47 protein-coding genes, 2 tRNA genes and 1 pseudogene (1 of these 50 running past the window's edge) are annotated in these 57,671 nt (G+C 64.2%); 12 read left to right on the forward strand and 38 right to left on the reverse strand.

The features are described 5' to 3' along the window. The 3 genes from E4Q08_RS03220 to E4Q08_RS03230 form a co-directional block, all read left to right on the forward strand. On the forward strand, positions 1-1,284 hold a 1,284-nt coding region (locus tag E4Q08_RS03220), incomplete at its 5' end, for an ammonium transporter (RefSeq protein WP_169069332.1). 175 nt (positions 1,285-1,459) lie between these two features. Next, positions 1,460-1,535, forward strand: a tRNA-Lys gene (locus E4Q08_RS03225). Positions 1,536-1,574: 39 nt separating this feature from the next. After that, positions 1,575-1,650, forward strand: a tRNA-Lys gene (locus tag E4Q08_RS03230). A gap of 193 nt (positions 1,651-1,843) precedes the next feature. Here E4Q08_RS03230 and E4Q08_RS03235 read toward each other — a convergent pair. From E4Q08_RS03235 to E4Q08_RS03285, 11 genes and pseudogenes are all read right to left on the reverse strand, one after another. Continuing rightward, positions 1,844-5,182, reverse strand: coding sequence for a Swt1 family HEPN domain-containing protein (locus E4Q08_RS03235; RefSeq protein WP_169069333.1), 3,339 nt, complete (start codon positions 5,180-5,182; stop codon positions 1,844-1,846). A 7-nt stretch (positions 5,183-5,189) separates the two neighbouring features. Then, positions 5,190-5,531, reverse strand: coding sequence for a HepT-like ribonuclease domain-containing protein (locus tag E4Q08_RS03240; RefSeq protein WP_169069334.1), 342 nt, complete (start codon positions 5,529-5,531; stop codon positions 5,190-5,192). Continuing rightward, positions 5,518-5,823 carry a nucleotidyltransferase family protein gene (locus tag E4Q08_RS03245; RefSeq protein WP_169069335.1) on the reverse strand — a complete coding sequence of 102 codons (306 nt, stop codon included), beginning with the start codon at positions 5,821-5,823 and terminating at the stop codon, positions 5,518-5,520. Before E4Q08_RS03245 ends, E4Q08_RS03240 begins: the two co-directional genes overlap by 14 nt. 19 nt (positions 5,824-5,842) lie before the next feature. Next, positions 5,843-8,713 carry a DUF1156 domain-containing protein gene (locus tag E4Q08_RS03250; RefSeq protein ID WP_169069417.1) on the reverse strand — a complete coding sequence of 957 codons (2,871 nt, stop codon included), beginning with the start codon at positions 8,711-8,713 and terminating at the stop codon, positions 5,843-5,845. 18 nt (positions 8,714-8,731) lie between these two features. Further along, the gene (locus E4Q08_RS03255) at positions 8,732-9,358 is read right to left on the reverse strand and encodes a retron system putative HNH endonuclease (RefSeq protein ID WP_308240044.1); all 627 of its coding nucleotides are present in this window, start codon (positions 9,356-9,358) and stop codon (positions 8,732-8,734) included. After that, positions 9,355-10,752, reverse strand: coding sequence for an AAA family ATPase (locus E4Q08_RS03260; RefSeq protein WP_169069337.1), 1,398 nt, complete (start codon positions 10,750-10,752; stop codon positions 9,355-9,357). The genes E4Q08_RS03255 and E4Q08_RS03260 overlap by 4 nt, the downstream gene beginning before the upstream one ends. 124 nt (positions 10,753-10,876) lie before the next feature. Continuing rightward, a complete protein-coding gene (locus E4Q08_RS03265; protein WP_169069338.1) occupies positions 10,877-11,221 on the reverse strand; it encodes a type II toxin-antitoxin system PemK/MazF family toxin in 345 nt (114 codons plus the stop codon). After that, on the reverse strand, positions 11,211-11,441 hold the full coding sequence (locus E4Q08_RS03270) for an AbrB/MazE/SpoVT family DNA-binding domain-containing protein (RefSeq protein ID WP_169069339.1): 231 nt from the start codon (positions 11,439-11,441) through the stop codon (positions 11,211-11,213). The genes E4Q08_RS03265 and E4Q08_RS03270 overlap by 11 nt, the downstream gene beginning before the upstream one ends. 76 nt (positions 11,442-11,517) lie before the next feature. Beyond that, positions 11,518-15,110: pseudogene (locus E4Q08_RS03275) on the reverse strand (DUF8742 domain-containing protein). Positions 15,111-15,324: 214 nt separating this feature from the next. After that, positions 15,325-16,134 (reverse strand): ABC transporter permease, encoded by an 810-nt coding sequence (locus tag E4Q08_RS03280; protein WP_034909876.1) that lies wholly within the window; start codon positions 16,132-16,134, stop codon positions 15,325-15,327. Beyond that, entirely contained in the window at positions 16,131-16,736 is a 606-nt protein-coding gene (locus E4Q08_RS03285) for an ABC transporter ATP-binding protein (RefSeq protein ID WP_169069340.1), read from the reverse strand. The genes E4Q08_RS03280 and E4Q08_RS03285 overlap by 4 nt, the downstream gene beginning before the upstream one ends. A gap of 217 nt (positions 16,737-16,953) precedes the next feature. Between E4Q08_RS03285 and E4Q08_RS03290 the strand changes: the two genes are divergently transcribed. Continuing rightward, on the forward strand, positions 16,954-17,184 hold the full coding sequence (locus E4Q08_RS03290; protein WP_034909879.1) for an antitoxin: 231 nt from the start codon (positions 16,954-16,956) through the stop codon (positions 17,182-17,184). A gap of 6 nt (positions 17,185-17,190) precedes the next feature. Continuing rightward, on the forward strand, positions 17,191-17,589 hold the full coding sequence (gene vapC, locus E4Q08_RS03295) for a type II toxin-antitoxin system tRNA(fMet)-specific endonuclease VapC (protein ID WP_034909881.1): 399 nt from the start codon (positions 17,191-17,193) through the stop codon (positions 17,587-17,589). 211 nt (positions 17,590-17,800) lie between these two features. Here vapC and ppk2 read toward each other — a convergent pair whose 3' ends face one another. Further along, on the reverse strand, positions 17,801-19,051 hold the full coding sequence (ppk2, locus tag E4Q08_RS03300; protein ID WP_169069341.1) for a polyphosphate kinase 2: 1,251 nt from the start codon (positions 19,049-19,051) through the stop codon (positions 17,801-17,803). A 268-nt stretch (positions 19,052-19,319) separates the two neighbouring features. Here ppk2 and E4Q08_RS03305 point away from each other — a divergent pair, with 268 nt between their 5' ends. Continuing rightward, entirely contained in the window at positions 19,320-20,243 is a 924-nt protein-coding gene (locus E4Q08_RS03305) for a DUF4399 domain-containing protein (RefSeq protein ID WP_169069342.1), read from the forward strand. Positions 20,244-20,289: 46 nt separating this feature from the next. On the opposite strand, the gene E4Q08_RS03310 is transcribed toward E4Q08_RS03305, so the two are convergent. Further along, positions 20,290-21,063, reverse strand: a complete 774-nt coding sequence (locus E4Q08_RS03310) for an eCIS core domain-containing protein (protein ID WP_169069343.1) — start codon at positions 21,061-21,063, stop codon at positions 20,290-20,292. Positions 21,064-21,103: 40 nt separating this feature from the next. On the opposite strand from E4Q08_RS03310, the gene E4Q08_RS03315 reads away from it, so the two are divergent. Next, on the forward strand, positions 21,104-21,286 hold the full coding sequence (locus E4Q08_RS03315; RefSeq protein ID WP_034911169.1) for a hypothetical protein: 183 nt from the start codon (positions 21,104-21,106) through the stop codon (positions 21,284-21,286). 140 nt (positions 21,287-21,426) lie between these two features. On the opposite strand, the gene E4Q08_RS03320 is transcribed toward E4Q08_RS03315, so the two are convergent. From E4Q08_RS03320 to E4Q08_RS03425, 22 genes are all read right to left on the reverse strand, one after another. After that, a complete protein-coding gene (locus tag E4Q08_RS03320) occupies positions 21,427-21,795 on the reverse strand; it encodes a hypothetical protein (protein ID WP_169069344.1) in 369 nt (122 codons plus the stop codon). 17 nt (positions 21,796-21,812) lie between these two features. Then, positions 21,813-22,814: an eCIS core domain-containing protein gene (locus tag E4Q08_RS03325; protein WP_169069345.1), complete on the reverse strand. Its 1,002-nt coding sequence runs from the start codon at positions 22,812-22,814 to the stop codon at positions 21,813-21,815. Positions 22,815-23,060: 246 nt separating this feature from the next. Next, positions 23,061-23,684 (reverse strand): carboxypeptidase-like regulatory domain-containing protein, encoded by a 624-nt coding sequence (locus E4Q08_RS03330; RefSeq protein ID WP_034909786.1) that lies wholly within the window; start codon positions 23,682-23,684, stop codon positions 23,061-23,063. Between the two features lie 4 nt (positions 23,685-23,688). Then, a complete protein-coding gene (locus tag E4Q08_RS03335; RefSeq protein ID WP_169069346.1) occupies positions 23,689-27,450 on the reverse strand; it encodes a DUF6519 domain-containing protein in 3,762 nt (1,253 codons plus the stop codon). A 12-nt stretch (positions 27,451-27,462) separates the two neighbouring features. After that, positions 27,463-29,823 carry a hypothetical protein gene (locus E4Q08_RS03340; RefSeq protein ID WP_169069347.1) on the reverse strand — a complete coding sequence of 787 codons (2,361 nt, stop codon included), beginning with the start codon at positions 29,821-29,823 and terminating at the stop codon, positions 27,463-27,465. Further along, a complete protein-coding gene (locus E4Q08_RS03345) occupies positions 29,820-32,636 on the reverse strand; it encodes a baseplate J/gp47 family protein (RefSeq protein ID WP_169069348.1) in 2,817 nt (938 codons plus the stop codon). Before E4Q08_RS03345 ends, E4Q08_RS03340 begins: the two co-directional genes overlap by 4 nt. Then, positions 32,633-35,209 (reverse strand): putative baseplate assembly protein, encoded by a 2,577-nt coding sequence (locus E4Q08_RS03350; RefSeq protein WP_169069349.1) that lies wholly within the window; start codon positions 35,207-35,209, stop codon positions 32,633-32,635. Before E4Q08_RS03350 ends, E4Q08_RS03345 begins: the two co-directional genes overlap by 4 nt. Next, positions 35,206-35,580 (reverse strand): GPW/gp25 family protein, encoded by a 375-nt coding sequence (locus E4Q08_RS03355; RefSeq protein WP_034913766.1) that lies wholly within the window; start codon positions 35,578-35,580, stop codon positions 35,206-35,208. Before E4Q08_RS03355 ends, E4Q08_RS03350 begins: the two co-directional genes overlap by 4 nt. After that, positions 35,577-35,876, reverse strand: a complete 300-nt coding sequence (locus E4Q08_RS03360) for a hypothetical protein (protein WP_034913770.1) — start codon at positions 35,874-35,876, stop codon at positions 35,577-35,579. The genes E4Q08_RS03355 and E4Q08_RS03360 overlap by 4 nt, the downstream gene beginning before the upstream one ends. A gap of 8 nt (positions 35,877-35,884) precedes the next feature. Next, on the reverse strand, positions 35,885-36,604 hold the full coding sequence (locus E4Q08_RS03365) for a phage baseplate assembly protein V (protein WP_169069350.1): 720 nt from the start codon (positions 36,602-36,604) through the stop codon (positions 35,885-35,887). Next, the gene (locus E4Q08_RS03370) at positions 36,604-37,716 is read right to left on the reverse strand and encodes a phage late control D family protein (RefSeq protein ID WP_034913773.1); all 1,113 of its coding nucleotides are present in this window, start codon (positions 37,714-37,716) and stop codon (positions 36,604-36,606) included. The genes E4Q08_RS03365 and E4Q08_RS03370 overlap by 1 nt, the downstream gene beginning before the upstream one ends. 5 nt (positions 37,717-37,721) lie before the next feature. Continuing rightward, entirely contained in the window at positions 37,722-37,994 is a 273-nt protein-coding gene (locus E4Q08_RS03375; RefSeq protein WP_169069351.1) for a LysM peptidoglycan-binding domain-containing protein, read from the reverse strand. 9 nt (positions 37,995-38,003) lie between these two features. Next, the gene (locus E4Q08_RS03380; protein ID WP_034913775.1) at positions 38,004-38,693 is read right to left on the reverse strand and encodes a hypothetical protein; all 690 of its coding nucleotides are present in this window, start codon (positions 38,691-38,693) and stop codon (positions 38,004-38,006) included. After that, the gene (locus E4Q08_RS03385) at positions 38,694-38,981 is read right to left on the reverse strand and encodes a hypothetical protein (RefSeq protein WP_034913777.1); all 288 of its coding nucleotides are present in this window, start codon (positions 38,979-38,981) and stop codon (positions 38,694-38,696) included. Beyond that, entirely contained in the window at positions 38,978-41,113 is a 2,136-nt protein-coding gene (locus tag E4Q08_RS03390) for an ATP-binding protein (RefSeq protein ID WP_169069352.1), read from the reverse strand. Before E4Q08_RS03390 ends, E4Q08_RS03385 begins: the two co-directional genes overlap by 4 nt. Further along, the gene (locus E4Q08_RS03395) at positions 41,110-42,270 is read right to left on the reverse strand and encodes a Pvc16 family protein (protein ID WP_169069353.1); all 1,161 of its coding nucleotides are present in this window, start codon (positions 42,268-42,270) and stop codon (positions 41,110-41,112) included. The genes E4Q08_RS03390 and E4Q08_RS03395 overlap by 4 nt, the downstream gene beginning before the upstream one ends. 3 nt (positions 42,271-42,273) lie before the next feature. Beyond that, positions 42,274-43,131, reverse strand: a complete 858-nt coding sequence (locus E4Q08_RS03400) for a hypothetical protein (protein WP_169069354.1) — start codon at positions 43,129-43,131, stop codon at positions 42,274-42,276. Beyond that, positions 43,128-43,922, reverse strand: a complete 795-nt coding sequence (locus E4Q08_RS03405; protein ID WP_169069355.1) for a T4 family baseplate hub assembly chaperone — start codon at positions 43,920-43,922, stop codon at positions 43,128-43,130. Before E4Q08_RS03405 ends, E4Q08_RS03400 begins: the two co-directional genes overlap by 4 nt. Positions 43,923-43,950: 28 nt before the next feature. Beyond that, the gene (locus E4Q08_RS03410; protein WP_034919658.1) at positions 43,951-44,460 is read right to left on the reverse strand and encodes a phage tail protein; all 510 of its coding nucleotides are present in this window, start codon (positions 44,458-44,460) and stop codon (positions 43,951-43,953) included. A 21-nt stretch (positions 44,461-44,481) separates the two neighbouring features. After that, positions 44,482-46,464 carry a phage tail sheath C-terminal domain-containing protein gene (locus E4Q08_RS03415; RefSeq protein WP_169069356.1) on the reverse strand — a complete coding sequence of 661 codons (1,983 nt, stop codon included), beginning with the start codon at positions 46,462-46,464 and terminating at the stop codon, positions 44,482-44,484. 147 nt (positions 46,465-46,611) lie between these two features. Beyond that, positions 46,612-46,866 carry a hypothetical protein gene (locus tag E4Q08_RS03420; protein ID WP_169069357.1) on the reverse strand — a complete coding sequence of 85 codons (255 nt, stop codon included), beginning with the start codon at positions 46,864-46,866 and terminating at the stop codon, positions 46,612-46,614. A 224-nt stretch (positions 46,867-47,090) separates the two neighbouring features. Next, the gene (locus E4Q08_RS03425; RefSeq protein WP_169069358.1) at positions 47,091-48,173 is read right to left on the reverse strand and encodes a sigma 54-interacting transcriptional regulator; all 1,083 of its coding nucleotides are present in this window, start codon (positions 48,171-48,173) and stop codon (positions 47,091-47,093) included. A 497-nt stretch (positions 48,174-48,670) separates the two neighbouring features. On the opposite strand from E4Q08_RS03425, the gene E4Q08_RS03430 reads away from it, so the two are divergent. The 4 genes from E4Q08_RS03430 (at position 48,671) to E4Q08_RS25585 (ending at position 54,240) form a co-directional block, all read left to right on the forward strand. After that, positions 48,671-49,828 carry a M20 metallopeptidase family protein gene (locus tag E4Q08_RS03430; RefSeq protein ID WP_169069359.1) on the forward strand — a complete coding sequence of 386 codons (1,158 nt, stop codon included), beginning with the start codon at positions 48,671-48,673 and terminating at the stop codon, positions 49,826-49,828. A gap of 341 nt (positions 49,829-50,169) precedes the next feature. Then, entirely contained in the window at positions 50,170-51,228 is a 1,059-nt protein-coding gene (locus E4Q08_RS03435; protein ID WP_308240045.1) for an OmpA family protein, read from the forward strand. Between the two features lie 38 nt (positions 51,229-51,266). Continuing rightward, on the forward strand, positions 51,267-51,821 hold the full coding sequence (locus tag E4Q08_RS03440) for a WD40 repeat domain-containing protein (protein ID WP_169069360.1): 555 nt from the start codon (positions 51,267-51,269) through the stop codon (positions 51,819-51,821). Position 51,822: 1 nt separating this feature from the next. Continuing rightward, entirely contained in the window at positions 51,823-54,240 is a 2,418-nt protein-coding gene (locus E4Q08_RS25585) for a caspase family protein (protein ID WP_169069361.1), read from the forward strand. A gap of 217 nt (positions 54,241-54,457) precedes the next feature. On the opposite strand, the gene E4Q08_RS03450 is transcribed toward E4Q08_RS25585, so the two are convergent. Genes E4Q08_RS03450 through E4Q08_RS25595 form a run of 3 tightly spaced genes read right to left on the reverse strand, consistent with a single transcriptional unit; the run spans position 54,458 to position 57,446 of the window. Further along, positions 54,458-55,105, reverse strand: a complete 648-nt coding sequence (locus E4Q08_RS03450) for a Crp/Fnr family transcriptional regulator (RefSeq protein ID WP_169069362.1) — start codon at positions 55,103-55,105, stop codon at positions 54,458-54,460. A 30-nt stretch (positions 55,106-55,135) separates the two neighbouring features. Next, positions 55,136-56,248 (reverse strand): TonB-dependent receptor domain-containing protein, encoded by a 1,113-nt coding sequence (locus E4Q08_RS25590; RefSeq protein WP_308240046.1) that lies wholly within the window; start codon positions 56,246-56,248, stop codon positions 55,136-55,138. Further along, on the reverse strand, positions 56,184-57,446 hold the full coding sequence (locus tag E4Q08_RS25595; protein ID WP_308240047.1) for a TonB-dependent receptor plug domain-containing protein: 1,263 nt from the start codon (positions 57,444-57,446) through the stop codon (positions 56,184-56,186). Before E4Q08_RS25595 ends, E4Q08_RS25590 begins: the two co-directional genes overlap by 65 nt. A gap of 219 nt (positions 57,447-57,665) precedes the next feature. Here E4Q08_RS25595 and E4Q08_RS03460 point away from each other — a divergent pair, with 219 nt between their 5' ends. Continuing rightward, a protein-coding gene (locus E4Q08_RS03460; RefSeq protein ID WP_169069363.1) for an ATP-binding protein crosses the window boundary here: on the forward strand, positions 57,666-57,671 show its 5' portion. 1,395 nt of this gene lie beyond the right edge of the window; 6 of the gene's 1,401 nt are visible here — the first part of the coding sequence; the start codon lies at positions 57,666-57,668; its stop codon lies off the right edge, out of view.

Consider the following 57,671-nt stretch of genomic DNA (forward strand, 5'->3'; position numbering starts at 1 on the left):
TGGCTCATGACCAGCGCCGCGCTGGTCATCCTGATGTCGATCCCAGGCCTGGCACTGTTCTACGGGGGGCTGGTGCGTACCAAGAACATGCTCTCGGTGCTGATGCAGGTCTTCGTGACCTTCTCGCTGATCAGTGTGCTGTGGGTGATCTACGGCTACTCGGTGGCCTTCACCGAAGGCGGTGGCTTCTTTGGCGTGCTCGACAAGATCTTCCTCAAGGGGATCACCGTCGACTCGGTCGCTGCCACCTTCAGCAAGGGCGTGGTCGTCTCGGAGTTGGCCTATGTCATCTTTCAGGGCGCTTTCGCAGCCATCACCTGCGGGCTGATCGTCGGCGCCTTTGCCGAGCGTGCGAAATTTGCCGCGATCCTCGTCTTCATGGTGATCTGGTTTACGCTCTCCTATCTGCCGATGGCTCACATGGTGTGGTACTGGGCAGGTCCGGACGCCTATCTTGACGCGGCAACTGGCGAGGCAGCCACCAAGACGGCCGGCTTCCTGTTCCAGAAAGGCGCACTCGACTTCGCCGGCGGCACCGTGGTGCACATCAACGCCGCCGTTGCCGGTCTGGTTGGCGCGATCGTCATCGGCAAGCGAATCGGCTACGGCCGCGAATCGATGGCTCCACACAGCCTGACCTTCACGATGATCGGTGCTTCGCTGCTGTGGTTCGGCTGGTTCGGCTTCAACGCCGGCTCGGCGCTCGAAGCGAGCGGTGGTGCAGCACTGGCGATGGTCAATACCTGGGTCGCCACTGCTTGTGCGGCAATGTCCTGGATGCTGGCCGAATGGATGATCAAGGGCAAGCCCTCGATGCTCGGCGCAGCTTCCGGAGCCGTAGCCGGTCTGGTGGCAATCACCCCGGCGGCAGGATTCGTCGGTGTCGTCGGCGCCATTGTCATTGGCCTGCTGGCGGGTGTGATCTGCCTGTGGGGCGTCAATGGGCTGAAGCGATTGATCGGTGCTGACGATTCACTCGACGTCTTTGGTGTGCATGGCGTCGGCGGCATGCTCGGTGCAATCCTGACTGGCGTCTTCGCCGATCCTTCGCTTGGTGGTACCGGCGTCTATGACTACGTCCTCAACAAGGTCGGCGACTACGACATGACTGCCCAGGTGATCAGCCAGTTGTGGGGGGTTGGTACCGTGATCGTCTGGTCGGGAGTGGTTTCTCTGGTCGCTTTCAAACTGGTCGACATGGTCATCGGCCTGCGGGTACCCGAAGAAGAAGAGCGCGAAGGTCTCGACATCACTTCACACGGCGAATCGGCCTACCATTACTAGGTTTTCTCATAATCCGTTCTCTCCCCTTGAGGGCGCCTTCACGGCGCCCTTTTTTTCTGGGAACGGTGTCGATACGTCAAGTGCATAGGCAGCAAATGGCTAAGCCAACGGAATGGAAAAGCGCCCGCCTGCATTGACAGACATCAGGCCCTTCCCTATACTCCGCGGTTTCCCAGGGTTGGTAGCTCAGTCGGTAGAGCACTGGACTTTTAATCCATTGGTCGTGGGTTCGAATCCCACCCAACCCACCAAGCGAAAACAGTTGCTGCGTCAGTCGTTGAAGGCAACATGGGGCGTTAGCTCAGTTGGTAGAGCAGCGGACTCTTAATCCGTAGGTCCAGAGTTCGAGTCTCTGACGCCCCACCAAAGAAAACAAGCACTTAGGAAACTTGCAGATGTGGCTTTTTTCTTGCCAGTCGTTTCCGTAAGCACATGGTAATCCAAACAGGACTAAAGTTGGCCATCGAACATTAGGTTGGCCAGTTCACGGCACTGTTTGGCGATCGCCAAGACCACAGGAAACCGTCTTGCACCGCGGCGCTTTGTTTCCTGAATGGCTCTACTCATTCTCAAACCCTTGGCTGGCAAATTTCAGCGTCCGGCTGTTCTCGGTGACGGTGCGCACGACATGATCCGGCGCCCCACCCGGGATCTCCGCCTCCACCTCGATGGTTACCGTCACTCGGGTTCCAACGAGACCAAGCAGATGCGAAATCACTTCATCCGCGATGCGGCTGGCGTCGCGGCCAACGCGAGTGGCATCGAGGACGGCCGTGCCGTGGAAACGCTTCGGTCTGGCGGCGACAGGCTGAACGTCCCTTCCCGGTTCCCCGGCCTGTGGGCCAGAAATCGTTCCGGGACCGCCCCAGGTCGGCGCTTCCGGGGCACGCCTCGACCCCGGGTCCGCGCGCTCGGCATCGAGCTGCCGGACGGCCACCTCGGGTTTTACCACCAGGCCCGGCGCGTGAGCATCGGTCAGGGTGAGCATCTGCCCCGCGCGCAAGCCCTGGTAGCGACCCGCCGCCTCGTCGAAACTGTCGGCGAAGGCAAAGCCGTCCTGTGTCCACGTCAGCAGATTCACGCCGTCACTGATCGCGTGCAGCAGAACGCTCGAATCCCTGAGCCGGGGCAGGTAGAGGTAGCGCGCGAAATCCTCGATCAGTTGTCTCACCGCCACGTGATTGCCGCGCCAGAGCGGCACACGCTCCAGTTCCATGCGCAAGCGCGTTGAGGCAAAGGTGGTCAGATACAGCTCGTCACTGCGCAGTTTCCTGCTGACGCGCACGGCCAGCGCGTCCGTCCCGGATAGCCGCTGTGCTTCCCAGGTGATCGGCGCTTGCGGTGTCGCCTGCACCGGCACCAGCAGCCATTGATAGGTCTCCGGCAGCCTGGCGGTGACCGTGCCATCGGCGGCGGCTCTTTGCGTCTCGGCCTGGGTGACCTGATAGGGAGTCAGATTGAGTTGGCCCCTCTCGGCGAGGATCGACTCCCACGCCAGGTATTTGCGTGCCGCTTCGTCCAGGTCCTGCAGGCGGGTCTTGTCCGCCGCCAGGAAGACCAGCGTATTCCGGTACAGGCGGGGCGCATTGCCGCGAGATTCGAGAATGGCCCGCGCGGCCACTTCGCCGGCGCTGTTGCCTTCCTTGCTGTACGGATGATTGACGCCCAGCACGACCAGGCGCGCGTCCAGATCGTCCGGCACGTCGGCGCCGGTTGCCGGCATCGGATGAATGCGCGCGAAGTCGCCCTTGCGCTCCAGATCCTTGCGCAGGCGTTGTTCGATCTCCTGCGCGACCTTGTCCGGATTGCGCTTGAACTGCTCGGCGCGGTCCTCGGCCACTTTGGTGACCGTCGGCTGCGTCGAATACCAGTAATGCGGCCCGTCCTGGTAGAGGTAGGTGCCCGCGCCGGCCAGGCGGCGCAGGGCGTCGCCGAACACCGCCGGCGATTCGCCCGGCATCGCGCAGCCAAGTTTCACGCGCCGATCCTCGATCCCCTTGTGCGCGGCGTCCGTGGTCGGCGCCGAGCCCATGTAGATCGCGCGCGCCACCCGCCGGCACGCCGAGACCCGGCCCAGATTGGGCAAGTCCCGGTCCAGCTTCAGCGGCAGTGAGTTCGGCCCATCGACATCCTTCTCGATCACCGGCACCCAGTTGTCCGAGAGGTAGCGCGTCAGCTCGGACTGCACGCGCGCGTCGTCGATCGCCACGTTGCCGGGCAGGATCAGCGGATTGCGGTCGCCCTTCTCCCATAGACTGTGGATCACCGCCGCCATCAGCCGCAGCACGCCACGCGTGCGCTGGAATTTGACCAGCGTCGACCAGTCGGTATACAGCCGGTCGAAGATTTCCGGGTGGATCGGATACGCCGCGCGGATGCGTTTCTCGTAGTCACTTTCGCGGCACTCGGGTGGAAACTCGGCCTGCTGCGTGCGGTAGAAATCGGCGAAGGCGCGCGCCACGACGTCCCGGTCCTTGAACTGCGCCGGGTCGGCAAGCGGCTGGAACAGGCGCCGGCGAACGATTTCGAAACCCTCTTCGGCGCTGGCCGGACGCCACGAGGCTTCGACACGCCCGACGACGTTGCGCAGCCGGTCAAGCGCCTCGCGGCCGCGCGTGCCGCCGACTTCGACATCGTTGGCCTGCGTGTGTGGCGAGCCGGAGGTATCCGACGCCGGCAGGCTGATCACCAGCAGGCAGTGCTTCGCCAGCTTCGCCGATTCGGTCAGCACCTGCGCAAAGGTGAATTGTGTTTCGAAACCGCCGGCGGGCAGGTCGCTCTGGTCGTGAAGCTGGCGCGCATAGGCCACCCACTCGTCGACCAGGAGCACGCACGGGCCGTAGTCGTTGAACAGCTCGCGCAGCACGTCGCCGGGGCTGGTCGCCTGTTCATCGTCGGCTGCCAGCCGCGCGAACGCCTGTCTGCCGCCAAGCTGCCAGGCCAGCTCGCCCCACAGGGTACGCACGAGTGTGCCGTCGGGCTTGGTCGACGGGTTGCCCGGCGAAATCTTGTTGCCCACCAGCACCACGCGCCGGGCCGTCGGAATCCTGCTGGCGCCCGCGGCGGACATTACCTCGTCGATGCCGGCCAGCTCGGTCGGCGCGATGCCCGAGAAGAGGTGGTAGAGCGCCAGCATCGAGTGCGTCTTGCCGCCGCCAAAGTTGGTCTGCAACTGCACCACCGAGTCGCCGCCGCCGGTGGTCAGGCGCTGCACCGCGCCGACCAGCATCCCCTTGAGGCTTTCGGTCAGGTAGGTGCGGCGGAAGAATTCCACCGGGTCCCGGTATTCGTCGCTGCCCTCGCCCAGATGCACCTGCCACAGATCGGCGGCGAACTCGGCCTGCTGGTAGCGACCGCTGGCCACGTCGACATGCGGCATGACCACTTCGCGCCAAGGCTTGAGGTTGCCGGTGACGCCGCTTTCGATCGCCGTGCTGGCCGATTTCCGCTTTTCGCTGCGCGCCTGCTCGTCGAAGCGCACGCGCAGCAATTCCATCTTCATCTTGTCCACGTCGTCCGCCTGCGCGGCCGAAACAGCGGACAGCAGCCGCCCAGCCGAATCCAGCGCGCGGTAGGCGTCGTCGCTCGAGAAGGGTTCCTGATGCGCCCAGGCGTTGCGCACGGTCACCAGCTCATTGACCAGGCTGCGTTCGCTCTTGCCGAGAATCTGACGAAACACCTCGGCCCATTTGCGGTCCATGACCACCAGCGAGGCGGCGACGTCCTGGAGGGATTCGCCCTTGCCGGCGGCAAGGCGGGTATCGGAGAGGATGTCCTTCACTTCGAAAGCCCAGCCGTTGCCATACTTCGCTTTCAGCTCCCGCTCGATGAACGGCAGCAGGCCGCTTTTCAGAAGCTCCAGCGCTTTGCCGACGCGCTCGTGGTTGGTAATGGCCATGGTGGTGTTACTCCGATTCGAGCACGGTTTTCAGTTGTTCCAGCAGCCCCCCCGGCAGCGCGAGCTGCACGGTGTCCCACAGGATGTTCTGGTTGATGTCGAAATACGCGTGCACCAGGCGATTGCGCATGCCGACGATCTGCGGCCAGGGTACGCCGGGAAATTCGCAGCGCCCGGCTTCGCTCACCTGAGTTGCGGCCTCGCCGACAATCTCCACTGCGCGAGTCAACGCCAGGCGTAACATCGGGTCGCTCTCCAGGTCCTCGCGTCTGCGTCCCTCGACGAAAGCCAGCGCCTGGCTGGCCGCGTCGATCATGTGGCCGACCCGCCAGCGATCATTCGGCGACATACTGCACCTCGGCCGTGCGAACCACCTCGTCGCGGAAGTAGCGACTCAAGTCCTGCTCGGTACGCAGGTCGACTTTCCGCCCCCCGAGGGCTTGCGACAACTCGATTTCCATCTGCGCCATGTCGAGCAATGTCGGTCGCGCGTCAGGCAGAAACTCGACCAGCAGGTCGACGTCACTATCCGGTCGAGCCGTTCCCTTCAGTTGCGAGCCGAACAGCGACAGGCGGCGAATGTGATGGGCTTCGCAGAACTGCGCCAGCGCTTCTGCGTCGAGGTTCAATAGTCGTTTCATGAAAGGCTCCTTCGCTGCTTCATTCGTGCCCAAACAGGTCAGGCGTACCAGGTATCAACGCGCGGGGTTTTTCGGCGGCCAGGCGGGTGATCTCCGGCCAGCTCTGCACGAGACCGTTGTAGGCCATGGCCTCGACGGCGCGCTTCTTGCGCTCGCACAGGGTGTAGAGGCGGTAACAGAGTTCGCGGGCGGTTTCGGCCTTGCTGCCGAGCTTGGCGACCAGCGCGGCCGCGGCGCTCTCACCGCCGTATTCCAGCGCGCGAATGAGCTGGTGCACGATTTCCCAGTGCGTGAGCCGTTTGTCGGTCAGCGGGTCCCAGTCGGCGGGCAGCTCGGCGGGTTTAAGCAGGCGCACCCTACCGGCCCGGGATACCAGAATGCCGGCTTCGTCGAGGCCGCCGACGCTGGTGTTCTTGGACTTGGAAAGCTGCTCGGCGACACCGTAATCGCCTTCGGCAAAGCCGGTCTGGTCGAACCAGGTGAGCGCCCAGCGGCTGTCGGCGTCGAAATCGCCTTCCTGTTCGGCCAGGGCTTCGTCCAGGGTCTGGTTGATCAGCGCCAGGGCGGAGCGCACCGGCAGCGGTTTGCCTTCGGCATCGAGGACCTTCGCGTAGCGCGTATAGACCGCCATGCCGGGGCCGATCGCCGCCTGCGCCAAGTCCACCGGGGCGATGTTGCCGGCTTGCAGGTGCGCCAATGCTTGAGGAAGTTCGGCCTTGAGGGCGGTGACGAAATCGCGGCGGGTGGCGGTGGGTGCGGTGGCTGGACGTTGGCGACAGACGAGGACGATACTTGAAGCGAGAGCGTTGGTTCCCGAGCCGATCATGCGGTTGCTCAGTTCGGTGCGCATCGGCCAGGTGCCGCTGATGGCGAAACCGGCTTCGATGACGGCAGCGAGAAAAGTGTCCCAGCCGGTATTGGTCGTCCCGTCCGCGCCGTCGCTTTCCGCCTGCTTGAAGGCATAGTAGATGGTCACGGGAAAGGCCGTGTGTGCCTGTTCGGCGAGCCGGTGCATCGCGTGGGTCATGCCATAAAGGAAGAAGGTCTCAGCCTTTTGCTTGCTGCCGTGGCGGTAGGGCGTTGCCACCAGTTCTTCGGCCTTGGGCACCGCCAGCGTGGCGAAAAGCTCGGGGAACACCGAACGCAGCGAGCGGCGCAGCCAGACGTAGAAGAAATCCGACAGATCGGCGTAGCCGATGTTGTCGTAGTAGGGAGGGTCGGTGGAGACCAGTTTATCGCTGCTTACGGATTGCGCAGCAGCGTCGTCTTGGGTTGCGTAACCAGATGTCGCCGTGAGCGATGCGGCTAGTAGCGCTTTTGCAACAAGATCTATGGCGCCTCGATAGTTACCCGATGCGCCACCAAGTGGATTCGACTCCGCAAAATCCCATGACATGGGCAAAGCCTGTCTACTGAAGGTATTGATGATGCCACTTTGGGTCGGCGTGGGGTCCCAACGGCCAAGCGACGAGCCTCGGTCGGCTACCTTGTTCAGCGCAAACGCCAAATACACCCCCAACGCATCCGCATACGCCGTGGCGCCCGCGCCCACTTCCGCCAAGGCTTTCCCGTTATCGGGCAGGCCGGCGGTGATAGCGTCGCGCTTCACCCGCTCGCGCGCTTCCTGCACCAGGTCGGAAAAGGTCGTCAGTGCGACGAGTTGGCGCGGGGTGAAGAGGTCGCCCCAAGTGCTTAGCCCGTACGGCGTGCAGTTGCCGCCGGTCATCCGCGTCGGAATGTCGCCCTCGGGTTTCCACGTCGGCTGCGCAGTCAGGGCAATGGCTTCCATTTCCGGCGTCGGAGCCAGATAGGTCCGTCCGCGATCACCCTCAGCCACAATGGCCATCAGCCGCGCGCCCATTCGCCCAGCCTTACCTTCGGCTTTGATGTAGTCGCCGGAAATCGGTGCGCCAGACATCAGGCATCCGAAATTCGCCCGTGCGAGCTTGGTGCCGTTCTTCGCTCCTTCCGCATTCCTCGGCTTGCCCACCTTCACCGTGAACCGATAGCCGCAGCCTTCGATCACGGGCTCGACATAGGCTTCCTTGCCGGCCTTGGTCGAGAGCATGAAGGTCGAGGCAAGCGGTACATCGACACTGGCGAAGGCCGGGTTGGGGCTCTTGACCGTGCGCGCCCACAACCACGCGATGACCGTCAGCTTCCGGCCCGCGTATCGTTTCAGGTCCGGCCGCTCCTGCACCATCGCCGCCGTGACCTCGACCTTCGGGTAGAGATGGCCGATGCGCTTCTCGGCCTCGTCACGCATCCACTGGCCGTAATAGCGGACGTCCTCGGCGAGGCCCTGCGCGCCTCGCCAGCTCTTGTCCATCTGCGCTTTCTGGCGCTGCGCATCCGGGTTCACCGGCGGCTTGCCGGCGAACTTCGGCGGTATCTCGATCATCGCCTTGTTGATCAGCACCGCCACCGGATTCAGATCGCTGGCGTAGCTTTCCAGCCCCAGCCGCTGCGCTTCGAGCGGCAGCGCTCCGCCGCCGGCGAAGGGGTCATGAAAAGCCGGCAGCTTGTAGCGGTCGAACAGTTCCTTCGCCCGTGGATGGTCGGCATTCTCCGCGCAGGTATAGCGCCAGCTCTGCCAGATTTCGTCGCGCGCCTGCTGCAGCACGGCCTCGTTGGTGGTGTTCTCCCACTTGACCAGTTCCTCGATGATGCGGAACAGCCGCTGCCGTTCCTTCTCCTGCTTCTTCTCCGTCGGGAAGATGTCGGGATGCGCCGACGGGTCATCGACCATCTGCGCGAAGATCACCGCCCGCGCCGCCGCCAACGGCCGCCGCGCCCACCACAGGTGCAGCGTGCTCGGGTGGCCGTGCCGGATGGATTTTTCGCGCGCACTGGCGATATTGATCGCCTCCAGCGGCAGCGCGACTTCGATGAGCTTTTTTCTTGTAGGTCATGGTTTGAGAATCGCTTTCGAAAGCGAGTGATATTGCTTCAGGCGACCATTTTGGTCCGTCTGCAAGTAATCCTCGCGCAGCCAATCCACCAGGCCCGGATCGGGTTGGTCGCCGAGGGTGTCAATGAGGTCCCGCGCGTGTTGCCTGCGTCGCTCGTTGAGACGGGGGCAATTGAGACCGAGGTAGCCGATCAGATAGTTCGCTTTAGCTACATCGGCAGTTGTTGGCGCGATACCCCCAGTCAGGAGATACGAAAAAAGCGATGCTGTGGCAGGATCATGAGGAGCAGAGAAACGCGCCGCATCCCATGCGTGTTTGGGGTTCCTTCTGCGGTCATCCTTGTAGCGTCCGCAATGCTCTACCGTGCCGCCATCGCATGAGATCGCCATGTTGGTGTAGTCGTAAGTTCGAGACTGATTGCACCTACGAGGCTGCATATGTTCGATGTGGCCTTCGTTGTCGGCCACTTCGCTTTCGCAATAACAGCACAGTCCCTGCTGCTCCCTGCGCAAGTCTGCGTCCACGGTGACATGGCAAGGTGTCCCCATGAATGTGCCCCAATCCTGGTTTTTCGGTTGGTCGGCAAGGCAGTCTGGCGCCACGTTGCGTTGAATCCTCCTCATTGCTTGCCCAGCACTTGGATCTGACGAATGCGCAGGTCAGCCCGGCGCAAATCCGGATCGCTGCGGCCCAGTGCGGACTCCAGATCGTTTCTCAAGGCGCGTGCCGCTTGCGTGTCGTGCTGGCGGTTCTCAATCAGGCCGAGGTACCCGTTCAGCTTCTGGACGGTGTCGATATTCCGGGGGCGCGAGTCGGCGCCAAATACTTCGGCGAGAACGCGCGAGTTTTCTGCGCCGTAGGTGCCGACGTCCTCCGGGATCTGCTCGAAACTGTGGTCGGCCCCGAGCAGGTGGATATGCTCACGGCGCACCGTGGTCAGGACGGCCGGGCTATGGGTGGAAATGATGAGTTGCGTGTTCGGGAAGGCCGCACGCAATCCGGGAATGACCGTCTGCTGCCAACGGGGATGAAGATGAAGCTCAACCTCGTCAATGAGCAGAATGCCGGGCGCCTCAAGCGGGTTTCGCCACGCTGGGTTGGCTTGCGCCAGGCGACGGGCGAAATCGAGAACCAGGGCGAGCAGATTTCGGTAACCATCGCTTAGTTGGGCAAGTTCAAGTGTGTGGACGTCGCCATCAACTTCCCGAACATCAACCATCAGTCGGGGCGGACTTCCGTCAAAATAGAGACGTTCCAGTCCTTCGACGGTGTGCATCAGAGCCTGCCGAATCGCGCGCAGATCGGCAAATTCTTGCCTTTCTTCAGCCTGCGCGTTGATCTGGACTCGAAGCTCGGCATTTTCCCGCAGATAAAACCACTGACACATGGCCGTGAAATCCGCAGCCGCATCGAGTGCATCGGCAAACGCCTTGTTTCTGGACAGGTCGAGCTTGAAAATGTCTCCGAGCTCGGGCATGCCCCCCTTCCGTCTGGTGGCGCGGTAGTAGGCCACGACAGGCAAGGGAATAAGCGCCTGAGGACTCCTGCCAATCTCGCGCCAGAGAGCCTGGACGTATTGGTTCAGGCTGGATAGACGTTCGCTGGTGCTGTTGCTGTAACTGAATCGAGCTGGGGGCTGATAGACAATGTATTGCGACCATTCCAACGCGGCCGCTTGACCTGTCGGTGTTTTTCCCGAGAAGTGTTCGATCGGGTAGTAGTCATTGGCGCTGGCTCTGATTTGTACAAATTGCTTTGGTGCACCAGCAGCATCGGTTGTTGGCGGTGCGATATAGATGTCCGTGGGCAGCAGCGAGACGCCCTGTGCTTTTCGTTGCCGCTGACTGCCCGCCCCGTTAGCCGCCACGAGCTCGTAGAGGGCGATGGCAGCAGCATCCAGGATGCTGCTCTTGCCCGATCCATTAGCACCGACAATCACGTTGATGTCAGGTTGGAAATCGACGTTCAACGATTCAAAGCAGCGGAAGTGGGTAATTTCAATTCGGGATAGCTTCATCTCTGTGCCTTATTGACGGCCCCCTGAACGCAACTCGAAGTGCACCGACAAGGTCTGGCGGTGGGCATGGGATTCCTTTGCAGAAGTCTCAACACTGTTGAGAGTATTTCTGGCGCATACCGGTTTATCCCTTCGCGTCCAGCAAATGGGCCAGTCCGACGCGAACGGCCATGGCATCGCTGGCCGCGAGCTTCCCGAGTTCGCCGCGCACCAGGCGATGGTCGAGTGTAAAGAGCTTGAAACGCACCTTGGACGGCGCCGGCAAGCCGGCGGCGGCGAGGTCGGCGAGTGGGCAGTCGAGCGGCCAGGGGGCGTTGGCCTGCGAGATGATCATCGCCATCACCGAATGACCAGCCGGCGTGTTGAAATCCGCGTCATTCGAGAGCACCAGCGCTGGGCGGTTCTTTGTGGCGTTGCGGTCGGTGAAGGGAAACGGTACGCGGACGACCGCGAAGCGTTCAAAGCTCACGATAGGCTTCCTCGTCGGCGCTGCCCGACCACTCGGAGAGCGTGCCTTCGACAGCGCGCAGGTATTCGAGGTCCAGCGGTTGCACGCGGCGAACGGTCGCCGTGCCGTCGGCGCCGACTTCCCAGGCGATCAGGTCGCCGGGGGCGACATGCAGTGCGGCGCGCACGTCCTGCGGAATCGTGGTCTGGCCCTTGGCAGTGATTTTGGCAACGGCAAGCATTTCGTTCTCCAGTAAGGATTGCATTACATTCTTACTTTACAGCGGGCATTCGGCTGAATCAAGCAAGCGGCTAGGCTTAGCGCGGTGTCCCGGCACGCGCCAGCAATCCGGCAAAGTCGTAATCGACGGTCACAGCGTTGAAATCGGGTTCGCGCTGAAATGGCTGGCGCAGGTAATGCACCTTGTGCGTTTCGGCATCGATGAACTCGACAATGGCAAGAATGAAATCCTCAGGCTTGTTGAGCGAGTAGAGAATTTCGTTGCGCGTGACGGTGATCGTCGGCGCGCCGGCAACGCGGCCCTTCACTTCGATGAAGCGCAGCTTGCCGGTGCCGGGAACGCGGCTTTCGATGTCGTAGCCGAGCTTCTCGAATTCCCGGTCGGTGGGTTGGAAGCCGAGCTGGCGCTCGATGTCCATGATGATCGCACGTGCGCGGGCGGCGCTGATTTGCGTATCGACGGGCGCCGTGGGCGTGCTCGCTGTTTGGCCGGTCATGGCCTTGATCAGGCCGATCGGGACGACCAGCATCCCGCCCAGTACCACCGGCGGCAGCGGCGAGAGTAGCACTTCGAGCTTCAAGTCGTCGAGACGTTTTTTCGAGCCGCCCTTGAAGAAGGTCTGCGCGCTTGCGTGCCTCGCCTGAGTTGAGTTTGGCATTGGGTCTCCCAGCCTGCTCCTGAAGCTTGAGTTCTTCGGCGCGGTGGTCCCACCAGGTGATTTCCTTGGTGAGGCGATCCTTGACCGCCGCCTCGGTCTTGCCGATCAGTTCGAGCTTGCGCCCGCGGACCTCGGCCAGGTGTTCCGGTACGACCTGGGTGATGGCATGGGCCTGGACCTGCTTCTCAAGGTCGCGCGTGATCCACTGGCATTCGGGGCGGTCGAGGATCGCTTCGCTACCGGGTTCGCCCGCAGCGATTGGCCGATAGTCGAGATAGGGCGCGTAGTGCACATGACGCGTGGTCGTGTCGGCGTCCACTTCGACATAGAGCATGCGTTTCGACACCACCCGACGCTCACCGGCGCGGGTGAGGCCGGCGTCCTGGATGGCATGCTCGAGGTAGAACAGCACCCGCGGCCGCATTCCGGGATCGCGTTCGTCAACCAGCACGCTGCCGCGTTTCAGCAGATCACGATGACGCTCCAGCGTCAGGTCGATCACGGCGTCGAGCAAGGGGTGGCCGGGGCAAACAAACGCGGCCAGCGGCTGGCCCTGCGGTGCGACGAGCGATTTTTCGAAGGCGATCCGCTCATAGCGCGGCAGCACGGGTTCGCCAATGCCGATCAGGCGGTCGCGGTTGCGCACCGTGGCGGGTACGTGGGTGATTTCGTAACGACGGGGCTCGCGCTGTTTGGCGGCGCCACCGAGCCGCTTGAAGGCTGCGTGGAAGAACGACTCGATGTAGTGCGGTTGCAGCCGGCGGGCGGCGGCGCGCTCCATGTCTTCGCGGATGCGCTGCACCCGGCTGGCGTCCATGGCGTCGTGGGCGAGCGCTCGTTCTTCAAGCAGGCTCTGCAGGTGTTCCCGATCCGTCGCGACATCGAGCACCGTCGTGAGGAGGGCCTTGACCTCGGGCTTCTCGCCGTAGCGGATGGCCTTGATCAGCAGCTCGCGCAGCGACATGACCTTGCCGTTGGACTCGAAGGCGAGTTTGCCCAGCACGTCGAACACTTGCCCGCCAAGGGCCTGGCGCGCCTGTTCGAGCTTTTCCAGCAGCCGGCGGTAGACGTCGCCCTCGCGCGTATCGTCCGCCACCAGATTCCACAGGTGGCAAACCTCGGTCTGGCCGATCCGGTGGATACGGCCGAAGCGTTGTTCGATCCGGTTGGGGTTCCAGGGCAGGTCGTAATTGACCATCAGATGCGCGCGCTGCAGGTTTATGCCCTCGCCGGCGGCGTCGGTCGCCAGCAGTACCTGCACCTCGGGGTCGTGCCTGAACGATTCCTGCACCTTGAGGCGCTCTTCACGGCCGATCCCACCATGGATGATGACGACCGCCTCCTGGCGGCCGAGCAGCGTGCTGATGCGTTGTTCGAGATAGTTGAGCGTGTCGCGGTGCTCGGTGAAGATCACCAGCTTCTGGTGCGGCGAAGGGGTGGGGGGGTGGGATCGCGCCGGCACCGTAGGGAGCTGGCGGTTCGGCGACGCGGTGGCCGATGGCGGCCGGGGTGAAGATTTCGGAGAGCAGGCTGGCCAGTTGGCACCACTTGGTATCGGTGCCGCTGCGGCAGACCGCCAGCGCCTGGCTTTCCAGCCCTTTCAGGGTTTCGATCTCGATGCGCAGTTCGGCGATCGAGCGGGCAGCGGTGGCCTGGTCGAGAATTTCTTCCTCGGCGGCAGCGACTTCGTTGTCGGGTGCTTCGTCCAGGTCTGCAACGTCTTCGTTATCGAGGGCAGGCAGTGACGCCGGGAGGATGGTCGTGGTTTGGCCGCCACGCTGCAGGACTTCCAGTTCCCGCAGTCGGCTTTCCAGCCGTTCGCGCCGGCGGCGCAGCGATTGGTAGATGGCCTCGGGTGAGGAGGCCAGGCGTCGCTGCAGGATGGTCAGGGCGAAACCGACGGTACCGGCGCGCTTGTCGTTTTCCAGCGCCTCGGCGCGGTTGAATTCCTCGCGCACGTAGTCGGTGACCGCCCGGTAAAGCGCTGCTTCGGCGTCCGACAGTCTGTAGGGCACGGTGTAGGCGATTCGCTCGGGGAACAGCGGCGTGCCGTCGAACTTGAGCAGGCTCTCCTTCACCATCCGGCGCATGAGGTCCGACACGTCGGCGGTGTGCACGCCATCGCGGTAGCGCCCCTCGAAACGGTCGCCGTCGAGCAGCGCCATGAACAACTGGAAATCGGCTTCCTTGCCGTTGTGCGGCGTCGCCGACATCAGCAGGAAGTGGCGTGTGAGCGTCGAGAGCAGTTGGCCAAGGCGATAGCGCTTGGTGTACCTGGTCTCGCCACCGAACACGGTCGCCGACATCTTGTGCGCTTCGTCGCAGACCACCAGATCCCAGCGGCAATCGGGCACCTGCAGTTTCTGCTGCACGTCTTCATTGCGCGAGAGCTTGTCGAGGCGGGCAATGCACAGGTTGGTTTCGAGGAACCAGTTGCCGGTGCGTGCCGCTTCGAGCTTGTCGTTGGTGAGGATCTCGAAGGGCAAATGAAACCGGCGATAGAGTTCGTCCTGCCACTGTTCGGCCAGGCTGCCGGGGCAGACGATCAGGCAGCGCTGCAGGTCGCCACGCGCGACCAGTTCCTTGATCAACAGGCCCGCCATGATTGTCTTGCCGGCGCCGGGGTCGTCCGCCAAGAGGAAGCGCAACGGCTGTCGAGGCAGCATGGTTTCGTAGACGGCGGTGATCTGGTGCGGCAGCGGGTCGACGATCGAGGTATGCACCGCCAGCACCGGGTCGAAGAGATGCGCGAGGCGAATGCGCTGGGCCTCGGAAACCAGGCGGAAGAGCGCGCCGTCGCCGTCAAAGCTCCACGGCCGGCCCTGCTCGACGACTTCCAGTCGTGCCTCGTCGTGGCGGTAGAGCAACTCGTTGGCCACCTTACCGGAGGCGGTCTTGTAGGTCAGCTCCAGCGCCTCGGAGCCATACCATTGGACGCTGACCACGGTCACGAGGGCGTCAGGAACGATGCCGCGGATCGCCGCGTTGGTTTGCAGTTGTTCGAGTTTCATGGCCGATCGGAATTTGTCGTTGTTATTCGCGTCCCGCAGTTGGCTATTGTCCATCAGCACAGTGGGATTCGCACGGAATTTTGAATGGTGCACAGGTTCTGCAACTGAACTTCTTGCGATGCCCAAAAATCTTCGCGCCGCGGAAATCCCTTCGGCATCAGCCGACGAGCGCGAGTGTCTAAACTTCAGGATCTTGTAGAGATATCTGCGAATTTCAGCTGCAATTCGCGGGCAGGCGCAGGCGGTCGAGTCGCAGGCGCTGGCGTTCATCGAAGAGGCGCCGGGCGGCCAGGCTCACCGCCACCATGGTGCCGAAGCCGGTGCCGCCGGCGATCAGGAACATCACCAGAATCTGGTACTTGACGGCTTCCACTGGCGGCGTGCCGGCCAGGATCTGGCCAGTCATCATCCCCGGCAGGCTGACGATGCCGGCGGCGGACATGGCGTTGATGATCGGGATCATGCCGACTCGCATCGCTTCGCGGCGGCTGTCGGAAATCGCCCGCTGCCAGTCCTGACCCAGCGCCAGCCTGGCCTCGATGATCGGGCGCCTTTGCGCGGCGTCCTGGGTCAGCCGGTCGAGTCCCAGCGAGATGCCGTTCATGGTATTGCCGAGCACCATGCCGAGCAGCGGGATCGCGTATTGCGGCGCATACCAGGGGTCGGTGCCGATCACCAGGAGCAGCGCCAGCAGCGTCACCGTGAATGACGAGACGAACATCGACAGGGTGCCGACGCCGAATCCCCAGCCGCCGACAAAGCGGCGTTTTTGCCGGACCATCACCTCGCGCCCGGCAACCACCAGCATTACCGTCGCCAGCAAGGCCACCCAGATCGCTTGCGTACTCTCGAAAAGCACCTTGAGCACCAGGCCGATCAGAAACAACTGCACGGTGCTGCGCACAGCCGAGATCAGCAGTTGACGTTCGACGCCGATCTGCATGCGCAGCGACAGACCGGCGAGGGCCAGGATCAGGAGCGCAGCGATCGTGAGATCGAATGGCGAAAGTGCGATCACGTTCATCGCCGTTCCCTCTCGTGCAGCCTGCCCTTGTCGAGGAGGTAGCTGCGTTGCGCGACGCGCTCGATCTGGCCGGCGTCGTGGCTGACCCAGAGCAGAGCCGCCTGCCGCTGCTGGCGATAATCGTCGAGCAAGGCTTCGACGCGGCGGGTACTGTCCTGGTCGAGATTACCGGTCGGTTCGTCGAGCAGCAATGCGGCCGGCGCCTGCATCAGCGTTCGCAACAAGGCCAGCCGCTGCCTTTCACCGGTCGAACAGCGGGCGACTTCCCAGTCCATCGCGGCAGCGGGCAGGCCGAGCCGTTCCATCCACGCCGCATCGACAGCGTGCTCGAAGTGGTCACGAACCCGATCCGACCACCACTGACTCTCGGCCACCAGCAAGGCCACCGAACGCCGCCACGCGGGTGCCGGCAAGCTCGCACAACTGGCGTCATCGAGCTGCACCTCGCCACGATGCGGGTCGAGGTCGGCGATGGCGCGCAACAACAGCGTCTTGCCACTGCCGGAAGCGCCCTCGATACAGACGCACTCGCCGGCGCCGATCGCGAGTTCGATCGGACCGACATGGCGAGTGACGAGTTGTTGAATGCGCAAGCAGGGCATACCTGGTCCAAAATCTGAAGCGTGATTGCAGCGACGACCGCTCTTCGACAGGCTGGGAGTCGCAGCCAGGCCGACCGACCGCGATCCAATCCGTCTGCGCCAGGGATCATTGTATGGGTTTCGAGTGTGGACGCATCGAGAGATCGAGAGCAAGCCCCTTGAGTCGCCCGTTGCCCTGTGGTATATATCAGATATATGCAATGATACAGGAGGCCACATGCCAACAGCCAAGCTGTTTCTCAACGGCCGCAGCCAGGCCGTGCGCCTACCCAAAGCGTTTCGCTTCGACGGTGTCAGCGAAGTGTTCATTGAGCGTGACGGAGAACGGATCATTCTCAGCCCCGGCAAGCGCCCATCGATCGAAAGACTGATCGCTGCGCTCGACGAATTCGAGTCCTTTCCCGAGCGCGAGCAGCCAAGCGTGGCCGAAGCTCGCGATACGTGGTAAGCCGCCATGCGCTACATGCTCGATACCAATATCTGCATCTACGCGATCAAGAACCGACCGGCATCGGTGCTGGCGGCGCTACGCGCCAAGCAGTCAGGCGGCATCGGCATCTCCAGCATCAGCGTGGCAGAACTGTACTTCGGGGCGGAAAAGAGCGGCTCGCCGAGGAACTTGCAGGCCCTGCAGCACTTTCTCGAACCCCTCGAAATTGCCGACTTCGATCTGGCCGCCGCTCAGGCCTATGGTAAGTTGCGCCATACCCTGGAAGGTACCGGAATACCGATCGGCCCCCTAGATACCCAGATCGCCGCCCATGCACTTGTTCTCGGTGTGTGCCTGGTGACCAACAACACCCGCGAATTCGAACGCGTCCCCGGCCTACAACTGGAAAAATGGGCTGAATAGTTTGTAGGGTTGAACGTCGGCATGCGGTTCTGCCGTACCCATCGCTTACGATCGCTAAAGCCAGTAAGCCTGGATCGATACCGGTCAGCGCCTTTCCGCCGCTTGCCGTGACGCCGGAGGGAGTCGACGCCGCCGGGCATGCAGGATCCGACCAGTCCATCGACGCGGTCACAGGGCGCTTGCCGCGCCCTGCGACCGCAGTCGCTGCAGACTACAGGATCGCTGTGCGCGCTGCCGTCGGAGCGGCCGATCCACTGGGTTCGTAAACCACGTGCGGACGGCCGACGAGCAGTGGATCGATCGGTCCGATGGCGTTGACGTCCTTGCCGGTGTAGTTCATCTTGTGCAGGACGTAACGCATGGCGTTCAGACGCGCACGCTTCTTGCAGTCGGACTTGATCACTGTCCACGGCGTTTCGGCGGTGTCGGTGTGGAAGAACATCGCCTCCTTGGCCTTGGTGTAGTCGTCCCACTTGTCGAGCGAGGCCAGGTCGATCGGCGACAGCTTCCACTGCTTGAGCGGGTGTACCTCGCGTTCCTTGAAGCGGCGGCGCTGTTCCTTGCGGCTGACCGAGAACCAGAACTTGATCAGGTGGATGCCGCTGCGCACCAGCGTACGTTCGACTTCCGGCGTCTGGCGCATGAACTCCTGATACTCCACATCGGTGCAGAAGCCCATCACGCGCTCGACACCGGCACGGTTGTACCAGGAGCGGTCGCAGAAAATGATTTCGCCGGCCGTCGGCAGGTGCTTCACGTAGCGCTGGAAGTACCACTGGCCACGTTCCAGTTCGCTCGGTTTCTCCAGCGCGACCACGCGACCACCGCGTGGGTTGAGGTTCTCGGTAAAGCGCTTGATCGCGCCACCCTTGCCGGCAGCATCGCGACCTTCAAAAATGATGACCACCCGTTGTCCGGTTTCCTTGATCCAGTTCTGCATCTTCAGCAGTTCCACCTGCAGACGATACTTCTGCTTCTCGTACGCCTTGCGCGACATCAGGTTGCGGTAGGGATAGGAATTGGTGTCGCGCCAGCTCGTCGCCAGTTCGTCGTCGGGGCTGGTTTCGACCTTGGCCGCCGGCGGTTCCTCCTTGCTGAGCAGGGCCTTGCGCAGCGCTTGCGCATCATCGGGCGATGCACCGGTCATGATCGCTTCCAGCGTCTTGGCGAGCGAAGCCGTATCACCTACGGAAACATGCGCAATGATGTCATTCAGCGCAACCTTCTTCTGCTCTATGGCCGCTGAGGCAGCCTCGGCAACGTCAAAGGCTTCCATGCCAGCGGGTGTACGCGCCGGCGCAATATCGCCGGCCGACGCCTTGCGTGGTGCGGCGCGCGTCGACGCAGCAGCACGTGTTCTGGGGGCTCGTGTTGCCGACTTGGCGGCCGCAGCCTCGGTATTTCCGGCGGCTCCGGCCGGGTTCTCGGCGCCTGCTGCGGGCGGCGGAGTTCTCTTGTCCATCTGTCTCTCTCCAAGGGGTATGTTCTGTCGCAAAATAATGAGGCCAGGCCGCTGATCGGCTGGACTTGTGATGATAGCGCCGATATGTCCGGCACTTCAATCACTTGAATGCCATTGACCGCAACTTTTCTGCACTATTGGTCTTTTCCGTCGCTTCCCCTGCAAAAGTTCTCCTGGCAATCGCTCTGTGAGATTATCGACGTCGATGTCAGCCTGCGAAGGCGGATGCAGGACCATCGATGCGGTAGAATCTGCCATACTCCTTAGGATGGCTTGCCGCGAAAGGCTGCTGATGCATAAATATAAGGTTTTACCTGCGGTGCTGCTGCTGATGTGCAATACGGTGATGGCGAAGCCCCTGCCGGATGATCCCCTCGAGCGCCGCTGCTGGTTGCAACATACTTCCGAGCGAACTGCGTTGAATCTGTTTGCCGAGTCCACGCCAGTGACCTTCTCGAACCTGGAAGACGGATTTCAGGTTCGCACGCCATTCTGGGTGGAATTCGGCATCCGCGGTATGGGAGTGATACCCGCCGGCCACAAAAGGGACAAAAGCGGTCATCACCACTTGTTGATTGATACACCTTTGCCCTCGTCGATCACCGACCCCATACCCTTCTCCGACAAATATCGGCATTTCGGCAAGGGACAGACCGCCACCATTCTCGATCTTCCTCCCGGACCGCACACCCTGCGCCTGCTATTTGCCGATTACGATCACCGACCGTACTACGTCTTCAGCCGGAAAATCACCGTCAACGTCATCGCCAACCGCAAGGAATCCGCACCGCCCAGGATCAATTCGGAACGGTTCAACGAAACCTGCCAGAAATGGTATCAGGATGAAGTTTCGACACCACCGAGCGAGTCCAGGCTGGTTTATGTCAAGAATATTCGCGATGGCGAAAGCGTCGATAGTCCGTTTCTGGTCAAGCTTGGCGTCATCGGCCCGGGCGTGGCGCCGGAAAAAACCTCGATCCCGGACACCGGGTATTTTGTGTTGAATATCCGGAAAAATCGGTCTTCCGTGACGCGCGTGCGCTTGAGCGATGGCCAGACTGAAACGATCCTGGATCTGACTCCTGGCGAATATGACCTGGAGGTTTCGTTCCTGGCTGGCGATGGGCAGGTGTTATTGAAAAACCAGCTCACGTTGACCGTGGTAACGCAAGTTCAGTCGCCACGCAAGTGACTTCGATTGCCTTGACGCTCTTTCAGGAGAATCCAGGGCAAGCGCATTACGGTGTATTGACGTCTATGGATCCGGTCAAACAACAGTTCGGATTGGTATTGTTGGAACGAATCTCGAAGTAGTAGTCGGAATCTTCGTCCAGCCCCGACCAGACCGCTGCATCTGGCGTGCCCACGTTGAGGGTCTTCGTACCCTCATTGGCATCCCACCATACGCTGCGATGACGGAATAAGGTCATAAAGAACTGGCTGCCCGACCCGCAACTTGCCGGTCTGTCCCATTGAATATTGGTGCTGATCGAAATCTGTGTTTCGCCCGTGTTCAAGTGCATGAAGCCACTGGGTGGGCTCCTGAGGAAGGGGTCAGAACTGCCGCAAAGGAAATTGATGCTGGCGGTGCGAATCAGCCGACGCATGATCATCGGACCCGACGAACCTGCCGTCCGCGCTGCGCCTGCCTTACCAGCAGCACCCTGCTGGATGGTATGCGCCAACTCATGCGCCAACAGATTCTGTCCGTCGGACGAAGCGGCCTGGAAATATGGATCGCCGATGACGATATGCCGTCCCAGCGTAAATGCCTCGGCTTGCAGGGGAGCAGCCAGCGCCTGCGCCTGTGGCCCGGTATGAATCCGCACCTGCGAAAGATCGGCGCCCAGGCCCGGTTCAAAACGAGCACGCAGTTCAGGACTGAGGGGCTTGCCGTTCAAGCCGATCTCGGAGTCACCGGCCCGGATTCGTGGATCCTCCTTTGCCACCGAATCTGCTTTGTCGGTCGCCGAGGCAGAGGCAGGCAAGCCCGTCGCGACCTTTGCCGCCATCCGGTCGGCTTCCTGCTCATGGAAGCCCCCAGGCTCGCTGATGTTGATCTGGGCCAGATTCGTCGCGCAGCGCGGACAACTGCCGCCGCAGGCGCATCTCGACGTCGCTGGCGACAAGGGTATGGCCGACGCTGGCGGAGTGGTCCTTCCGCGCTGTGCCTGCGCCAACCTGGAGATGCTGGTTCTTTCAATCAATCGCATGTTCTGCTCCCATCGGGGCTAACGGTCATGACTTTCATGATCGGGGGTGCCAAGAAAAGTAATGACCGTTTCCCTCTCCCCCCGACCCCTCCCCCCGCAAGTGGGGAGGGGAGATTCGTGGGTCGCTGGCGCGACTTTTACATTACACCGCTCGATGGCCGTCTATGTTCGGACGACCCGGCAATCCGTTCGGGAAAACTCGCGCGCAGCCCGCAGTAGTCCCTGCGCTCGCTCGCTCATGGCCTTCTTCTGAATGGCTTGCCGAGCGATGGATTCATCGGCATGACCGGGGTCGAAAGCGCTGACCAGAAACTGCACCTCTGCGAAGTAAGCCGGAGTCATCGAGTCGAGCAGATCCTCTTCGGCGACCAGCGTCATCGGTCGTGTCTGACTCGGAACCAGACGTTTGACCGACAAGATGTCTTCCAGCCGGTAAACATACCAGAGAGAATCGGCATGGCGGCGAATGATATAGTCCCCGATCCTGCATTCGATGCATCCTTCCGGAAAAGCCAGGTCCATGGAGGTCACGGCAGGCAGCTCATCGCTCAGGAACATCCTGCGCAACTGATGATTTCGCTCATGTTGCTGCGAACCTTGTAGAGCGGGCGTCCTGCGGCCGTGGTGCCCGGGTTGTCGTCGGCATCGAGGGCGCGGTCTCTGGACGCAGGCCGAAAGCTAGGGCCAGTGCCGGGGCCGTGGATTGGACGCGGTCCGTTCTTGCTGAGGACATCGCTGGGGTCGTTACCCATGGCATCCATCCGGCCACCGACGATATGAAAATCTCGCCAGGTCGGATTGATGATGGTACCCAGATCGTCCTCGGTGCGGATGTCGTACTGCCATAGCCAGAATTTCACTTGACCGGCCTTGCAATTGCCCACCGGGCAAACCGGGTTGATGAAATTCGCCGCCATTTCGGTATATACGGCGGACGGTGGCGAAGTAAATCGATAGGTGCGTAGCGCCAGGCCGGAACAATTGTAGGTACGCCGGTCAATGGACGCATTGTATCCGGGGTAGCTGCTGCAAGGGGTGCCCGGAGATCGCATGATCTGTCTCGACAAGCGACCGTCGGATTGCTGCACCACATGGGTGAGTTCATGAGCGAGCAGGTGCTGCCCTGCGTGCGAAGATGGCTGGTACTGGGACTGGGCAAAAAAGATGTCGCTGCCGACGGTGAAAGCACGTGCATGGACTTGCTGCGCGAGGCTGCCCGCCTGCTCGTCGCGGTGCAAGCGAACCGCGGAAAAATCCCGGCCAAAGCGACTTTCCATGAACGCGCGCGTCGCTGTCGGCAGGCGCTCGCCACCGCTGTGGACAGCCTGCTGGAGGGTTCGCTCATATTGAGGCGTCACGGCATCGGCTTCTGCGGTGGCGCTGCGTTGCAGGTTCTCGGGTTCGGCAACTTCGGGCTGTTCGGAATCGGACGTGCCTTCGGCTGGGAGAACGCTGTCCAATACTTCGTCCGGTTCAAGCACCTTGCGGGAGAGCTTCAAGTGCATGCCTGGGGAAATTGCGTGCACCGGATCATCCTGGCGGCCGCTCATCACCGAATCCGCAACACGATCTGCTTCCCGTTCATAGTGATCGTCCGGAGCACCTATTTTTAGGCTGGACTTGGCCTGACAGCGCGGACAAGATCCCCCGCAGGCACAGGTCGACGCGCTCTGGCGCATGACCATGGCTGCTCGCGGTAGCGTCGCTACCGGTCCTGTCGGGGAAAACCACGCGGCGCCTGGGGAGGACGGCTTCTTGTGCATTGACGTCAACATGGCTGGCTACCTCAATGTGTATCACCTTTGAACAGGACGCAGCCGCAGCTTCTCCAGTTCGCTCGGCTGCAACCGCGTTTCACTGACCTTCACCTCGCCGCTCGCCAGCGTGAACGCTTGCGCCGCGGCCGGCACGAGCTTGCCGCTGGCGCTGCCGACCTGCAAGGTCAGCTTGCGCCCGGCACCGATGGCGTCGACCTGCGCCGGCTGCAGAATGAACGCGTAGTAGCCGGAGTCGTCGGTCTCCACCGACGCTACGCCCACCACCGGGGCGCCTTTCTCGTCGACCAGCGTCACCGTCACATGCGCAGTCGCCCTCGCCGACTCGTCGGTGATGCGGCCCTGCAGCAGGGTCTCGCTCTTGGTGAGCGGCGGCACGCGGATGTTGGCGATCTCGGTCTCGATCTCGAGTGCAGCGGCACGGCGCAGGATCGCGTCGCTGCTGTTCAGGTAGTGCGCCACACGCGGATCGTCGCCCGCCAGTTCGCTGAGGCGGCGCGCCTCGGCGACGGCGAGCAGGCGGGCAGCGAGTTGCACGTCGCGGACCATGCTCAACAGTTCGCTGCGCTGTTCCTGCAGCGTCTCGAAGAGGCCTGCGAGGTCGCTTTTGTAACTGTTCTGTCCGGTGTTCAATATCAGGGCCATGGTGTCACCCGTGTGGTTTGAAGAGGATCGCGGCAACGATGCTGCGGCTCGCGCACAGACTGCCGGGGTTGAGGATCTGGTTGCCGACCTTGACCTCGGCCATCGCCGGGTTCATGTCGTTGGCGACGATGCAGTGGTCTCCCTGGTTGAAGCTGGTATTGTTGAGACGAACCCCCAGGGACAGCAGCGACAGCAGTGTCTCGGCGCCGCGCTCGCCGAGACGATTGCCGGTAGCGCGCAGGGTGTTGCCGTAGAGCAGGGCGTTGGCGATCAGGTTGCCACTGCGCAGACTGAATGACTGGTTGTCCTGGTACGCGAGGTCATCGAGCGTTGCCAGCAGCTGACAGCTCGCGCTGGTATTGCTCTGCCCGGTACGCGACTGGTTGTCGTTGAACATCAGCTTGCCTGCCGGGAAGAGCTGCTCCACTGCCGCTGCCCGTTGCGGCAGCAGCATCGCGGGGGCGGCGTGCGATGCAGCCGCGCGCAGAGCCGCCGCCTGCGCGTCGATGGCGGCGCTCTCGCTGACCGGCGCGGCCGCGTCCTTCTCGGGAACGATCTGCGGCCTCGCCTCGGCCGTCTGCAGCGTGCTGGCGCGCTGCAGACGCATCCCTGCCGCGGCCTGGTTGACACCGCCGAGGTCGTAGATGAAGACCGTGCCGGCCATGCGCTCCTGTACGGAGAGTCCCGACAGCTCGCTGGAAAAGACGTTGTCGGTGCACTGCAGCGGACCGAAAGCAATCGCATAGAGCGCCAGCCCGACCGGTTGGTCGACCAGGTTCTCGTGGATGCGCGCTGCCGGCCGCGAGTTGAAAGTCTCGCCTTGGGCAAGGGCACGTGCGTCGAGCAGATTGAAGTTGGCAACGAGATTCAACACGATGCCACCGCGCCGGCCGGCGATCAGATCCTCGCTGCTCACGTCCGGGGTCAGCGGTCCATTATCGACCAGGCGATTGTGCGCGATCTCCACGTCCTCGCCATAGGCGACGAAGATGCCGCAAACGGGATTGGCGCCGCTGACGCCATTGCGCTCGATGTCGTTGTCGACGATGGCCAGCGCTTCGCACATGCCGAGCGAGATGCCGCCCAGTCCCTGCGACGCCGCGGTGAGGCGCAGCGCGTTGTCGAAGGGGTTCTGCAGACAGCCACTGATATGGTTACCACGGATCGCGAGCCCGACCACCGGGGTGCCGAGCTGCCGGCGTGCAGCAGCGAGTGCATTGGCGCGCAAGGCTGCCGCCGGCACCGACACGGCGCCGGTACCGATGCCCGACAATCCCATCGCCGCGATTTCGTTGCGCTCGATGGTGATATCGTAAAGGAAGCCGGAGTTCTCGGGGTTCGGCGCTTCGTCGGCCTTCAGCACGATCGTCAGCACGAAGGACTGATCGTTCTGGATCGGCTGCAGATCCAGCTTGTCGATCACGAAACCGGGCTCGCCCTCGGTGACGCGGAAGGTCGCCGGGTTGCTGCCGAAAAGGAAGCTGCCGTCGGCATCGGTGACGAACGAGCGCGCCTCGTTGGTCGCCGTGTTGGTCAAGGTGATCTGTACGCCGGCGCGCGGCTTGCCATCGGGACCGATGACGCGCACCGTCACACCGGCTTCCTGCGGCAAGGTGAACACATGTTCCGGCTCCGGCAGTGGCGCGAGCGGCGAAGCCCCCAGCGTCACGCCGTTGCCGGCGCCGCCGACGATCACGTTCTCGAGTACGCGCACACGCTCGCAAGCGTTGCCCAGTCGAATGCCGCCGAGCGCCCGATACGGCTGCTTCAGCACGACTAGCGACGGCAGCTTGATCGCCCACACCTGGTTGACATAGCGCACGAACAGCCGCGGATTGAAATAGACGATCACCAGCCTGGCACAGGGATCGGTGGGGTCGACCGGATCGGTCTCGGTCGGCACGTCGAGCGGCGGCATGTCCGGCGCCGGCAACAGGCGGATGTCGTTGCGCTCGATCCGGCTATCGTCGCCGGCGAGATGGATCGCCACATCGCTGCCGCGCTTGTCGAGCATGCGGATGCGGTTGTGGTGGATGTTGACGCCTTTCGCCTGGCGCGCGTGGATGGCGTTGCTGCAGGCAAGAATGCGGTTGTACGCGATCTCGATGTCGACGCTGCCAGCGGCCTGGCTCGCCTCGATGACGATGGCGGTGCCGCCGAGCGTCACCATGTCCAGGTGCTCGAGGCTGACGTTCTCGGCATCGCGAATCGTGAACATCGGCAGCGTTGCGCCCTGCTCACGCGGAATCACTTTGGTCTGGGTGTCGCAGCCCTTGATCCTGACGTTGCGCCGGCCGGCAATCAGCGCATTGGTCTGGTGCAGGCCGGGCAGCAGGCAGATCTCGCCACCGTTCACGGGCAGGTGCTGCAGCGCTTCTTCGATCGAATCGAAGTCACCGTGGCTGTTGCGGCCGTCACCGACGAGGAAGGTGCAACATATTTTCTGGTTGCTCAGCGGTCGAAAGATGCGTCGGCAGTCGTCGATGTCGCCGGCAGCATGGCTGATGCTCAGCGGCGGCGGGCCGTTCCAGTTGAGGATGCCGAGCGCGACGCGACGATGCCGCACGCCCTGCGGCGGCGCCTTGGTCGGCCACAGCGGTGGCTCGAAAGCGACTCCCGACGCGCGCACCGGGAAGGTCCAGTAGTCGCCAGGTTGATAGTTGGCGTTGTTCGCGGTCGCCGCCTCGAACTCGACCCGGATGCCGTCCTTCAACTCGACCGGGTTGGCGCCGCCGACCGGAAAATCGGCCACCCGGGCGATGCCGTTCCAGAGTCGGAAGAAACCGCTCGCCGGGGTTGCCGCCGGCCAGACGCCCTGCACCTGGGTCAGTGACAGTACGCCATCCTGCGCCAGCGTGGCATCGGCGCTCAGCGTGACCTGCCAGGCGCCCAGGGCCGCGTCGAAGACGAGCGCTTCGAGATGGAAATCGCTGACCCCGCAATGGTTGATCATCTGGTCGTTGGCGGTGATCGTGACCGTGCCGCTACCCGGCGCAGCGGCTGCGTAGAGACCACGGCCGACGAGACCGCCATTCCACTGCGACCACTTGAAGCGCGCCTGACCCAGGGCATCCGGGTCGGCGATCTCGATACGGTAGAGGTAGTGTTCGAGGCCGCTGTAGCCACCACCGGCAGCGAGCGGACAGTCGCCGGTGATGGTCAGCAGCGGCGCCGGCGAGACCGTCAGCTTGCCCTTGGCGCCGAAGTCGTCGGCGAGGTCGGCGGCGGCGCTGCAGTCATCGTTGGGACCGAGGCGCAGCAACTGCAGCTTGACGAAGGCCTGCGTACGCTCGGTCGTGTCCGGCCCGCCCAGCGCCGGCTCGATCAGGTTCAACGGGTCCTGAAAACCGCTGACCGAGTCTTCCCAGACATCGAGAACGACCAGGTCGCGAACGCCATCGGCGATCGTGGACGGCGCCGCTTGCGGCGTCTGGAAAGGCGGCGCGAAATAGCCAGCGAGGAAACTCGATGGGGCGGCCAGCGTCAGCGAAAGACCATCGGCCCACGCCCGGCCGGCAGCGAGATCGACCTTGACCAGCATGCCATCGCTACTGGCGGCCTGCAGTTTGAAGCCGGCCGGGTTTGCCGCCGGCACCGCCAACAGACCGTCGCCGAAGGCATCGCGAGCGACCACGGTGCGCCACCTGCTGGCGATCGCCGCCGCCTCGTTCCAGTCGCGGTCCAGCAGCACGCGGCCCTGCTGGTGCAGCACGCCGCTGTAATGAGGCGCCGTATCGAATGCGAGGAAGGAGAAGTCGCCCTTCATGATAGTGATCCCCTAAGTGATCGGAATGAGCACCGGTCGCACCCCGACTGGCATGAATTCCTGCAGCCGGATGCCGATGTTTTTCCATTTGTGCGTGTTGCGCAGATACCCGAATGCGCCCATCTCATCGCTGGCCGGGCCGTCCTCGCGGATGCGGCGGTCACAGTCGAGCCGTAGCTGTGCATAACCCGGGCGACCAAAGCACTCGGCACTGAAGCGCAGCCGTGCCTCGCGGCCAAAGACGCAGCCGAAGTGCTGCGGCAAGCGGTCATGGTCGCCGCTGAACCAGCAGAATTTCAGGCAACTGCCGCGCTGGCCGACGCTGACATCGACGGTGTGGCTGTCCTGGTTGTCGTGCACCTCGAGGCGGTGCACGAACAGGCCGCCTTCGCCGCGCGCGGTCTGCACGCGCACGCGGCCGAAGGCGGTGAGGCCGCGCACCACCAGGTCCGGGCCCCATGCCAGATCGGCGTTGCCGGTGGCGGCGCCGAGCGCCAGGGCCGGCAACGTCGCAGTGCTGCCGCTGCCGGCATCGACGATGCTGTCGGCCAGCGTCAGCAGGTAGCCGCTGTCGATCGCCAGCGGACCAGCAATGCTACGTTCCAGTGCCACGGCCGGCACCTGATCGAAAGCATCGCTTTCGGCGGGGGCGAGACCATAGTCCTTGGTAAGGCGCAGCGCTTCGCGAATCGGCGCGCGCGTATCGCTGGCACTACCGTCGAGCAGCAGCCCGCCGCCAGGATCGAGTGTGCAGCCGAGGATGCGCAACTGGCCGAGAGCCGCCTGCATCAGCAGCGCATCGCCAGCCGGGAACGCCGCAGCGCGCGTCAGGTACAGGCCTTCGAGCAGCAGTTCAAGGACTTCGGCATTGGCTGCCCCGACTCCGCCGATCTGCGTCGGCCGCGCCCGCAGCGGCTGCAGCAGGCGGACTACCGGCCGTTCACCGGGTGCGCTGCGAATCCATAGGGATTGCGCGAGGCGCAGCGACAGAACACCGGCGTCGTTGCCGATGCCGGCGATCGCGCCGAGGTCGAGGACATGCGTCTGGCTGTCGGTGATCTCGATGAGCAGCGCTTGCGAGCGGTTCGGCAGGTCGTCGAGCGCATGCTGTAGCGCGAAAGCATCGTCGAACCAGTTGATGCGCCTGACCTCATAGGCCTGCTCGCCAGGCCAGCTGGCCGGCAAAGGCAAACGCTGCACGGGGTGCGCACCGCTGGGACCGGCCTGCGCATAGCAGGCCGACACCAGCAGGCCGTCTGCCAGGGGTTCGGCCTGTGTCGCCGGGTCGGCATCCGGCACGCCGAACACCAACCGGCCACGTTCGGGGTCGATCGCTACTTCCCAGTCGCGCAGCGGCGGTGCGATGCCAGTCTCCCAGGCACAGAGATTGGCGCCGCGAATTCGCCAGGCCTGCCCGAGGAAGGGCGTTTCGGGCAGGTGCAGCACCAGCCCGACCGGGTCGGAGCCGGGATGCGCGTCGCGCGGGTCGGTGTAGGTCTGCACGCTGACATAGCTCGCCGGGCGGCCGGCTGGCGTACCGTCGCTGAGCCGTGCCGGCGGCATCCGGTCCGGTACTTCGTCTTCGCCGCCGAGGCGCGGCGGTTCTGCATCGGCATGGAAACGATGCCGGTTGAACAGCGGCCAGGGCTCGCCCTGTGCCTGTACGTCGAAGCGCACGGCCAGGGCAGCAGCGCCGGGTGACGGCGGAATGGCGGCGATCTGCCGGAACAGCGGCCGCGACAAAGGCACCTGGAAGTCTTCGAGCCGCCACAACAGCACCGCCAGATTCGGCAGGTTCCAGCCCGACAGGCCCAGCGTCGGCGGCTTGACGTCGACCACCCGTGCGCACGCATCGAAAGCTCCACCAGTCAGCGAGAGCAGCGCCGGATCGCGCAGTGTCGCGGTGCCACCGCGGATGGCGGCGGTGAACTCGCTGGCGAGACGCAGTGGCGGCATTCCGCCGGCGTCGGGACGCTGGTGATTCAGGTGCTGGTTCCACGCCAGGCGCTCGCGCATCTCGACCGCATGCGCCGCCCAGCCCGAGAGCGCGAAGACCTGCGACTCGACGGCGCCGAGCGTGCCCTTGCGGCGGCGGTGGAAAACCGTGCGCGCGACATCGGCGCGCAGCGTCCACGGGTTGCCAGCCAGGCGAGAGGTGCCCAGCAGGTCGGCGAGGTAGGCCACCACCCAGTCATCGCAGTGTTCGATGAAGAGGTCGTGATACTGTGCGTCGGTACGGGCATGCAGCGCTGCGAAGGCGTCTTCGATGACGCCGAGAAATGCTGCGAGTTGTCCGGGCGGCGTCTGCTCACTGTCGCGAATGCGATACACCTCGGGAAGCCGCTCGTACAGCGGCCGGCGTGGCGAGCTCATGGCAGCCCTCCTGGCTCGTCAGCGGCGAACTGCAACTGCAGCGCCGTCGCCTGCAGCGCCAGCAGCCGGTCGCCGGCGCAGGCCAGCGAGCGCTGTGTCGCCGGAACATTGGCGATCGACAGCGCCGGCTGGAACAGCGCTGGGCTCAACTGCAGGCCCGGTTTCGCCTGCACCAGCGGTGGCCTGGCGACGGCGAGCGCAGTAAGCCGCACCCATATCACACCGCTTACCTGCTGCACGGCGGCGACGACCTGCGAGCCGTGCACCCCTTCACCGAATTGCCGCTGCTGCCAACTGAACAGACCTCGTGACGAATCGACGCCATTGCCCTCTTCGCCACTCGCTCCCAGGGCTTCGAGGATCGCCAGACGCAGGTCTTCGGTGCGTCGGGTCGGGTCGTAACCCACCACCAGATGCAGCGACACCGGCGTGCGCGCACCTGCCACGACCAGCAACGGGCAGCGCCTGGCGCCGCGTGCGCCCACCGCTGCGCGCAGCGCGTCGCTGGCGGCTGTGGCATCGGCTGCCGCAGCGCTCGCGGTGAGGATGGTGACGCGCACCAGCGCGGCGCCGTCGACCTGGGTGCAGGCAGCGCGCGCCTTCAGCACGCCGGGAATGGCCAGTGCCTCGGCCTCGTAATCGGCCAGACTGACGATACGGCCCAGGCTTTGCATGGTTCCCGGTGCAGCCAGGCGTGCGCCATCGGCACCCTCAGGTTCGGCACCGCCGGTCACCGCTTCGAGCAGGAAAGCCGCTTCGAGTCCGGCGACCTTCTTGTCGGCCTGTGGTTTCGCGTCGGCCTGCAGCAGCCCGTGCGCACCCGCGCCACTGCGGTAGACCGCCAGCACATTGCCACGACCGGAGCGCAAACGCGCGCCGCTCTTGCCGTCACCGAACTGCACCCAACTCTTGCCGTCGGCATCCTCACGCACGATATAGACGTGCTCTCTTGGCGTACGCCCGAAAAGACTGTCTACGCGCGTCCAGGCGACGCCATCGACCCACACCTGCAACTGCGGCAGCAGCGGCGGCACCTGCGTCGTGTCGAGCAGATAGGTGAGCGGCGTCCTGGGTAGCGCGAAGGTCTGGAAAACTGCGCGTGCATCGCCGTCTCCCAGTGTGATCCGGGCCTCGGTTTTACCCTGTGTCGCTTCGACCAGGTTGCCGTACACCGTGACTTGCGGTGCGCTGTGGTCGAACTGCGTGTAGTCGAATTCGCGGTCGAGCTGCACACGATGCCAGCCCGGCTGCCCGCCATCGTCGCTGGCGACGGACAGGGCGGTGGCGGCGACCAGAGCCGGGCCTGGGCCGGAAAACAGCAGGCTGCGCCTGGCCAGCGCGGCGGCTTCACCGACCGTGCCATAGAAATGCAGTTCCTTCCCGCGGGTCGCGGCCGTCGGCACGAAGTCGGCGCGCAACTCGAAAGGCTCGCCGACGACCTCGTGAAAGCTGATGCCGCGGATGTCGGCATAGCCGAGCGTGCTGCCGTTTTCGCTGATCGCCAGGTCCTCGTCCAGCGTCAGCACCGTGCTGGCACCGCTCAGTGGTCCCCAAGCCAGTGATTGCCGATCGACCTGCGCGATGCGACGTTCGAGCAGACGCTTGCGGCGATTGCTCGCGTTACTGCCGACGCTGAGGTTGGCCTCGATCAGCAGCCGCGTGCCGGCGACCACGCTGCTGACCTCGCCGTCGAGCGGCATCTGCGTCGATTGCAGCGACGGTACGGCCGGTGCGGCGGTGGTGGCGGCGAGCTTGCGCACATACGACACCTGGCTGGTGGTCGCGCGCCCCTTGTCGTCCACATCGACCTGCGTGGCTGGTGCGTTGTGCCCGAAGTGGCGGTGTGTTCCGGCAAGTTTCCAGGCCCGCAGGCGCGGCGTCGACGCGAGCGTGGGCACGCCGAGCCCGGCCGCGAGCAGCGGCCGTGCCAGCGGCTGAGCAACGAGACCTGGCGTCAGGAAGGACAGTGGTGACGCGATCTTGAGCGACAGCGGCTGCAGCAGTGGCGTGAACAGCGAAGTCGCAGCCGGCAAGGTTGCCGAAACGAGGCGCGGTGGTGTCAGCAGTCTGAAGCGTGGCGGCTTCTTCAGGCTGGTGATGCCGCCTTGCATCTTCACGACGGTACTGCCAAAGGCTTCCCAGGTCTTGTCTACGACCATCACCTGCGTATGATCGAACGCTTCGCCAGCAGCGCGGGCGACGCCGACCAGGATGCGGTCGCCGGCTTTGAGCTGCACCGCGACGCCAGCATCGACCAATAGCGTGAAGGTGTCGCTGCCGTAACGAATGTCGGGTACCTGGCGCGGCCGATACAGATGAAACTGCGAAAGCGCCGGCTGCGCGAGCAGTTGGACGCCGGTCTCGAAAACCGATGGCTTGTCGTCGCCGGCGAGCTGCGCCTGGATGCCCAGGCCAGCCGGCAGCAGCACGGGTTGTGTACCCTTCACCGCGAACGCGAAACGCGCGCGTCCCGCGACTCCTGGCGCGAGCCGGTAGCCCAGCAGGCGCACCAGGTCGGCGACGCTGTCGCGCCACTTGGCGCTGCGCAGATAGGCCTCGTTGGCGTAGAGATCCTGGTAGAAGCTGAGAATGTCGCCGACCTCGGCGGCGGCTTCGATCAGCGCGATGCCGGGGTCGTCGGGCAGGCGGTGCGTCCACTCGGCGAGCACCGTACTCGCGTCCAGCCGCGACAGCATGTGCTCGCGCAGGTCGGCGTAGCTGCCGATGCGGTAGTCGATGGTGCTCAGGCCCGGCCGGTTGTCGACCGTCTTCGGGAAAGCAGCCGGCTGGCGGCAATCGTTGGTACAGCTCATCGGCGACCTCCGGTGATTTCGAAGCGGATGCGACCGGTTTCCAGGTGATCGGGGTCGTTGGCAACGACGATGATCTCGAACGGCCCGACAGGAATCTTCTCCAGGCGCGATTCGGGCAGCGCCGAGGGGTCGATGTCGATCTCGGTCAGGCCGCCACCGCTGCCCGGGTTCCAACGCCGCATGCTGGCGCGCAGGACGCGGCCGACGCCGGTGACGGCGAGCGCACGGCCGATCAACTGGCTCGCGTACAGCGACTGCCCGAAGGTCCACCGATCCGGGTGGAAAAAGCCGTGGCGACCGTCGCGCGTCCAGCCATCGGAAAACTCCTCTTCGAGTGCCGCTTGCAGATCCTCGGGCCAGTAGGCCGGCTGCGCACACAGGGTCAGCTTGATGTCGAGCGGCACATAGTGCGCCGCGCGCACCTCCAGATCCTCGCCGATCAGGCGGACCGCGTCGAGGTGATCGGCGAGCGCGCGCCGCAGCGGCTCGGTCAGCTCGATGCTGCCTGCCGGGTCGATGGCCACCTGCACGCAGCGCCAACTGCCGGTCCAGGCATAGCGGGCGCGGGCATGCGCAACTCCTGGCAGTTCCTCGGCACGCCTGGCGTAGTCATCGAGGGTGACGGCACGCAACTGGTGCTGGCGATAGGCCTCGGGCACGCGGCGAACGATCTCGGCGGCGGTTTCGGGATCGCGACCGTCGGTGACGTCGAACGGATTCCACACGCGCTGCACGGCGCCGCTGGCGTCCACGAAGCCGACGAGGCTGTCGGCGCCGACATTGCCCTGACTGCCCTGCCCGACGCGATAACGGCACTGCACAAAGGCGCCCGTGGGCAAGGCTGCGCCGTTGCTGCCGTCGCCAAAACGCAGCGAGCTGCCACCAAGCTCGTCGGTCTCGACGATGAAGTGCTGGTCGTCCCCCTGGCTTTCGATCAGGTCCGATTGTTCCTGCCACGGCTCGGCAAAACCCTGCACCATGACCTGCGCGGTCGTTCGCGTCGGCGTCTCGCCGCCGGGCGCGCTGGCGCGGTAGGCCAGCGGCGAGGCCGGCAGCGGGCAGAGCACACCGCGCAGCGGAGAGGCACTGCCAGCCTGGCGCAGCACGATCTCGTAACTGACCGAATCACTGGCGACGAAGCTTCGCTCATCGGCCCCGCCAAGCGGCTGTCCCGGCGCGCGGAAGGTGGTGATGCGCGGCCGCCCTTGCGTCACGCGCAGCAGGTTGGCGTGGAACAGACTCACGTCTTCGACCGGCTGGCCTGCGCAGTCGCAGACGAAGCAGAAGTTCTGCCGCAGCGCGTCTTCGGCACGCCAGCGCACGCGTACCAGCCATTCGCCGGTGAATGGGTCCTGCAGGGCCTCGGCGCGCGTGATCGGGCCATGCAGGGGCAACAATTGCAGCAACTGCCGCTGCGCGATGCGCCTGCCGTTGGCGGTGCCGGTCTCGGGGTTCAGCGCCTCCTGGATCAGCAACTGGTCGACGGCAGTGTTCACGTCGACGGCACCGGGACCCGGCACCTGGCTCGCATGCGTGCCGAGGAAGAAGTCGCGCAGCGCTTCGGCCTCGGCCTGCGTGAGCGGCGTCGCCGCCGTCAGGTCGGCTTCGGTGCTGCCGGCGGCGAGCGCCGTCACCGTCTTGCCCCAGGTATAGAGCCGCAAGCGGTTCAGCGGCGCGAAGCAGCGGCGGCGCCATGGTCCGCCGTCGCGCGCGATCGCGAAAATGACTGCGTCGTCGTCCTGCCAGGCACGGCCACTCCAGACGCCGAACTCATCATTGCTCGTCGCCGGCAGGTCGACCATGCCGGCCACTTCGAGAGCCAGCCAGGTGCTGGCCTGATTGCCCTGGTGGATGTGGTAGTCCAGCAGCCGCGCATGCCGCGCCAGCGACACACGCTTGCGTGCCGTCGCGAGCGCGCGCTCGTTCATGACGCGGTCGTGGTAGTCGGCCTGCTCGTCGGCATCGGCGGCGACCAGGTCGATCAGCACCTGGTCGAGGTCGGCTTCGCTGCTCGGTGACCAGCCGGGAACGCGGCGCATCATCGCGGCGATCAGCACATGCCGGAAGGAGTCGTAGTCGCGCGCGAGGTAGTCGATTTCGGGTTCTGCCGGCGCTGGCCTGCCCTTCTCCGACGGCGTGCAATTGAGATTGAAACAGCCGGGGCGAAACTTGAACGGCAAGGTGCTGAGCAAGGGGTCCATCGCCAGCGGCAGGGCATTGTCCGGGGCGCCTAGACCGGCGCTGGTGGTCGACAACAGGTAGGTCGAGTAATCGCCGACCGGAGCGATCTGCAAGCGCAGCGTGTTGCCGGTGCCCGGCAGCACCTGCACCACTGCGACCGCTCGTGCCGGGTTGCCGGAACGCTGACGAGTCGCCCCCTGAATCTTGAAAGCCTCCCTGGGCGGCAATGGCGCAAGCGCATTGGCATTCCAGAATTCGACGTCGAGCCAGGCGAAAGCCGGCTTTGGCGCAGCGTCGAGGGTGACGTAGGCGAGCCTGAAGGCATTCAGCCCCTTGCCGTCGAGGTCGCGCGCGCGGTCCTCGAGCCGCTCCTCGTTGCCTAGCCGGGTCATTTCGCCCCCTGCCGCTGAAAGCGCACGCTGCGAACCTCGCCGCTGGCGAGCACGCGGTAGCGCAGGTCCACGTTGAGTGTGGCGTCGTCGGCGCTGACATCGAGCGCCTCGACGGTGACGCGGTGCCCGAGCCAGCGCGAAAGGTTCTGGCTCACCAGCGCCTTGCTGATCGCCGCTGTCGCATCGTCGTTCTGCTGGAACACCAGCCGCCGCAACCCGGCACCGAAACTCGGCAGGAACGGGCGCTCGCCCTGTGCGGTAAGCAGCAACTGCATGATCTCGCCGCGAATATGCTCGGCCAGACCGGAGGGCGTCGCGGTACGCCCGTCGGTGCCGACATGAAAGGGGAAAGCCAGATGACGACCGTTCATGGCAGGGGCGTCCTGAAAGTGTCGACGGTGAAGGCCATGCTGTGCCGGTGCTTGTCGAGTCCGCCGTTGCCGCTCTCTTCGCTGGTGATCAGGTCGCTCCCGTGATCGGCGAGAAACTTCAGCACACCCTGGGCGATCGCCGCGAAGAGAATCCTGCGGTCCTGTGCGCCCTGATCGCTGTCGGGCAGGGATTCGCCCTTCACCGCCTGCCATTCGTTGTGCATCGCCTGGTCGATGTAGGCCGCAAGACTGAACGCGAAGTCGTCGATCCGGCCTGCCTTGAGTGGGTTGGCCATGGTGTTCCTCAGCCGGTGGTGACGCGCGTCGACAACAGCGTCGGCGTCGCAGGGGGAAAGGGGGTGGCAGGAACGATCGGGGTCACCGGGATGCCGATCACCGTTTCGCCGACATGCATATGCGTATTGAAGATGCTGACCAACTGATTCAGGTACTGCAGCAGCGAATCGCCGAAGGCGAGCGGGTGTGCCGCGCCTTCGGTGAGTTCGATCAACGGCGCTTCGACGATCACTTTGCTCGTCGCCTGCACGCGAATCTGCCCGTCGTTGACGCTGATCGTCAACAAGTTGCTACCGTTGGCATCGGAGAGCGTCAGGGTCTTCGCGTCGTCGTCGAGCGCGACCAGCAAGCCCTGTTCGCTGCGCAGGATTTTCAGCGGCGGTTTGGCTGGCGTGCCGTTCTGGTCGGCCGGGAGGTCGCTGCTTCCCCACCAGCCGCCGCTCCAGATCGGTCGCGACGGGTCACCGGCTTCGAATTCGATCCACACGCCGGCGCCGATCGGTGGGATGCTGTGCAAACCGACCCCGGCGCCGGTATAGGGTGCGCAGGGTGTGGCCCAGGGGGTGAGCACGGCATCGCCGAACACTTCGGGAACCTGCGCCTTGATGCGGCCGATCGCTGCCGGATCCTGGTTGTCGGTGACCAGGCCACGGTACTTGCCGAAGTGGCGCGTGCGCGACTGCGTCGCGAGTTCCACCACCAGACGTTCGAGGGTTCCGCTTTCCATCAGAACACTCCCGCGAAGAGTCCGCCGCCACCCGTGCTGCCGGCCGAGCGCGCATTGCGGTGCAGTGCGAAACGCTGCCGGTAGCTGCTGTCGGTGAGCACATGCGTGACCTGGCCGATCAGGTAGTCACCCGACAAATAGCCGCCGACGCCGCGTACGCGCAGCAGCCGGTACGGCTGCAGCACGCCCGCGTAGTCGTCGATGTCGACTTCGCCGTTGGCAGCGTAGGCCCAGGACGAAAGATCGACGGTGGCCGCGGTGGCGGCGTCGAGGTCGCTCTGCTCCTCGCGCGTGCCGGTGAGCAGGGTCAGCGCCGGCTGCGTCAGGTCGTGCGCCGGAGCGTCGCCGAGCGGCGTGCCGGCGGCAGCATCGGCACTGCTGGCAAGCACGCTGCGGTCGGCAAGGGCGACGCTGCCGGCACGCGCGCGCAGCGGCCGCAGCGCGTCGAACTCGGCAGAGAAACTCGCGACGTTGCGCTGGTCGCCGAGCAGCAGGATTTCGGGCAGGTCGGTCGCCGCGAACTGTGGCCGCTTGAAAGCGCCAACGCTCGCCCCCGGTGCTGCGCCCGGGCGCACATAGGCGAACATGCCGTAGCGTTTGGCGAGATCGCGCAGCAACTGCATGCTGGTGCCGCGCTGCACGACCACGCGCTGCAGCGCCGCTCCGGCAGCGGGCAGCGCGTCCACGTCGGGCGTCAGACCAGCTTCCTCGAACAGGCTGGTGACGATGTCCTGCGGCGACATGTCCTCGAAGAGAGCGACCTTCTCGTCACGGTTGAGCTGGACGCTGTCGTCGTGCACCACCAGCGTCATCCGGCTCTGGTCGGGCGAGGCCTGCAGCTCGTAGCGATTGCCGACCACCAGACCGTCGATCAGCGGCACGAAATCGTCACTGGCCACCTTGACCTCGACACGCACGCGCGCAAAGGGCTGCGCGAAGTCGTCTTCGACGCCGGACCACAGGCCGGCGTCGCTGGTGGCGATCGGCAGCTCCAGCTCGGCCGCCGCCGCCATGCCGATGCCCTGGTCGATGCGGATTTCGCTGATGCTCGCCAACTGCGCCGCCGTCGCCGGGACATTGTCGAAGTAGACTCGGTATTCGGCCCTGGCCATCGTCGTCAGCTCCGGGGGATCGTGATCGGCCGGCCAGTCGGCTGCAGCAGCGACGTGGCTTCGAGTTCGCTGTTGGCGTCGGCGATGTGCCAGTAGCGCGTCGCGTCGGCGTAGCGCTGTTCGCTGAGGGTGTCGAGCTGGTCATGCGCACGCACCGTCACCGGGTCGCCGGCAGGAATCGGCAGGAGCCGCAGCTTGACGGCCGCGACCTCGGTACCGGCGCGGTCTTTTGCCGTCACCGTCGGCAGACCATGGTAGCGCGAGTTCTTGAGGAACATGGCGGCCTCTCAGAAGGGAATGATATCGACTGCAAACTCGATCACCTTGGCGAGATTCAGCGTCGCCTGGGTGTCCTTGATCATTTGCGTGTACTTGTAGGCGCCCGCACCGACAGCATCATCGGTCGGTGCCTGGCTGGAAACCTGCATGCCGATCTTGACTTCGGCCTGCACCGGGTTGAGCAACAGGTCGTACTTCTGTTCGCTGATGGACATCGAGGTGATGGTCACCGGCAGCACCCGTGATGGTCCCCAGATGAACAGGATGCGCGGTAGCGGTACACGGGGCACCGGCTGCGTCGGCGGCGTGCTGCCCGACCCCGAGAGTGCCGCGCCGATCGCGTCGATCGCCGCGCCGATCAGACCACCGGGCGTGCTCTGCGGGTAGACCATCTTCTCCAGCGCCGCGATCTGCGGACCGACGCCGAACAGACGCGGGATGGCAGACACCGCGCCGCCGGCACCGAGGTCGTCGGCTGCCGAGAAATGCGCGCTGATCTCGAAACGCTCCGAAGGTGGCGCCGCGGCGGCGTGCGTCTCGATCCGCGGTCGTGCCGATGCGCTCGCCGGCGGCGGCGGGATGGTGATCGTACGCGTCATGTTTTCCGGGTTGAACTGGAAAATCACGATGTTCGGAATCGGCCCGAGGATGTTCGCGCCATATTCGACGAGCACGCCACGCAAGGGAAAGAGCGCCATTCAGCGGTCCTCCCCGGCTTCTGTCTGCGCGCTGGCAGGGTCGTGGGCGTGCGTCACCCACTCGCCCAGGCGGGCGGCGATGAGTTTGCAGAGGGTCTGTGCATCGGCATGCGCCGGCGCATCGATGACGCCAAGATCCAGCGTGGCAAGGCCGCTGCCCAGCGTACCCGGTTGCAATTCGGACAGTCGCCGCTGCAGGGCGCCGTCGAGCTGCTCTGGCAAATGCTCGCCGATTCCCGCCGGGAAGCCCTGCAGCGTGATCACCAGGCGTTCGATGTCGACGTTCATGCGAGGCTCCCGATCAAGGCGGCATAGCGACCGAACTGTTCGTGACCGGCGACACGATTCATCTTTTCGAGTTCGCGCTTGACGGCGGTCAACACCTCCAGCATGCCCACCTGCGCGGGCGCCTCGGGACGCTGGCCGGCGGCCAGCAGGCAGGCGTTGAAGGCGGCGGAGCGGATGTGGCCGCCGGCGAGTTCGAACTGCTGTGCGAGCCAGCGGCAATCGATTTCGACAATGTCCACGCGCGGCGGGAAAGCCTGCCGCCACAAGCGCTCGCGTTCGACGACGCCGGGCACCGGGAACTCGACGATGTAGCGCAGCCGGCGTGTGAATGCTTCGTCGAGATCCTTGCGGCGGTTGCTGGCGAGCACCGCCAGGCCCTTGAAGCGCTCCATACGTTCGAGCAGATAGCTGATCTCGATGTTGGCGAAACGGTCGTGCGCGTCACGTACCTCGGTGCGCTTGCCAAACAGCGCATCGGCCTCGTCGAAGAACATCAGGCAATCGCTGGTCTCGGCGGCGTCGAAGATGCGCCGCAGGTTTTTCTCGGTCTCGCCGATGTACTTGTTGACCACCTGCGAAAGGTCGATCCGGTACATCGGCAGCTCGAGCGCGTTGGCAAGCGCCTCGGCAGCCATCGTCTTGCCCGTTCCCGGCGGTCCGGAGAAGAGCACCGACAGGCCGGCGTCGTTCCAGACGCGCGCCGTCCCCCACTCGTAATGTACGCGTCCGAGCACGGCCATCGCCGAGACGATTTCGCACAGTTGCTGGGTCTGCGCTGGCGGCAGCACCAGTTCGCCGAGTGCGAAGCGCGGGTGGACCAGATTGGCGAGGCCGTCGAGTTCGAGCCGTGCCTCGGCCCGGCAGACGGCGAACAGTTCATGCGCGCCGGCCGCAGAGCCCAATGCCGACGCCGCCGCCGCGGCCCGCGCCAGCGGCCGCTCGGCGAGACGGAAACGCCGTGCCGCTTCCGGAAGCGCAGCGCGGATTGCCGCTGGCGCGCCGGCCAGCGTCAGCGCCAGCCGTTGCGCGCGCGCCGTGGTGTCGAGCGGTGGCAGCAGGCAGGTCGGCAACAGCAGCGACGCCGGCACGCCGCGCACCGCCATGCCGCCGTCGACCACCGGCAAATACCAGCGCAGCGGCAAAGCGGCCAGCGGCGCGAACCAGTGCTCGGAAACGCCGGCGCCGCAGCACGCCTGCCAATGCTCGGGCAGCAACAGGTCGGCGCCCTGCATCCAGCAGGCGGTGGCAAGCGCGCCAAGGCCGGGCCGATCCGGCGTCACGTCGTCGGCAAGAATCATCAGAGCGCGCCCACTCGCCTGTGCAAGCGCCTGCGCCCAAGCGGCAAAGTCGGTGCCACGCGGCGCCTGCAGGGGCAGGAGCTGCATTGCCGTCGGAGCATCGGAGCGCAGACGCGCCAGCAGCGGCAGTAGTTCCTGCGGCAACTCGCCGGGCGCCATATCGCTTTGGCGCAGCATTCCCGACGGCAGGCACTGGCCATCGAGCAAGGCTTGCGCGACCAGCGCCGGCATTTCCAGCGGCTGCTGCCAGTCGAGCGAATCTCGCCCGGCCGGCAACTGCACGAGGCCGTGGCGAAACAGGGCGTGGCTCGCGTCGGCGCAGGCGGCGATCGCCAGAGGTTCGTCCCAGAGCCGCTGCGCCAGCGCCAGCGTCGGCCAGGGGCGCGACAGATCGTTCTGGCACGCCGCGCAGACGGCACCGATCGAGGCATCGGCACGCCCGGCCAGCGCACAGGCCAACACGAATTGTGCGGCAGCGGTCAGCGCACATTCGCTGGCCAGCCAGGTCCAATCACCGCGGCGGACCGGGGACAAGCGCGGTTGTTCGAGCGCGGCGAGGCGCTCGCTCAGATAACGGGCGGCGATGTCGCGTTCGAAAAATGCACGCTTCTCGTCGCGGAAGCGCGCCAGGTCGAGACTATCCTGCAGCGCATCACCGGCTGGCGGCAGCGCACCCGGCAGGGCTTCGGCATCTGCGCCGCGCTGATGCCAGCACCACGCCACTTCACGCCGCAGCCGCAGCGTCACTTGTGCCAGCCACAGCGCACAGGCGGGGTCGGCAACGGCAACGTCGGGGTTCATCAACACCGGTGCGGATGCGAGCGGCGCGTTCATGTCCAGCTCAGCAGCGGTGAGTCGAGCGCCTGCTCGCCATTGACGCGCAGGATGACACGGTAGTCCGGATCGGGAGCCAGCGCCTGCGTGTCGGTCACCGTGAACGTGAGCGTCGTCGCCGTGCCACCGGGCTGCGGCTCGAGCAGCAACTGCGCCTTGCCCTGCAGATAGAGTGCCGCATAGGTCGCGGCGGTGGCGCCACCGAGCTGGCTGCCGTGCACCAGGAAGGTGCCGGAAAGCCTGCCGAGCACCGGCGTCAGCGGCCCGGCGAGGTTGACCGAGGTGACGCGCGGCAGCAGGTGGCCGGCCACCGCGTTGCTGCTCAACTGGTGACCGTCGGGCAGGGTGCGTGCGACGCAGACCGGGTAGCTGCCGGCGCTGATCGTGTCGGCCAACGGAATGGTCGCCGTGAGCGCACCATCGAGCGTACTGGTTGCTGGATAAGTCGACGCACCGACCAGAATCTGGTCGTAGCCTGCGAGTTCGCTGCCGCGCAACACGATCGGCTGGCCGGCGCTGAAGCGCTCGGGTTCGATCGCACGGACGCGCGCGCCCAGACTCGGCAGCACGCTCGCGCCTTCGTACGGTTGCGGCGGTGGCAGCGGCTTGCCGATGCTCCTGACCGGCAGCGCATAGTCCGGTGCCTCTGCAGTGGACGCCAGCATCACCGGGCGCACCTGGAATGCAGCTGCGACGCGGAATTTCTCGTCACTGCCCTGCATGATCCGCGAAAGCAGTTCCACATCGGCCTCGTCGAAGGTCAGGCGCAGCGGATCGGGGTTGCTGGCGAGCACGCTGTTGCTCGCGTCGGGCCGCACGCTGCTCAGCGCATTGAGGGCGAGCAGGCCACGACCGAGCAGCCGATGTGCGACGATCGAGTCGCTCTCGGGACCATCGAAGGCGGTCAGCAGGTAGTGCAGCACCAACCATACCGGTGGCGCCTGTCCGGCGTCGAGCGGGCGGTTGCGCAGGTTGGCGTCGATGCTGATGCGGTAAAGGAAGAGGTTGAAGCTGCCACCGCCGCCGACCACTGCTGCCTTGCTGGCATCCTCGGGGCGGCCGACGGCCACCGCGTTGATGCCGGTCCTGGCCGCGAGCTGCACTTTCAGCAGTTCGCTGACGGCGCCGATTGCCTCGCTGCTGGCGGCGAGCGACACGGCTCAAGCCCAGCGCAGGTAGTGGCGCTGCAACGAAAAGCGCGGCGCCGGAATGGCTGCGAACGCCGGCTGCGGTACCGCTGCAGGCGCCGGTTCAGGGGTGCGTACTGCGAGCGCGATGGTGCCGATGCGGATTTCGTTGCGCGCAGCGGGAACGGGGTCGATGGCGGCAGCTGCCACGGCGCGCTGCTCCAGGCGAGTGACATCGACACGTGGCACCGGCATCGTGACCGGCGTGGCCGGCTCGCTGCTGCTCATTACCCCGCGGCGCGCTGCCTCTGCCTCTATCGAGGCGAAGGGCATTCCCGGCGGCAACTGCACGCCGAGCTGCGCGAGCATCGATCCGGGATCGGGGGGGGTCGCTGCGTCGACCTGGAGGGGTTGCGGGTTCGCCGCGCCATCCGACGGGTGCTGCGCGACACGCTGCCGGGAAAGGAGCGACGGGGGCGACGACAGTGGTGCATCGATTCCCCTTGCCAGGGTCACGCCAGCCGGCGCGACCGCCAGCGAATCGTGCCGCAAGCTTGAGGTCGGCAAGCGCGCCGCCTCGGGAGAGGGCGTGCCGGCCATCGCCGGTGCAGACACGGGCGATGCAGACTCGGCGCGCTGCCGGGCTAGCAGGGTTGCTGGTGGCGGCGGCGGCAGGTGCGGAGCAGGTACGCCGCGGGCATCCTGCGCGACCGGTGGAAAGAGCGCTGCCGGTGCCGGGGCCATCGCCACGCGCGCTGCCGTCGTGTCGGCGTTCGGCGCCGGCACTTCGACCTGCTGTTCGAGCGGCTCGATCGCCTTCGCCTGCGGAGCGGGAGCGGTCCCGACACGCGCATCGATCTGTGCGGCAAGTCTCGCGAAATAGCCGCTCATGCCCAGCCCCGGGCAGCGATTTGCTGCAGGTAGTGCGCGCGACGCCAGCGCGGCAGCGCGAGAATTTCCGCTTCACTCCAGTGGAAGGCAGACGCGAGCTGCAGCACCTCGTCGAGCATTTTCGCTTGCGTGCCCGCGAAGCCTTCGAGCAGCAGTGCTTCGAGGTCGCAGGCGACAAGCTCGGCGTGGTCGCAGGCCGGGCAGCGGGTCTGTAACTGCAGGGCGGTGAGCGGATCGTGCGCGGCGAAGGCATCGTCGAGCGCACTCAGCCAGGCTGCCGGCGGGCGATGATCCGCGCCCACCGCTTGCCCGGCGACGCTTTCGATCAGCGATGCGGCGAGCGTCTCCTGCGCCAGCACACCGTCGCGCCGCCAGCGCTGCAGATCGTCAGCGCAGGGCAGGCGCAACGACACCTCGGTACCGTCGTCATCACACCAGGTGAAGTGCGGTGCTGCCGGGTCGCCGGCGAAGGCGCGCAGATCCAGGTCGAGGGCCATGGCTTCGCCACACGCGCTGCAGGCCACCTGCAACCCGATGGTGGCGTCGCCCGCAGCCAGGCGCATCGCGATCAGTGCCTGCAGACGCTGATTCAGGGTCCAGGTCCAGGGCTCGTCGATGCCGATGGCACGGCCCTGCGGGTCGGACACACAACTCACCAGCAAGGCAGTCACGGCGCTCGCCCGGTCGACGGCGGCGAAGGCGATGTCGAGGTCGCTGGCTGCGCTGCCGAAGGCTCGCGCGCAGCAGCGCTGTGCGGCAGGCGCCGTAAACGTGGCCTTGGGCTCGTTCATGCCGCGGCTCCGTCCGCCCGACGCGACATCAACCCGCCTCGTTCGGTTCGGGCGTGTCGACGTCACGCACCCAGCCTTCGAGTTCGATCTTGATGTGCTCGATGGCAACCGCGTTGGCGTTCGCATCGAGGTCGGGCAAGGTGACGAACTCGCTGACCCAGCAGCGATACAGGAAGTAGCGCAGCGCCACCTGACTCTTCTCGTTGAGCACCTCTAGCGTCAGGTCCTTCTTGTAGCCGGCCAGGTCCATCGCCGCATCGCCGGCATAACTCTGCACCGCATTCGCCCACTTCTCGAATTCGATGTCGTGGGTGATGCCGCGCTCCAGCGTGACGCCTTCGTAGCTGGAGCGGCCGGGCGACTTGTGGTCATAGCTGTTCTGCCCGCCGCTGCGGTGCTTGACGACTTCGGTGGTGCGCTTGAGCGAGCCGACCTTGGAGACGCCGAGGACCGTCTTGCCATCCCACAGCACACGGAATTTGAAGTTCTTGTAGGGGTCGACGCGCGTGGCGTTGACAACGAATCCGGTATTGGCCATGACGTGGTTCTCCGCGCGGGGTTACAGATCGCCGGCGATCTGCTGGATACTGATGACGACGAACTCGGCGGGCTTCAGCGGCGCGAAGCCGACCTGGATGTTGACGATGCCCTTGTTGCGATCGTCCTGGTTGGTGGTTTCGCCGTCGCACTTGACGAAGTAGGCTTCCTTCGGGGTCGCGCCCTGAAAGGCGCCCTGGCGGAACAGAGAATTCATGTAGGCGCCGACATTGAGCCTGATCTTGGCCCACAGTGGCTCGTCGTTGGGCTCGAACACCACCCATTTGGTGCCACGGAACAAGGACTCTTCGAGCATCAGCGCCAAGCGGCGGATCGGCACATACTTCCATTCCGAGGCCATCTGGTCGGCGCCGACCAGCGTGCGTGCGCCCCAGGCCACGCCGCCATACACCGGAAAGGTGCGCAGGCAGTTGATGGCCAGCGGGTTGAGCACGCCATTCTCGGCGTCGGTGAGCTTGCTGTCGAGCTGCGCCACACCGCTGAGCACCGCCTCGATCCCGGCCGGTGCCTTCCAGACACCGCGCTGGCTGTCAGTGCGGGCGTAGATGCCGGCCATCGTGCCGCTGGCGGCAATCGAGCGCAGGCGAAAATCGTTGACCGGATCGGGAACCTGCGTGCGTGGGAAATACACGGCCGAGTTGCGGTGGCGCAAACCGGCAAACCGGTCCAGCCAGTCCTTGACCTCCTGCGTCTCGTCGATGCCCTTGGGCACGTCGATCAGCAGGAAAGCGCGCTTGAGTTCGCAGAAAGCGAGCGCTGCGCTGTAGATCGCGAGGGTATCCGTTTCGGCCACGCCGTCGGCCACCGCACGCGGGATGCACAGGATGTTGAACAGGTCGACGCGGTCGAGCGCGTAAATGCCGGTGTTGAGCGCCGGGTTGCCGATCAGGTCGGTCGCGCCGGGCGCCGTGCCATCGCTGCCGGTCGTGCCGACGACCAGGGCGGCGATCACCGTCCCCGGAGCGCCCGCAGCGCCCGAACCCAGCGGGTATTGTTGTACATTGACCACGGCTGCGGCGTCGAAGCCGAGATCGGCGGCGGTCGTGTCGGCGCCACTGAAGTCGGTAATGGTCAACTGGTCGGTCGGAGAATAAGCCGTCGCGGTCTTGCTCGTCAGCACGCGCAGACGATTCGTCCCCACCACTTCGACAGTCGCCCCGGCCAGCGGCGCCGGTACGCTCGTCGTGCCGGCGGAAACCGATGTGCGAATGGCCTGCTCGATGTAGCCCCGCAATTGCGCGAGAGTACTCACCGTCTTCCCGCCTGCCGACCAGTTCTCGAGCGTCGCATCGCGCGTCGGCAGCGCGCCCAGGGTCAGCTTGAACTGCTTGCCGGAGAGAGCATTCAGAGCGGCCAGCTTCGCCGGGGTGATGGCCGCTCCGAGGGTGCCGCCAGCGGCAGGCCGCTTGCTTGAAGCCGCGGCGCTGCCGGCGCGCAGCTTGACCAGTTTCGAACTGTCGTTGACCACCTTGACCGCATACCGCGGCTGCGCCGTGTCCATGGTCAGGTTCAGGTAACGCTCGCTCGCCAGCGGCTTGGCGTTGGCCGCATTGCTGTCATAGCGGGTGATCGCGAGGTTGAAGGTGTGTTCCGGGTCGACGGTGGCGTAATCGACATCGATGCGCACATGGTTGCCCCACAGCCCCGCGTTCGCGGCTTCGGCCAGCAACACCTCGTCAGGCGCAGGCAACATGTGCAGCGCTGCACCGGCCGCCGCTTCGCCGTTGGCGACCCGCACCACCAAGGCCGAGCTACCGCCGTTCAGGAAGTACTGCGCGATCGCATAGCTGGCCTCGCTGCGATCGTCCAGGCCGCCGTAGATACGCTGAAAATCGGCCGTCCCGAAGATCTCGACGGCCTCGTCCGTCGGCCCTTCGCGGAAGAAATCGATGAACGCGGTAATCGAGGTGCCCACGCTGGTGATCGTGTGCACCCCGCTCGACACTTCCTGGATGTAGACGCCTGGATAAGTCACTTGCACCATGTGTGCCTCCTAGAACATTCGGATACCCGGGCCGAGCGTCTGCAATCGACGCTTGGAACTGCCTGCCATGCCTTCTCTTTCGCCGTCGCCACCCACAGCAGCCAGGTCGCATTCATCATCATTCACCTTGGCGCTGCTTCGCTTCAGTCACCCATCCTCTCGTCTCTTGGCGTGCCCGGCAGCAAAGATGACACTACCGTCGGGCAGCCGAATCTCCGTCAGGCTCCCCTGCTCGGTCATTGCCGCCAACGCCGTCTCGACATCACGCAGGGAAACGTCGGCAAAGCGGCGTGGCAACCACCATTGCTGTACTCCAAGGGCGTTATCTGCCGCGTCCGGATGCGCGGCAAGGTAAGCCAGGATTGCCGTCTCCACAGTGACACCATTTCCCTTCCAGACCATTCGCCTCCCGCATGCTCGAGAATGCTGACTTCACAGAGCAAACTCTGTGCCACCCATGGTCAGAGGTACTTTCTCTGTATGAATCAGTGACATTCCTTGCGGTAACGGAGGCTGTAGGGGGCGAAATCCGGGGTGCTTCCGACACACTGGGTCAAATCTGACCCACACCTGCGAACCCACCCTGAGCACCGCGGCCGATCGTCGCCGATGCCATGCCGGGGAAATCAGGAACGAAGCTGATTTTCACCTGCGGGTTGGACGCTGAGCGCGGAGGTATTTTCGAGAGTGCCCTTGACCCAGCGGGAGGTCGCGTCCTCGGCGAAGCTGGATCGTGCGAGGCCGTATTTACGAACCAGCTTGTTGAGCCGGCTGCGGTCCTGACCGCAAAGGCGCGCTGCCAGACTGATGTTACCGGCTGTGGTGGCGAGTAGCTGGCTGAGATACGATCGTTCAAATCGAGCAATGGCGTCGGCTTTGGCCTGCCGGAAATCCGTGACCAGGCCGGGTTCGGCCACCGGCGCTGTGGTCGTGATGCGCAACGGTGCGGACGGAACATTCAGATACAGGGTCTCTCCCTCGTTGAGCAGCAGTTCCCGGTGCACCATGTTCTCCAGTTCACGCACATTGCCCGGCCAGTCATACCCGCGCAACTGCAACAGGCTTTGCGGGTCGACGGGAATCGCGGGCAGGCCATAGCGGCCGCGGTAGCGCGCCACAAAAGCCTCGGCAAGCAGAGCGGCGTCATCCCCACGCGCGCGCAGCGGCGGCATTTCGAGGACCAAGACCCGGAGACGAAACAACAGATCCTGCCGGTAGCTACCCTGACGGCTGAGTGCCGCCAGGTCAGTGTTGCTGGCGGCGATCACGCGGACATTGGCGCGACGGGATGCCGATCCGCCCACCGGCCGATACTCGAGATCCTGCAGAAAACGCAGTAGTGCGACCTGGGCATGCGCCCCCAGGGCTTCGATCTCGTCGAGGAACAGCGTCCCGCCTTCCGCCTGGGCCACCACCCCGCTGCGCGCCTCTCGGGCATCGGTGAAAGCGCCCCTGACGTGCCCGAACAACTCGCTTTCGACCAGATTGTCGGGGATGGCGCCACAGTTGATCGGAACGAAAGGTGCGCTGCCGCGCGCCCCCGAATAGTGGATGGCACGCGCCGCCAGTTCCTTGCCAGTTCCGGTCTCGCCCTCGATGAGTACCGGCGCATCGCATCGGGAAAGCTTGGCGATGTACTGCAGCACCTGGCGGAACACCGGGGATTCCCCTACAAAAATCGGGGCAGCATATCGATCTTCAAACCTCATCTCGCTCCTCCACTGGTCGCTCTTTCGGGCATTGTGGGACGCCGGTCGCCGTGTCCCTCGGACTGCCGACAAGACATCATAAGCGGGTCATCACCGCCAAGTCCAGTTTGAGGATCGGAGTACGAATTAGTTGCGAAGATCCTCTGTTAATGAAGATTTTCGATGAGGTCTGAGTTGACCAGCCGCCGGATCGAAATGATCGGCCAAGTGAATCGCTCCCGTGGCGAAGAGGTGCTTGTTATCCGAATACAGCGCAGCGTCGCCAAAGACGAGCAAAACGGGGCGAACTTTGAGGGAAGGGCTTGCTTTTTTCCCTTGGCGTCCGCAAGATTTGGCACGACGAACACCAAACGGCGCCAATAGGGAATAGGGAATAGGGAAGACCTGAACCCGTCAGGTCAGTGGGCACATCTGGAACGTAAAATGGAAAATCTGAACCTGGCTCCTTTTTCTTTCCCCCCCTTTCCCCCCCTTTCCCATCTCGCAACCGACGTAGCATGATGGAAAGCAAACACATCATGCGGCAGTTGGTGCGCTGGCGTCGCTCGCTGCACCAGTACCCGGAAATCGGCTACGAAGAACGGAAAACCGCCCGCTTTGTGATCACCGAACTCCAGCGCCTGGGGATACCCTACGAGTATGGAGGAGTCGGTGGCGGCATCGTCGCCCGACTTCGCGGAGCGCGAACAGAAGGACCACGGGTCGCACTCCGTGCTGAACTCGATGCATTACCGATTGCCGAACAGACCGGCCTGCCGTTTGCTTCTCGCCATAGCGGGAAAATGCACGCCTGCGGGCACGATGGACATATGGCCATGGTGTTGGGCGCAGCGGCGCTGCTGCAGGATCCGCTCCCGCAGGGCGACGTGGTGCTGATCTTCCAGCCTGCCGAAGAAGGTGGCCTTGGCGCGCAGGTGATGATCGATGCAGGCGCACTCGCCGGTGTGGCCATGATCTTCGGGGGGCACCTGACCAACCTCTACCCCACTGGGCAGATCATGGCTGCCCCGGGGCCGGTTTGCGCCCAAGCCGACAGCTTCCGTATCCGTGTGTTCGGCCGCGGAGGTCACGGTGCCAGGCCGCACGAGGCGACCGACGCATTGGTCGCCAGTGCCGCGCTGGTCGGCGGGCTGCAGACTCTCGTGTCGCGCGAGGCCAACCCGCTCGATCCATCGGTGGTCACCATCGGAACGCTGCAAGCGGGTACGGCCCGCAACGTGATCGCGCACGAGGCGTTGCTGGAGGGAACGATCCGTACGACGCAAAGCGAGACCCGGTTACGATTGATCGCCGGGATGGAACGAATGTGTCGCGCCCTTGGGGAGGCATACCATACCCGAATCGAACTCGATCTGTCGGAACCGTATCCACCGGTGATCAATACTCCGCGCGAAACCGAACTCGCCCGCCGCGCTGCCGCGCGTGTCGTCGGCACAGAGCAGGTACTGACCTACGAGTTGCCGAGCATGGGTGCAGAGGACTTCTCGCTTTACCTCAACGAGGTACCCGGCTGCTTCGTGCGCTTCGGGGCGCGGGCTCCGAACGCGGCGAACGTGCCGCTGCACAGCCCACAGTTCGATTTCGACGAAGCCGCCCTGCTCATCGGAGCGCGTTACTTCGAAGCAGTCGTGCGCCTCGCTCTTGCCGAGAATTAACATGACCGTTAGCCTTGGTGACCCGGAACCTGCACGAGTTGCAGCGCGTCGATGGCCTCTGTGAATGGACGCCAAGCTCGTCTTGGCAAGCCGCGCTTCCTTGCCTGACCCGGCACTTCGCTGCTTGCGCGAAGCGGATGAACGAGTTCGAATTTTCCGTGTCAGATTACGATATCCACAAGAAGGGAGAATTCTCATGTCATTGAAGTCGTGCTGTCTCGCAAGCCTTTTTTCTGGCCATCGGAGTACTTTCGGCCGCCTGTACGACTACCGAGGAGAAGCCGACAGCGGCTGCACCGCCTGCTCCCCCGCCACTGGTTGCACTTCCCTACGACCAGGCGGTGCGCAAGGCGGCGCAGGAATTGCTGGCCAATGCCAAGCTGGCCAAGGATCAGAAGTACAACATGATCGTCGATCCGCTGGTAGACGGCAACAGCGGTGTGCAGACCGAAGCGACGGCGGCGATGGAGCAATCGGTCGTGCAACTGGTGAAGGAGAGCTATCAGCAGGTTGATGTCAAGCCCTTCACCAGCGAAACCGTATCCACACTTCCCTTGCTGATGGTCGGCACATTCACGCCGATCAACCTGCAGGGCAAAGCGGACGGCGAACGCGATGCCTACCGCATCTGCTTCGCCCTCGCCGATCTGAAGACCGGCAAGATCATCAGCAAAGGCCTGGCGCGTTCCCTGCCCGATGGGTTTGATCCCACACCTCTGGCCCTCTTCCGCGAGATGCCGGTGTGGTCGAAGGACGCCGCGACCGAGGGCTACGTCAAGACCTGTCAGGGAACCAAAGCAGGGGATCCGATCAATCCTGCCTACATCGATACCGTTCTCGCCGCATCGACGATCAACGAAGCAATGAAAGCCTATCACGGGAAGCGCTACAAGGACTCGCTGGCACTCTTCCAGTCGGTACTGAAGAATCCCGCCGGCAACCAGGCACGCGTGTATGCCGGCATCTACCTCAACCAGGTGAAACTGGGGAACAAGAAGGGGGCGATGCAGGCTTTCGGCCAACTGGTCGACATGGGCCTGGCAACCGACCGGCTTGCCGTCCAGTTCAACTTCAAACCCGGAGCCACCGCTTTCTCGCAGGATCAGCAGCCGCAGTATTCCCAGTGGTTGTCCGAAATTGCCCGGCAATCGCTTCGTCAAACCTCGTGCATAGAGGTTGCCGGTCACACCCGGCGGGGAATGTCCGAGCAGATGGATGAGCGCCTTTCACTGCAGCGTGCCGAGTTCGTCCGGCAAAAGATCGCTGCGGCCAATCCTGCCTTTGCCAAGCGGTCTCAGGCCAAGGGCTATGGTTCGCAGCGCGCGATCGTCGGTACCGGCAAGGGCAACGACTCGGACGCGCTGGATCAGCGTATCGAGTTCAAGAAGGTTTCCTGCTGATTCCTGTCGCCCGACCCGCGTACCGGATGAGAGCGGCCTTGCGCCTGCCAGGAGTAGGAATAGGAATAGCGCTGCGCTTTGTCTGCTGTCTGCTGACCTGCCTGCCAGGTGCTGCTGCGGCAAGCGCAGCAGATGCGGTGCCCAGCCTGCGTCTCGAAACCGGCAGCCATGTCGCCCCGGTGCGCGCAGCCAGCCTGGACCGTGACGGCCGTTATGTCGTCACGGCTTCCGAAGACAAGACCGCCCGCGTCTGGGACGCGGCCAGCGGCACGCTGCTGTCGGTCTTCCGGCCGCCTTCCGCCCCTGGCAACGACGGCAAGTTGTACGCGGTGGCCATGACTCCGGACGGATCGGTTTTTGCAGCGGCCGGGTGGTCAGCAAGCAACGATCTGTATCTGGTCCGGCGCAATGATGGCCAGATCATTCACCGCATTTCCGGGCTGCCGGATGTGGTGACCCATCTGTCGTTTTCTCCCGACGGCAGGACTCTCGTCGCGGGTCTCTGGGGGAAAACAGGGGACTCGGGTATTCCTTGGCGCCGACGGCTGGAGCAGCGCGCGCGAGCTGCAAGGCGACGCCGATTATTCGGATGAAGTGAATGCCACCGCCTGGTCGCCGGACGGCAAGACCTTGCTGGTCAGCAGCGCCGATGCTTTTCTCCGCGCCTACGAAGTGACCGGCAAAGGCATCAAGCTGCTGTCGAGAGGTGCACTGGGAGGCAATGGCATTCCTTTTGGTCTGGCGTTTTCACCGGACGGCCAGACTGTGGCGGCAGGCGCATCGAACCAGGGCAGTATCGATCTGCTCGATGCCAAAACCCTGAAATCGAAGAAGGTTCTCTCACCCACACAGGCGAACTCCTCGCGAAGCCTGAGCGTCGTGGCCTGGTCGGCCGATGGCAAACGGGTCTTCGGTGCGGGGACCTGGGCCAATGAGAAGGGACAGTTCACGATCTGTGGCTGGTCTGGCGACGGTCTGGGAGAGCCATCATGCACTCCGGTCGCCCGCAACACGATCACCGCCTTGCAGGCCACGCCCAACGGCGGCTTGCTGTATGCCTCCGCCGATCCCGAGTGGGGAGTGCTTGGCACCGACGGACGGCCACGGCTCACGGTCGGCAACTCCTTGATGGACTTCCGCAACCTCCGTAGCCGCTTCCGGCTCGCGAGCGACGGCAGCGCACTGGCCTTTCGCGAAACGCACCCTGGTGGAACCGGCGATGCGTTCGACCTTCGCCAGCTCGCCTGGGTCAAGGCCGGCAAGGACTGGCAAGCGCCGAGGACGATGGCCGGCAGAACGAGCATGGACAACTGGTTCGAACGGCAGCGACCGATGCTCAATGGCAAAGCGCTCAATCTGGACAGCAGCGAGTGGTCGCTCTCGACTGCAGTCTCGCGCGACGGCGAACGAATCGCGCTCGCCACCAATCACAAGCTCCGTCTGTATGACCGCAGCGGCCGCGAGCTGTGGCGCACGGCGGCACCCGCGACGACCTGGCAGATCAACCTCAGTGACGACGGCCGCTGGGTGGTGGCGGCATTCAGCGATGGCACGCTGCGCTGGTACCAGGCAAAGGACGGTAGCGAACAGCTCGCTTTCTTCCCGCACACCGACGGGCGCCGCTGGGTGATGTGGACACCCGCCGGCGACTTCGCCGCCAGCCCGGGTGGCGAAAACCTCGTCGGCTGGCAGGTCGATCGCGGATCGGCGCAGGCGGCGGATTTCTACCCGGTATCGCGCTTCCGCACGGACTATTACCGGCCGGAAGTACTTGCCGAGGTGATCGGCAAGGGAGGCGTGGCGGCCGCGCTGGCCGCTGTTCCTGCAACCGCTGCACGCCCGACAGGGAGCCAGGCAATTCTGGAGATCTTGCCGCCGACCGTGCGCATCCTCTCGCCTGACGCCCTGACTGTCACCAAGGGCGGCGAGATCAAGCTGGTGGTTGCCGTGCGCTCGCCGGAGGGCGCGCCGGCAACCCAGCTGCGTGCGCGGGTCAACGGCCAACTCATTGCGCTGCCGGCTCTTTCTTCTCTCCGGAGTTCACGAACGGGCAATCGGGGAGAAAGCAGCTACGAGGTTCCAGTGTCACTACCGCCCATCGATGCGCATATCCTGCTGTTCGCAGAAAACAAGCACGGCGTATCGCCGGAGGCGGCATTGACGGTCAAGAGACCCTCTGAACCCATTGCCAAGGAGCCGACCGATTCCCCAATTGCGTCGGCCGGCCAGCCGAACTCGGCCGCTGCCGCCGGCGTGGACCTCCGACCAAACCTCTACGTGCTGGCGATTGGCATCAGCAAGTATCAGGATTCCTCGATCCAGCTCGATTTCGCAGCCAAGGATTCGACCGACCTTGCGAATTTCTTCAAGACCCAGGAAGGCGGACTGTACCGCAAGGTATCGGTTCGTCTGCTCACCGATGGCAAGGCAAGACGCGACGATGTCCTCGACGGACTGGAGTGGATCCGCAAGGAACTGACCTCACGAGACATCGCTTTCGTTTTCATTGCCGGACACGGCGTCAATGACTCCGACGGCACCTATTACTTCCTGCCGCAGGATGTCAACATCAAGGCCCTGAAACGCACCGGCGTGATTTTCACCGAGATTCGCAACACGCTGGTATCCTTGCCCGGCAAGGCACTGTTCTTCATCGACACCTGTCATGCGGGCAATGTACTGGGAACCGGAACGCGTTCGCTGCGAATGGACACCACAGCCGTGGTCAACGAGCTATCGAGTGCCGATAACGGCGTCATTGTCTTCGCCGCAGCCACCGGACGCCAGTACGCGCAGGAATCGCCGGACTGGGGCAATGGCGCTTTCACCAAGGCCATTCTCGAAGGGCTGCGCGGGCAGGCAGACTACAACAAGTCGGGTCGCATCACGCACAAGATGCTCGACCTCTACGTCTCGGAAAGAGTCAAGGCACTGACCGAAGGAGCCCAGTCGCCGGTCACCATCGTGCCCAGTGGTGTACCCGACTTCCCGCTCGTGCTGGGCAAGCGTTAATGTGAACGTCGCGTCAGCGACGCACGAATCTCCCCTCCCCCTCGCGGAGGAGAAGGCGGGGTTTCGCGGTGCGCAGCTCCACGCCGAGCCGGCCGGCGATGCAGCGCTGGCCGTGGGAGCAACCGTGTCTAACTACAAGGGGCCAGGGAATAGGGTAACGGTCATGGCTTTCATGGTCGGTGGTGCCTGGAAAAGTCATGACCGTTAGAGTGGCGACTCAGTGCGTCTCGCCGAGCGCGTGCCGTATGGCAAAGTTTCGCTGTGAGGGCCGCTTGCCGTCGTGGCGCAGCGGGTCAAGGACCCCGGCATGGCGCAACTGGCTGACCATGCGCGAAACCGTTTCCAGCTTCAACGCGGTGATGTCGGCCATGTCCTGCCGTGACGGCAGGACCACTTGCAGTTCGACCGCCGTGTTGGTCGGGTGCTCCGCCGCCGGATGTGCGAGCATCATGACCAGGCGACGGACACGGTCAGCGGCCTGACCACAGCGCAGGGCGATGACCTCGGCGGCACGTCGCTCGGCTTTGGCCAGCGTACGCAGTAGCGAATCGCCGACAGGAGAAGCACGGCCTTCCGGCCATGATTCGAGAACGCAGGCGGTGAGCGCCGTTGCCGTAAAGCTGTATTTTCCGAACAGCAGCGTCTCGGCACCGATTACGTCACCTCTGATGGCGAGGTTGGCAAAGCTCTGTTCACCATTGGGTTCCTCGCGATCCAGACGAACCGAACCGCTGACGATGCGCCAGGCAGCACCCTTGGTATCGCGGGCATGGATACGCTGACCACGGTCGAAACGGAGCAGCCAATGCTTCCCCTGGATCTGCCGCGCAGCGGCGCAGCGAGGGACCTTCTGCGCATCGAGCAAGATTTCCGACTCCTTTCCGTAGGTCCGGCTTCAGAATCGTAGATTCAGGCCGGCATAAACCGAGCGCCCCATGCCGGGAACGGCCGTTCCATAAACCATGGGTCTCTGCCCGAGATAGGCACCACCGAGTGGCGAATCGTAGAGCCGGTTGAACAGGTTTTCAACGCCGAGATCGACGCGCAACTGCTTCCACTCGTAACTGCTGCGCAGGTTCAGCAAACCGTATCCGCTGGTTTCAAGCTCGTTGCGAACCTGCGAGACCTTGGTCTTGGCGTCGACAAACACGCCTTCCAGAGTGTTGGTCCAGGCCCCCGACTTTTGCACCAGCGCCAGTTTCGCGTTCAGGGGCATGATGTGATACAGGTTGTCGTCGGTGTCGAGGTTTTCTCCCCTGACGTAGCTCAGCACGCCGGTCATCTTGACCTCGCCGATGGCACTGTCGCTGAGCAGCGGAAAGTAGCCGGAAACGTCGGCGCCGTACAGGCGGGCGCTTTGATTGACGAACTGCAGGTAGACAAAACCGGTGCTGCGGGTCAGGTTGCTGCCCTGGCAGGGCGACATGCCGGTACCGCCGAAACAGCGACGCGCGTCAATGTAGTCCTGTACATAGGTGTAGTAAGGCGTGATGCTGAAACCCCACAGTGACTTCTTGGCATCGTGCCAACTGGCGGTAGCGCTGATGGTGTTGGCAACTTCCGGCTTGAGGTTGAGGTTGCCGACGTAGCCATTTCCGTCGCCGAACCAGTTGATCATGGTCATGGTCATGGCGTTGTTGGTCGACCAGGCGTAACGCTCATAGAGGTTCGGTGAGCGCGTCTTGCGCGCAAAGCCGGCCTCGAAGGTCTGCTGAGCGTCCGGGGTAAAGCGCAGCAAGGCCGTCAGATCGAGGTTGTGATCGGTTCTGCTGTGATTCTGGGCATTGAAGGCGCCCGGAATCGACGTCGGATTCAGCGGATTGCCGTAGTCCGGAACATTGTAGCCCTGCACGTCACCGGTATCCATCCACACGGTACTGCTGCGCAGCCCCAACTGGGACAGCCATTGGCTGCTCCAGCGCGCCTCCCATTCGCCAAAGACGTCAAAGTGGTCGCGTATACCGTTGTGGATGTTCCAGAAAGTCGAGCCGTTCATCATGTTGCTCATGGCGGCCATGCCGCCCATCCCACCCATCCCACCCATACCCCCCCATGGGTGGGACGTACGGTCCAATCGCAGGCCACCAGTCGTCAAGGTGGTAGTGCTGATAATCGCTGCCGACCCTCAGGAGGTCGCGATCGGAGAGCCGGATGTCGACCTTGATCAGGGCACCAGCAGTTTCCCCGTGCGTATCCATCGGCATACCGGCCGGGTTGGCCATCATGCCCGTCGTCTGCAGCTTGTCCTCGAGGAAGTTCATCTTGTGACGGGTGTCGTCGTAGTAGGCGCGCGCCTCGAGCGAACCCCAATCGTACTGGCCAAAGGAGCGGAAGTTGACCTTCTGACTGGTGTTTTCGGTCATGTCCATGCGCTGATTCGGAAAACCCTGATACGGAATGTGCTGATAGACGTATTTGAGTTCGAACAACTGGTTTTCCTGGCGCAGGGCGAAGCCGAGCGACTGGTTCTCGGACTTGTACTGCGACGAGCCCACCTCGTTGCCAGCCAGCCACACCGCGGTGCCTTCCGACAATCCGGCAGACTTGAATTTGCCGCCTGCATCGTAGTTGTTGGCCTGCACCGTCGATCCCGCGTAGGTCACGCTGAGGATCTCGTTGGCAATCGTCGCCGACAGATTGGCGCCCCGGGCATCGCCATTGCTGCGATAGAAAGTACCCGCCTGACCGGTCAGCAACAGGCCTTCGCCGGCCTTGGCAAACAGCGGCGTCGCGGAGTTGATCTGGATCGTGCCGGCGATGCTGTCGCCACCGACACTGACCGGCGTGATGCCGGAGAACAGCCTGACGCTGCCGACCAGGGTCGGATCGATGTACGACAGCGGCGGGTTCATGTGGTTGGCGCAGGAGGAGATCAGGTCCATGCCATCGACCTGGATGCGAATACGGTCATCGGCCAGGCCGTGAATGGCTGGCAGACTGGATACGCCGCCGGCGCCGTAGCGGCTGACGCCGGGTAGAGCGTCGAGAAGGCTGGCTGAATCACTGCTGGCCGCTCGGTAAGGAGTGACGCTCGCCGCGTCGAGACGGCTGCCCTCGAAGGATTGCCGGTCGCTGATCCTGGGCGCCCTGACGACGATTCCGTCCATCTCCGGCAGGGTTGCGCTTCCCTGCGCAATCGCGCTTTGCCACAGCACGGGCAAGGCCAGAGTAACGGTGACCGCGATCGATCTCCTGGCAAACTGCATCCCGAACCCTCCCCTGTGTCTTGATAGCCGGCATTCTAGGGGGGGAGGCTGCGCCGTGGAATGTGGCAAATCGTCGCATCCACCAGGCCAGCAGGTCAGCAGGTCAGGGCCGGCGGCCCATGTTTTCGGGGTCGCAATCAACGGACAAGGGTTGGAATCCCACCCTGACTGCGGCCAGGGCGTAGAATTCAGCGCTTCAACCGCTGCCAGGCACTGCCCATGTTT

Source organism: Candidatus Accumulibacter contiguus (assembly GCF_012940005.1).
Classification (GTDB): domain Bacteria; phylum Pseudomonadota; class Gammaproteobacteria; order Burkholderiales; family Rhodocyclaceae; genus Accumulibacter; species Accumulibacter contiguus.

What these genes read in the sequence shown, in the direction of transcription:
- E4Q08_RS03370 (WP_034913773.1), bottom strand. Translation starts at nt 37,716, where the DNA reads ATGGCCAGGGCCGAATACCGAGTCTACTTCGACAATGTCCCGGCGACG.
- E4Q08_RS25590 (WP_308240046.1), bottom strand. Translation starts at nt 56,248, where the DNA reads ATGAGCAACATGATGAACGGCTCGACTTTCTGGAACATCCACAACGGT.
- E4Q08_RS03355 (WP_034913766.1), bottom strand. Translation starts at nt 35,580, where the DNA reads ATGAACGGTCGTCATCTGGCTTTCCCCTTTCATGTCGGCACCGACGGG.
- E4Q08_RS03270 (WP_169069339.1), bottom strand. Translation starts at nt 11,441, where the DNA reads ATGCTTGCCGTTGCCAAAATCACTGCCAAGGGCCAGACCACGATTCCG.
- E4Q08_RS03235 (WP_169069333.1), bottom strand. Translation starts at nt 5,182, where the DNA reads ATGGCCATTACCAACCACGAGCGCGTCGGCAAAGCGCTGGAGCTTCTG.
- E4Q08_RS03280 (WP_034909876.1), bottom strand. Translation starts at nt 16,134, where the DNA reads ATGAACGTGATCGCACTTTCGCCATTCGATCTCACGATCGCTGCGCTC.
- E4Q08_RS03415 (WP_169069356.1), bottom strand. Translation starts at nt 46,464, where the DNA reads ATGGTGCAAGTGACTTATCCAGGCGTCTACATCCAGGAAGTGTCGAGC.
- E4Q08_RS03380 (WP_034913775.1), bottom strand. Translation starts at nt 38,693, where the DNA reads ATGGCGCTCTTTCCCTTGCGTGGCGTGCTCGTCGAATATGGCGCGAAC.
- E4Q08_RS03420 (WP_169069357.1), bottom strand. Translation starts at nt 46,866, where the DNA reads ATGGTCTGGAAGGGAAATGGTGTCACTGTGGAGACGGCAATCCTGGCT.
- E4Q08_RS03385 (WP_034913777.1), bottom strand. Translation starts at nt 38,981, where the DNA reads ATGAACGTCGACATCGAACGCCTGGTGATCACGCTGCAGGGCTTCCCG.
- E4Q08_RS03245 (WP_169069335.1), bottom strand. Translation starts at nt 5,823, where the DNA reads ATGAAACGACTATTGAACCTCGACGCAGAAGCGCTGGCGCAGTTCTGC.
- E4Q08_RS03305 (WP_169069342.1), top strand. Translation starts at nt 19,320, where the DNA reads ATGGCTTGCCGCGAAAGGCTGCTGATGCATAAATATAAGGTTTTACCT.
- E4Q08_RS03350 (WP_169069349.1), bottom strand. Translation starts at nt 35,209, where the DNA reads ATGACCCGGCTAGGCAACGAGGAGCGGCTCGAGGACCGCGCGCGCGAC.
- ppk2 (WP_169069341.1), bottom strand. Translation starts at nt 19,051, where the DNA reads ATGGACAAGAGAACTCCGCCGCCCGCAGCAGGCGCCGAGAACCCGGCC.
- E4Q08_RS03255 (WP_308240044.1), bottom strand. Translation starts at nt 9,358, where the DNA reads ATGAGGAGGATTCAACGCAACGTGGCGCCAGACTGCCTTGCCGACCAA.
- E4Q08_RS03425 (WP_169069358.1), bottom strand. Translation starts at nt 48,173, where the DNA reads ATGAGGTTTGAAGATCGATATGCTGCCCCGATTTTTGTAGGGGAATCC.
- E4Q08_RS03310 (WP_169069343.1), bottom strand. Translation starts at nt 21,063, where the DNA reads ATGGCGGCAAAGGTCGCGACGGGCTTGCCTGCCTCTGCCTCGGCGACC.
- E4Q08_RS25595 (WP_308240047.1), bottom strand. Translation starts at nt 57,446, where the DNA reads ATGCAGTTTGCCAGGAGATCGATCGCGGTCACCGTTACTCTGGCCTTG.
- E4Q08_RS03390 (WP_169069352.1), bottom strand. Translation starts at nt 41,113, where the DNA reads ATGAACGCGCCGCTCGCATCCGCACCGGTGTTGATGAACCCCGACGTT.
- vapC (WP_034909881.1), top strand. Translation starts at nt 17,191, where the DNA reads ATGCGCTACATGCTCGATACCAATATCTGCATCTACGCGATCAAGAAC.
- E4Q08_RS03290 (WP_034909879.1), top strand. Translation starts at nt 16,954, where the DNA reads ATGCCAACAGCCAAGCTGTTTCTCAACGGCCGCAGCCAGGCCGTGCGC.
- E4Q08_RS03400 (WP_169069354.1), bottom strand. Translation starts at nt 43,131, where the DNA reads ATGAGCGGCTATTTCGCGAGACTTGCCGCACAGATCGATGCGCGTGTC.
- E4Q08_RS03345 (WP_169069348.1), bottom strand. Translation starts at nt 32,636, where the DNA reads ATGAGCTGTACCAACGATTGCCGCCAGCCGGCTGCTTTCCCGAAGACG.
- E4Q08_RS03410 (WP_034919658.1), bottom strand. Translation starts at nt 44,460, where the DNA reads ATGGCCAATACCGGATTCGTTGTCAACGCCACGCGCGTCGACCCCTAC.
- E4Q08_RS03365 (WP_169069350.1), bottom strand. Translation starts at nt 36,604, where the DNA reads ATGGAAAGCGGAACCCTCGAACGTCTGGTGGTGGAACTCGCGACGCAG.
- E4Q08_RS03375 (WP_169069351.1), bottom strand. Translation starts at nt 37,994, where the DNA reads ATGTTCCTCAAGAACTCGCGCTACCATGGTCTGCCGACGGTGACGGCA.
- E4Q08_RS03315 (WP_034911169.1), top strand. Translation starts at nt 21,104, where the DNA reads ATGTTGATCTGGGCCAGATTCGTCGCGCAGCGCGGACAACTGCCGCCG.
- E4Q08_RS03430 (WP_169069359.1), top strand. Translation starts at nt 48,671, where the DNA reads ATGATGGAAAGCAAACACATCATGCGGCAGTTGGTGCGCTGGCGTCGC.
- E4Q08_RS03325 (WP_169069345.1), bottom strand. Translation starts at nt 22,814, where the DNA reads ATGAGCGGCCGCCAGGATGATCCGGTGCACGCAATTTCCCCAGGCATG.
- E4Q08_RS03285 (WP_169069340.1), bottom strand. Translation starts at nt 16,736, where the DNA reads ATGCCCTGCTTGCGCATTCAACAACTCGTCACTCGCCATGTCGGTCCG.
- E4Q08_RS03360 (WP_034913770.1), bottom strand. Translation starts at nt 35,876, where the DNA reads ATGGCCAACCCACTCAAGGCAGGCCGGATCGACGACTTCGCGTTCAGT.
- E4Q08_RS03405 (WP_169069355.1), bottom strand. Translation starts at nt 43,922, where the DNA reads ATGAACGAGCCCAAGGCCACGTTTACGGCGCCTGCCGCACAGCGCTGC.
- E4Q08_RS03260 (WP_169069337.1), bottom strand. Translation starts at nt 10,752, where the DNA reads ATGAAGCTATCCCGAATTGAAATTACCCACTTCCGCTGCTTTGAATCG.
- E4Q08_RS03240 (WP_169069334.1), bottom strand. Translation starts at nt 5,531, where the DNA reads ATGTCGCCGAATGATCGCTGGCGGGTCGGCCACATGATCGACGCGGCC.
- E4Q08_RS03335 (WP_169069346.1), bottom strand. Translation starts at nt 27,450, where the DNA reads ATGAAGGGCGACTTCTCCTTCCTCGCATTCGATACGGCGCCTCATTAC.
- E4Q08_RS03340 (WP_169069347.1), bottom strand. Translation starts at nt 29,823, where the DNA reads ATGAGCTCGCCACGCCGGCCGCTGTACGAGCGGCTTCCCGAGGTGTAT.
- E4Q08_RS03330 (WP_034909786.1), bottom strand. Translation starts at nt 23,684, where the DNA reads ATGGCCCTGATATTGAACACCGGACAGAACAGTTACAAAAGCGACCTC.